Origin of the sequence: Pseudooceanicola aestuariicola, assembly GCF_045763785.1 — a bacterium.
GTDB lineage: Bacteria > Pseudomonadota > Alphaproteobacteria > Rhodobacterales > Rhodobacteraceae > Pseudooceanicola.
Window position 1 is genome coordinate 112,336 of record NZ_JBJGSF010000005.1, and the last position, 56,511, is coordinate 168,846.

Annotated in this window: 53 protein-coding genes (2 of these 53 cut by a window edge); 17 read left to right on the forward strand and 36 right to left on the reverse strand. The window is 62.6% G+C overall.

The genetic code is table 11. The features are described 5' to 3' along the window. Positions 1 to 97, forward strand: the end of a protein-coding gene (locus tag ACI3GR_RS16475) for a DUF1801 domain-containing protein (RefSeq protein ID WP_407496137.1). 308 nt of this gene lie to the left of the window's left edge; 97 of the gene's 405 nt are visible here — the last part of the coding sequence; its start codon lies off the left edge, out of view; the stop codon is at positions 95 to 97. Between the two features lie 124 nt (positions 98 to 221). Here ACI3GR_RS16475 and ACI3GR_RS16480 read toward each other — a convergent pair whose 3' ends face one another. The 4 genes from ACI3GR_RS16480 to ACI3GR_RS16495 all read right to left on the reverse strand — a co-directional run bounded on the left by ACI3GR_RS16480 (position 222) and on the right by ACI3GR_RS16495 (position 4,680). Then, positions 222 to 779 (reverse strand): sarcosine oxidase subunit gamma, encoded by a 558-nt coding sequence (locus ACI3GR_RS16480; protein WP_407496139.1) that lies wholly within the window; start codon positions 777 to 779, stop codon positions 222 to 224. Then, positions 772 to 3,759, reverse strand: a complete 2,988-nt coding sequence (locus ACI3GR_RS16485; protein WP_407496140.1) for a sarcosine oxidase subunit alpha family protein — start codon at positions 3,757 to 3,759, stop codon at positions 772 to 774. Before ACI3GR_RS16485 ends, ACI3GR_RS16480 begins: the two co-directional genes overlap by 8 nt. 36 nt (positions 3,760 to 3,795) lie before the next feature. Next, positions 3,796 to 4,125, reverse strand: coding sequence for a sarcosine oxidase subunit delta (locus ACI3GR_RS16490; RefSeq protein ID WP_407496142.1), 330 nt, complete (start codon positions 4,123 to 4,125; stop codon positions 3,796 to 3,798). A gap of 288 nt (positions 4,126 to 4,413) precedes the next feature. Next, positions 4,414 to 4,680 carry a hypothetical protein gene (locus tag ACI3GR_RS16495; protein WP_407496144.1) on the reverse strand — a complete coding sequence of 89 codons (267 nt, stop codon included), beginning with the start codon at positions 4,678 to 4,680 and terminating at the stop codon, positions 4,414 to 4,416. Positions 4,681 to 4,961: 281 nt separating this feature from the next. Here ACI3GR_RS16495 and ACI3GR_RS16500 point away from each other — a divergent pair, with 281 nt between their 5' ends. After that, positions 4,962 to 5,369, forward strand: coding sequence for a hypothetical protein (locus tag ACI3GR_RS16500; protein ID WP_407496146.1), 408 nt, complete (start codon positions 4,962 to 4,964; stop codon positions 5,367 to 5,369). A gap of 35 nt (positions 5,370 to 5,404) precedes the next feature. Here ACI3GR_RS16500 and ACI3GR_RS16505 read toward each other — a convergent pair whose 3' ends face one another. Beyond that, positions 5,405 to 6,652: a sarcosine oxidase subunit beta family protein gene (locus ACI3GR_RS16505; protein ID WP_407496147.1), complete on the reverse strand. Its 1,248-nt coding sequence runs from the start codon at positions 6,650 to 6,652 to the stop codon at positions 5,405 to 5,407. Between the two features lie 496 nt (positions 6,653 to 7,148). On the opposite strand from ACI3GR_RS16505, the gene ccmI reads away from it, so the two are divergent. The 3 genes from ccmI to ACI3GR_RS16520 are packed head-to-tail and all read left to right on the forward strand — an operon-like array spanning position 7,149 to position 9,240. Beyond that, complete coding sequence (gene ccmI / locus ACI3GR_RS16510; protein ID WP_407496149.1) at positions 7,149 to 8,513, forward strand: c-type cytochrome biogenesis protein CcmI; 1,365 nt, start codon at positions 7,149 to 7,151, stop codon at positions 8,511 to 8,513. Next, positions 8,510 to 8,995: a Holliday junction resolvase RuvX gene (gene ruvX / locus ACI3GR_RS16515; protein ID WP_407496150.1), complete on the forward strand. Its 486-nt coding sequence runs from the start codon at positions 8,510 to 8,512 to the stop codon at positions 8,993 to 8,995. The genes ccmI and ruvX overlap by 4 nt, the downstream gene beginning before the upstream one ends. Continuing rightward, positions 8,992 to 9,240 carry a DUF1289 domain-containing protein gene (locus tag ACI3GR_RS16520; protein WP_407496152.1) on the forward strand — a complete coding sequence of 83 codons (249 nt, stop codon included), beginning with the start codon at positions 8,992 to 8,994 and terminating at the stop codon, positions 9,238 to 9,240. The genes ruvX and ACI3GR_RS16520 overlap by 4 nt, the downstream gene beginning before the upstream one ends. A gap of 11 nt (positions 9,241 to 9,251) precedes the next feature. Here ACI3GR_RS16520 and ACI3GR_RS16525 read toward each other — a convergent pair whose 3' ends face one another. Together ACI3GR_RS16525 and ACI3GR_RS16530 are read right to left on the reverse strand one after the other, a co-directional pair. Continuing rightward, on the reverse strand, positions 9,252 to 10,163 hold the full coding sequence (locus ACI3GR_RS16525; RefSeq protein ID WP_407496154.1) for a hypothetical protein: 912 nt from the start codon (positions 10,161 to 10,163) through the stop codon (positions 9,252 to 9,254). Between the two features lie 189 nt (positions 10,164 to 10,352). After that, positions 10,353 to 11,174 carry a sulfite exporter TauE/SafE family protein gene (locus ACI3GR_RS16530; RefSeq protein WP_407496155.1) on the reverse strand — a complete coding sequence of 274 codons (822 nt, stop codon included), beginning with the start codon at positions 11,172 to 11,174 and terminating at the stop codon, positions 10,353 to 10,355. A 171-nt stretch (positions 11,175 to 11,345) separates the two neighbouring features. Between ACI3GR_RS16530 and ACI3GR_RS16535 the strand changes: the two genes are divergently transcribed. Then, a complete protein-coding gene (locus ACI3GR_RS16535) occupies positions 11,346 to 12,530 on the forward strand; it encodes a multidrug effflux MFS transporter (protein WP_407496157.1) in 1,185 nt (394 codons plus the stop codon). A 222-nt stretch (positions 12,531 to 12,752) separates the two neighbouring features. On the opposite strand, the gene dusA is transcribed toward ACI3GR_RS16535, so the two are convergent. Continuing rightward, complete coding sequence (gene dusA, locus ACI3GR_RS16540) at positions 12,753 to 13,742, reverse strand: tRNA dihydrouridine(20/20a) synthase DusA (protein WP_407496158.1); 990 nt, start codon at positions 13,740 to 13,742, stop codon at positions 12,753 to 12,755. A gap of 222 nt (positions 13,743 to 13,964) precedes the next feature. On the opposite strand from dusA, the gene ACI3GR_RS16545 reads away from it, so the two are divergent. Then, positions 13,965 to 14,816 (forward strand): bifunctional allantoicase/(S)-ureidoglycine aminohydrolase, encoded by an 852-nt coding sequence (locus ACI3GR_RS16545; RefSeq protein ID WP_407496160.1) that lies wholly within the window; start codon positions 13,965 to 13,967, stop codon positions 14,814 to 14,816. 178 nt (positions 14,817 to 14,994) lie between these two features. On the opposite strand, the gene ACI3GR_RS16550 is transcribed toward ACI3GR_RS16545, so the two are convergent. The 4 genes from ACI3GR_RS16550 to ACI3GR_RS16565 all read right to left on the reverse strand — a co-directional run bounded on the left by ACI3GR_RS16550 (position 14,995) and on the right by ACI3GR_RS16565 (position 20,247). Further along, a complete protein-coding gene (locus ACI3GR_RS16550; protein ID WP_407496161.1) occupies positions 14,995 to 16,401 on the reverse strand; it encodes a uracil-xanthine permease family protein in 1,407 nt (468 codons plus the stop codon). 77 nt (positions 16,402 to 16,478) lie between these two features. Further along, on the reverse strand, positions 16,479 to 16,967 hold the full coding sequence (locus tag ACI3GR_RS16555) for an ureidoglycolate lyase (protein WP_407496162.1): 489 nt from the start codon (positions 16,965 to 16,967) through the stop codon (positions 16,479 to 16,481). Between the two features lie 256 nt (positions 16,968 to 17,223). Continuing rightward, the gene (locus tag ACI3GR_RS16560; RefSeq protein WP_407496164.1) at positions 17,224 to 19,428 is read right to left on the reverse strand and encodes an NADP-dependent isocitrate dehydrogenase; all 2,205 of its coding nucleotides are present in this window, start codon (positions 19,426 to 19,428) and stop codon (positions 17,224 to 17,226) included. A 318-nt stretch (positions 19,429 to 19,746) separates the two neighbouring features. After that, on the reverse strand, positions 19,747 to 20,247 hold the full coding sequence (locus ACI3GR_RS16565) for a MarR family winged helix-turn-helix transcriptional regulator (RefSeq protein ID WP_407496165.1): 501 nt from the start codon (positions 20,245 to 20,247) through the stop codon (positions 19,747 to 19,749). 238 nt (positions 20,248 to 20,485) lie between these two features. Between ACI3GR_RS16565 and ectA the strand changes: the two genes are divergently transcribed. From ectA to ACI3GR_RS16590, 5 genes are all read left to right on the forward strand, one after another. After that, on the forward strand, positions 20,486 to 21,022 hold the full coding sequence (ectA, locus tag ACI3GR_RS16570; RefSeq protein WP_407496166.1) for a diaminobutyrate acetyltransferase: 537 nt from the start codon (positions 20,486 to 20,488) through the stop codon (positions 21,020 to 21,022). 96 nt (positions 21,023 to 21,118) lie between these two features. Next, a complete protein-coding gene (ectB, locus tag ACI3GR_RS16575) occupies positions 21,119 to 22,399 on the forward strand; it encodes a diaminobutyrate--2-oxoglutarate transaminase (protein WP_407496168.1) in 1,281 nt (426 codons plus the stop codon). Between the two features lie 5 nt (positions 22,400 to 22,404). Then, positions 22,405 to 22,803, forward strand: coding sequence for an ectoine synthase (locus ACI3GR_RS16580; protein WP_407496169.1), 399 nt, complete (start codon positions 22,405 to 22,407; stop codon positions 22,801 to 22,803). Positions 22,804 to 22,812: 9 nt separating this feature from the next. Beyond that, positions 22,813 to 24,237 carry an aspartate kinase gene (locus tag ACI3GR_RS16585; RefSeq protein WP_407496171.1) on the forward strand — a complete coding sequence of 475 codons (1,425 nt, stop codon included), beginning with the start codon at positions 22,813 to 22,815 and terminating at the stop codon, positions 24,235 to 24,237. 136 nt (positions 24,238 to 24,373) lie between these two features. Continuing rightward, positions 24,374 to 24,934, forward strand: coding sequence for an rRNA large subunit pseudouridine synthase E (locus tag ACI3GR_RS16590; protein ID WP_407496172.1), 561 nt, complete (start codon positions 24,374 to 24,376; stop codon positions 24,932 to 24,934). A gap of 124 nt (positions 24,935 to 25,058) precedes the next feature. On the opposite strand, the gene ACI3GR_RS16595 is transcribed toward ACI3GR_RS16590, so the two are convergent. From ACI3GR_RS16595 to phnG, 13 genes are all read right to left on the reverse strand, one after another. Beyond that, the gene (locus ACI3GR_RS16595; RefSeq protein WP_407496174.1) at positions 25,059 to 25,808 is read right to left on the reverse strand and encodes a class I SAM-dependent methyltransferase; all 750 of its coding nucleotides are present in this window, start codon (positions 25,806 to 25,808) and stop codon (positions 25,059 to 25,061) included. A 176-nt stretch (positions 25,809 to 25,984) separates the two neighbouring features. Next, positions 25,985 to 27,388, reverse strand: a complete 1,404-nt coding sequence (locus tag ACI3GR_RS16600) for a TRAP transporter large permease (RefSeq protein WP_407496175.1) — start codon at positions 27,386 to 27,388, stop codon at positions 25,985 to 25,987. Positions 27,389 to 27,399: 11 nt separating this feature from the next. Further along, positions 27,400 to 28,029 (reverse strand): TRAP transporter small permease subunit, encoded by a 630-nt coding sequence (locus tag ACI3GR_RS16605; protein WP_407496177.1) that lies wholly within the window; start codon positions 28,027 to 28,029, stop codon positions 27,400 to 27,402. Between the two features lie 100 nt (positions 28,030 to 28,129). After that, positions 28,130 to 29,137, reverse strand: a complete 1,008-nt coding sequence (gene dctP / locus ACI3GR_RS16610) for a TRAP transporter substrate-binding protein DctP (RefSeq protein ID WP_407496179.1) — start codon at positions 29,135 to 29,137, stop codon at positions 28,130 to 28,132. A gap of 132 nt (positions 29,138 to 29,269) precedes the next feature. Further along, on the reverse strand, positions 29,270 to 31,714 hold the full coding sequence (locus ACI3GR_RS16615) for a heavy metal translocating P-type ATPase (RefSeq protein WP_407496181.1): 2,445 nt from the start codon (positions 31,712 to 31,714) through the stop codon (positions 29,270 to 29,272). Between the two features lie 292 nt (positions 31,715 to 32,006). Continuing rightward, the gene (locus tag ACI3GR_RS16620) at positions 32,007 to 33,161 is read right to left on the reverse strand and encodes an alpha-D-ribose 1-methylphosphonate 5-triphosphate diphosphatase (protein WP_407496183.1); all 1,155 of its coding nucleotides are present in this window, start codon (positions 33,159 to 33,161) and stop codon (positions 32,007 to 32,009) included. Further along, positions 33,158 to 33,715, reverse strand: a complete 558-nt coding sequence (gene phnN / locus ACI3GR_RS16625) for a phosphonate metabolism protein/1,5-bisphosphokinase (PRPP-forming) PhnN (protein ID WP_407496184.1) — start codon at positions 33,713 to 33,715, stop codon at positions 33,158 to 33,160. The genes ACI3GR_RS16620 and phnN overlap by 4 nt, the downstream gene beginning before the upstream one ends. Continuing rightward, the gene (gene phnL, locus ACI3GR_RS16630; protein ID WP_407496186.1) at positions 33,712 to 34,395 is read right to left on the reverse strand and encodes a phosphonate C-P lyase system protein PhnL; all 684 of its coding nucleotides are present in this window, start codon (positions 34,393 to 34,395) and stop codon (positions 33,712 to 33,714) included. The genes phnN and phnL overlap by 4 nt, the downstream gene beginning before the upstream one ends. Before the next feature lie 201 nt (positions 34,396 to 34,596). Then, a complete protein-coding gene (gene phnK / locus ACI3GR_RS16635; RefSeq protein WP_407496188.1) occupies positions 34,597 to 35,373 on the reverse strand; it encodes a phosphonate C-P lyase system protein PhnK in 777 nt (258 codons plus the stop codon). Further along, entirely contained in the window at positions 35,370 to 36,236 is an 867-nt protein-coding gene (locus ACI3GR_RS16640) for an alpha-D-ribose 1-methylphosphonate 5-phosphate C-P-lyase PhnJ (protein WP_407496190.1), read from the reverse strand. Before ACI3GR_RS16640 ends, phnK begins: the two co-directional genes overlap by 4 nt. 76 nt (positions 36,237 to 36,312) lie before the next feature. Continuing rightward, complete coding sequence (locus ACI3GR_RS16645; RefSeq protein ID WP_407496191.1) at positions 36,313 to 37,407, reverse strand: carbon-phosphorus lyase complex subunit; 1,095 nt, start codon at positions 37,405 to 37,407, stop codon at positions 36,313 to 36,315. Continuing rightward, positions 37,407 to 37,970, reverse strand: a complete 564-nt coding sequence (gene phnH / locus ACI3GR_RS16650; protein ID WP_407496193.1) for a phosphonate C-P lyase system protein PhnH — start codon at positions 37,968 to 37,970, stop codon at positions 37,407 to 37,409. Before phnH ends, ACI3GR_RS16645 begins: the two co-directional genes overlap by 1 nt. Further along, on the reverse strand, positions 37,970 to 38,425 hold the full coding sequence (gene phnG / locus ACI3GR_RS16655) for a phosphonate C-P lyase system protein PhnG (protein WP_407496195.1): 456 nt from the start codon (positions 38,423 to 38,425) through the stop codon (positions 37,970 to 37,972). Before phnG ends, phnH begins: the two co-directional genes overlap by 1 nt. A gap of 97 nt (positions 38,426 to 38,522) precedes the next feature. On the opposite strand from phnG, the gene phnF reads away from it, so the two are divergent. The 3 genes from phnF (at position 38,523) to ACI3GR_RS16670 (ending at position 42,065) form a co-directional block, all read left to right on the forward strand. After that, positions 38,523 to 39,263, forward strand: coding sequence for a phosphonate metabolism transcriptional regulator PhnF (phnF, locus tag ACI3GR_RS16660; protein WP_407496197.1), 741 nt, complete (start codon positions 38,523 to 38,525; stop codon positions 39,261 to 39,263). Between the two features lie 304 nt (positions 39,264 to 39,567). Next, positions 39,568 to 40,752 (forward strand): alpha-D-ribose 1-methylphosphonate 5-triphosphate diphosphatase, encoded by a 1,185-nt coding sequence (locus ACI3GR_RS16665; protein WP_407496199.1) that lies wholly within the window; start codon positions 39,568 to 39,570, stop codon positions 40,750 to 40,752. Between the two features lie 113 nt (positions 40,753 to 40,865). After that, on the forward strand, positions 40,866 to 42,065 hold the full coding sequence (locus tag ACI3GR_RS16670; protein WP_407496200.1) for a glycerophosphodiester phosphodiesterase family protein: 1,200 nt from the start codon (positions 40,866 to 40,868) through the stop codon (positions 42,063 to 42,065). Between the two features lie 158 nt (positions 42,066 to 42,223). On the opposite strand, the gene ACI3GR_RS16675 is transcribed toward ACI3GR_RS16670, so the two are convergent. From ACI3GR_RS16675 to ACI3GR_RS16700, 6 genes are all read right to left on the reverse strand, one after another. Continuing rightward, on the reverse strand, positions 42,224 to 42,841 hold the full coding sequence (locus tag ACI3GR_RS16675; RefSeq protein WP_407496202.1) for an LbetaH domain-containing protein: 618 nt from the start codon (positions 42,839 to 42,841) through the stop codon (positions 42,224 to 42,226). A gap of 91 nt (positions 42,842 to 42,932) precedes the next feature. Continuing rightward, entirely contained in the window at positions 42,933 to 44,258 is a 1,326-nt protein-coding gene (gene phnE / locus ACI3GR_RS16680; protein ID WP_407496204.1) for a phosphonate ABC transporter, permease protein PhnE, read from the reverse strand. After that, positions 44,255 to 45,133: a phosphonate ABC transporter, permease protein PhnE gene (phnE, locus tag ACI3GR_RS16685; protein ID WP_407496205.1), complete on the reverse strand. Its 879-nt coding sequence runs from the start codon at positions 45,131 to 45,133 to the stop codon at positions 44,255 to 44,257. The genes phnE (ACI3GR_RS16680) and phnE (ACI3GR_RS16685) overlap by 4 nt, the downstream gene beginning before the upstream one ends. Before the next feature lie 66 nt (positions 45,134 to 45,199). After that, positions 45,200 to 46,102, reverse strand: coding sequence for a phosphonate ABC transporter substrate-binding protein (phnD, locus tag ACI3GR_RS16690; RefSeq protein WP_407496206.1), 903 nt, complete (start codon positions 46,100 to 46,102; stop codon positions 45,200 to 45,202). Between the two features lie 57 nt (positions 46,103 to 46,159). Then, positions 46,160 to 46,972, reverse strand: a complete 813-nt coding sequence (gene phnC / locus ACI3GR_RS16695) for a phosphonate ABC transporter ATP-binding protein (RefSeq protein ID WP_407496207.1) — start codon at positions 46,970 to 46,972, stop codon at positions 46,160 to 46,162. Positions 46,973 to 47,154: 182 nt separating this feature from the next. Beyond that, on the reverse strand, positions 47,155 to 48,924 hold the full coding sequence (locus ACI3GR_RS16700) for a sensor histidine kinase (RefSeq protein ID WP_407496209.1): 1,770 nt from the start codon (positions 48,922 to 48,924) through the stop codon (positions 47,155 to 47,157). Between the two features lie 58 nt (positions 48,925 to 48,982). On the opposite strand from ACI3GR_RS16700, the gene ACI3GR_RS16705 reads away from it, so the two are divergent. Continuing rightward, on the forward strand, positions 48,983 to 50,164 hold the full coding sequence (locus tag ACI3GR_RS16705) for a cytochrome P450 (protein WP_407496249.1): 1,182 nt from the start codon (positions 48,983 to 48,985) through the stop codon (positions 50,162 to 50,164). 263 nt (positions 50,165 to 50,427) lie between these two features. Here the strand turns inward: ACI3GR_RS16705 and ACI3GR_RS16710 are convergent, their stop codons facing one another. From ACI3GR_RS16710 to ACI3GR_RS16730, 5 genes are all read right to left on the reverse strand, one after another. Further along, the gene (locus ACI3GR_RS16710) at positions 50,428 to 51,423 is read right to left on the reverse strand and encodes a LysR family transcriptional regulator (RefSeq protein WP_407496210.1); all 996 of its coding nucleotides are present in this window, start codon (positions 51,421 to 51,423) and stop codon (positions 50,428 to 50,430) included. Between the two features lie 2 nt (positions 51,424 to 51,425). Next, positions 51,426 to 51,998: a polyhydroxyalkanoate synthesis repressor PhaR gene (phaR, locus tag ACI3GR_RS16715; protein WP_407496211.1), complete on the reverse strand. Its 573-nt coding sequence runs from the start codon at positions 51,996 to 51,998 to the stop codon at positions 51,426 to 51,428. A 90-nt stretch (positions 51,999 to 52,088) separates the two neighbouring features. After that, positions 52,089 to 52,688, reverse strand: a complete 600-nt coding sequence (locus tag ACI3GR_RS16720; RefSeq protein ID WP_407496213.1) for a pyridoxamine 5'-phosphate oxidase family protein — start codon at positions 52,686 to 52,688, stop codon at positions 52,089 to 52,091. A gap of 149 nt (positions 52,689 to 52,837) precedes the next feature. After that, positions 52,838 to 53,281 (reverse strand): phasin family protein, encoded by a 444-nt coding sequence (locus ACI3GR_RS16725; protein WP_407496214.1) that lies wholly within the window; start codon positions 53,279 to 53,281, stop codon positions 52,838 to 52,840. Between the two features lie 151 nt (positions 53,282 to 53,432). Further along, complete coding sequence (locus ACI3GR_RS16730; RefSeq protein WP_407496216.1) at positions 53,433 to 55,256, reverse strand: PHA/PHB synthase family protein; 1,824 nt, start codon at positions 55,254 to 55,256, stop codon at positions 53,433 to 53,435. A 129-nt stretch (positions 55,257 to 55,385) separates the two neighbouring features. Here ACI3GR_RS16730 and phaZ point away from each other — a divergent pair, with 129 nt between their 5' ends. Further along, positions 55,386 to 56,511: the 5' portion of a polyhydroxyalkanoate depolymerase gene (phaZ, locus tag ACI3GR_RS16735; RefSeq protein ID WP_407496218.1), read on the forward strand. Its footprint extends 164 nt past the window's final position; only the first 1,126 of its 1,290 coding nucleotides appear in the window; it begins with the start codon at positions 55,386 to 55,388; the stop codon falls past the right edge of the window.

Here is a 56,511-nt window from a genome sequence, read left to right on the forward strand (position 1 = left end):
GGATCGTGCGGTTTTGGTCGAAGTCAACGGGCCGGTGGACCACGCGCTGCTGGCGGAGTGTATCGCGCTGACCCTAACCTATCGGTTGTGGCGGTAGAGTTTTTGGGGCTTTGCCCCTCTTGGCCTTTGGCCAATTCACCCCAAGGGTATTTAGCAACCAGAAGAAGACGACAAAGGGGCGCGAGAGTGACCCCGCGCCCCGAAAAAGATTTGCCTTTAGATCAGAAGACCCGCGGGCTAGCCGCGGCGTCTTTCAGCAGGTCAAACGCGTATTGCGCGACCGAGCGGAAACAGACGAGCTGCACCACGCCCGCCTCTGGCATCCAGTTGGCGGCGGCGATCTGGGCCATGCGGGTGCGGCGGACCTCTCCGACCTCAAAGGTCGACATGTCGACCGGGATCAGGCGGGCCATCACTTCGCGCACATGGGCGTCGTCGCCCGAGATGCGGAAGGTGGCGCGGGCGTCGGACATGTCCGCCACCAGCGCATGAGCGGACCCGAGCGCGGAGGTCAGTTTCTCCTGCACGGATTTCAGATCGGCGCGCGGGCAGATCACCATCGCCTCGTCCGGGGAAAGCCACAGGACTGACGTGTCACCATTGGCGGACATCTTGCGGGCCTCGGGCGCGGCGGTGCCGGTGGCGGTCTGGATGGCCTTGGCGATGCCCGCGTCATCCAGTTTGCCGCGCAGGGTCAGCATGCCGTGGGGGCCGGTCTCGGACACCGTGACGGGGCCGTTGGCGGTGGCGTTCTTCAGGGCGGTGACGGGGTCAGACATTGCGCGTGCCCTCCTTGTCGTAGAATACCGGATCGACGATGCGGGCGGCGATCATCGCGCCATCCACCGTGTTGAACCGCAGGATTTCCCCCATGCGGTCAGGCCCGTGACGGACCAGACCCATGGCGATGCCCCGCGACAGCGTGGGCGAGAAGTAGGTCGAGGTCACCCGACCCTGCACATTGCGCTGGCCGTTGGCGTTGGTGCCGTCTTCGACCGCATAGGCGCCATCGGGCAGAACCGACCGATCCAGAGTTTCCAGACCGACCAGTTTCCAACGGTCTTCGCGGGCCATATCGGATCGCTGCTGGGCGCGCTTGCCGATGTAGTCGTCCTTCTTCTTGGACAGCGCCCAGTGCAGACCCAAGTCCTGCGGAATGATCGTTCCGTCGGTTTCATCCCCGATCATGATGAACCCTTTCTCGGCGCGCATGACGTGCAGCGCCTCGGTCCCGTAGGGCATGACGTTGTGTTCGGCGCCCGCGTCCAGCAGCGCCTGCCACAGGGCCATGCCCTGCCCGGCCGGAACCGCGATTTCATAGGACAATTCGCCCGAGAAACTGATGCGGTAGATACGCGCGTCGATGCCTGCCAGCGTATGATCCTGAAAGGTCATGAAGGGGAAGTCTTCGTTCGACACGCCCGCAGCACCCAGTTTTTCCAGCACGTTGCGCGCCTGAGGGCCAACCACGGCGATCTGGGCGTATTGCTCGGTCGCGTTGACGACCCAGACGTCCCAGTCCCACCATTCGGTCTGCAGCCATTCCTCCATATGGGCGTGGATACGATCCGCGCCGCCGGTGGTGGTGTGGCACAGGTAGGTGTCCTCGTCCCATTTGGCGACGACGCCGTCGTCCATCAGGAAGCCGTTTTCCGAACACATCAGGCCATAGCGGCATTTGCCCGGTTTCAGGTTGGACATCATGTTGGTGTACATCATGTCCATGAACTTGCCCGCGTCCGGCCCTTTGACGATGATCTTGCCCAGGGTCGAGGCGTCCAGCAGGCCCAGAGCGCCGCGCGTCTGGTTGATCTCGCGCTTGACCGCCGCGTGACGGTCTTCGCCGTCGCGCAGGAAGGTGTAGGGGCGACGCCAATGGCCGACGGGTTCGAAATCGGCCCCGTTTTCCACATGCCAGTCATGCAGCGGCGACCGGCGCAGCGGCTGGAAGGTATCGCCGCGCGCTTCGCCCGCGATCGCCCCCATGGAAATGGGCGTGTAAGGCGGGCGGAAGGTCGTGGTGCCAACCTGCGGGATCGGCGTGTCCAACGCGCCGGACAGAATGGCCAGACCGTTGATGTTGGACAGTTTCCCCTGATCCGTCGCCATGCCGAGCGTGGTGTACCGCTTGGCGTGTTCGACCGATTCAAAGCCTTCTTGCGCGGCCAACTGAACGTCCGTGACTTTCACGTCGTTCTGGTAATCCAGCCACGACTTGGCGCGCAGCGGACGTTTGGCGCTGGCGGGCATCAGCCACACGGGCTCAATCCCATTGGCCTGCGGGGCGGCGGGGATGCTGGGCATCGGAGCGCTGCCCGCTTTGCCAACGGCGGCGGCGGCGGCCTGACCGACCTTGGCGGCCTGCTCTGCGCCCTCGGCCGGGTCGAAAGCGCCGAAAGATGCGCCCGCGCAGGACACAAAGCCCAGACCATCCGCGCCAGTCGGCGGGCGGTTGGGATCGGGGCGGAACATCGCCTGATCGTCGTCCCAGGTCAGCTTGCCACCGCAATGCGACCACAGGTGCACGACCGGGGACCAGCCGCCGGACATGGCGACCGCATCACAGGCGATCTCTTCAACCACGGCGCCTTCGCCCACCTGTTTGCAGATGGCGACGCCGGTGACGCGCTTGCGGCCTTTGACCTTGGCGATGCCGTGGCCCTTCATGACGCGGATACCGGCGGCTTCGGCTTTTGCCCCCAGCTCACCTGCGCCACCTTCACGGGCGTCAATGATGGCAGGCACGCTCAGCCCAGCCTCGGCCAGCGCCAGCGCGGTCAGATAGGCGTCGTCATTGTTGGTAACGACAACCGTGCGGTCACCGACGGACACGCCATAGCCTTTAAGGTAATCGCGCATGGCCGAGGCGAGCATGACACCGGGAATGTCGTTGCCTGCAAAGGAAAGGGGCCGTTCAATCGCACCGGTTGCGGTGATGACCTGCCCTGCCCGGACGCGCCACAGGCGGTGACGCGGGCCGGTTTTCTCCGACAGGTGGTCCGTCAGACGTTCATACCCCAGCACATAGCCGTGGTCATAGACGCCCGCGCCCATGCAGCGGGTGCGGATGGTGACGTTGTCCATGCCCTTCAGCTCGGTCCGCAGCGCGGCGACCTGATCTTCCAGCCCGTGATCGGCAGCGCGACCACCCAGATAGGCTTCCTGCTCCATCAGCAGGACCTTGGCCCCACCGGCGGCGGCGTTGCGCGCAGCGACCAGACCGGCCAGACCGCCGCCGATCACCAGCACGTCGCAGTGGTGGTAGAAATGTTCATAGGTATCCGCATCCGCGTCCTTGGGCGCTTTGCCCAAACCGGCGGACTGACGGATGAACGGCTCAAACACATGCTTCCAGAAGCTGCGCGGCCACATGAAGGTTTTGTAGTAGAAGCCCGCTGGCAGGAAGCGCGACAGGTAGGCGTTCACCTCACCGATGTCGTATTCCAGCGACGGCCAGTGGTTCTGGGTCTGCGCTTCGAGCCCGTGCCAGACCTCTTGCATGGTGGCGCGCTGGTTCGGCTCAAAATGCCCGTCCTTGCCGATGCCAAACAGCGCGTTCGGCTCTTCTGTGCCCGAGGCGACGACGCCCCGCGGACGGTGGTATTTGAACGACCGCCCCATCATCATCTTGTCGTTGGCCAGCAATGCCGAGGCCAGGGTATCACCCTGATAGCCCCGCAAAAGTTGACCGTTGAAGGTAAAGTTCACCGGCTTGGACCGATTGATCCGGGTGCCACCTGCGGTTAGTCGAGTGCTCATGTCATCAAGCCTTTATTGGTCGTTGCAGGCAAAGGGTCAGGAAATGTCGCGCCAGACGAAGCCGGGGCGTTTGTCCCGGATGGTCGCCAGCAGGTCATCGGGCGGGGTCGTGGTCTGGGCGGAATAGGTGCCAAAGACCTCAAGCGTGGCGGTGTCGCGGGCCGCGTGGAACCACTTGCCGCAGCCGTAGACATGCCGCCAGCGTTCGAAATGCACACCCCGCGGGTTTTCGCGGTGGAACAGGTATCCTTCGAGCGCCGCGTCGTCGGACCCCGGGCCTTCGCGTTTCAGATGCGCCTCTCCGCCTCCGTGAAACTCGGTCTCTTCGGCGGTCACACCGCAATAGGGACAGGTCAGGATCAGCATGGGGCCTCCTTCTTCGCGGGTCGCGAGACGAAAAAAGGCCGGACGCACGAAGCGCCCGGCCGTAGTGACAGGTAAGGGACAAGGGAAAAATCGGATGCGTCCGTTTCCCTAGGCAGTGTGAGAGAAACGTAAGCGCGGGCGCAGAAGTTCCGCCCGGCGTCTTGCGATTTTGTCGGGGACGTCTTTGCACCGAAGGGTGCGGTTGCAATGACGGAAATGGGCGCAGGCTGCGCGCCTACTGCGGCGTGGCCAGCGATGCCAGACGCCAGACGCGCCCGGTCTGCGGGATTAGTTGTTGGTTGACCCCACGGCTGCGGCGCCGTCAGCGACTGCGGCGTCATCCGCCGGTTCGTCCAAGGCTGCCGACACGCTTGGCGTGGTGTCCGACAAATCGATTGCCGGATCAACGGTTTCGCCTGCGATACGGATGCCAGAGCCAAAGACGACATAGGCAAGCAGCCCGACCGCGAGGATGAGCGCGCCGACCACAAAGGCGAGCGCTTTGGCGCTGTGCGGGTTGCCCGTGTGGTCGCGGGATGTCGTTTGGTCGGCCATAGCCTGTGCTCCGGTTGCGAATGCAATGCCGAAGAAACGGACAAACAGGGGGCAAAGTTCCGCGCCGCACCTTTTGACGCAGCGACCTTTACCGTTTCGAAACCACGTTTCGGAACACTCAGGGCCAAAGCCCGCGCACAACGCCATAGTTTTGCACGGATATTCGGCAAACCGACATTACTGCACCGCAGCAATTGCGCTTCTTGGGCGGGAACCACCACATCTTGTGATAGTTTGTCAGAAACAAGATCTCCTGAAACGTGAACAAACGGGGCCAGAGCATGACGTCCAGACTGATCCTCAAGACCGACATCGAGAGCAGCGCCCAGCAGGTTGTCTTTGTCGTCCATCCCGACATTTCCTGCCTGCCGGACCGGCCCGGGCTGTTCGCCCTGCTGGGCCGACGCGGGGGCGATGACCGCCGCCCGCTGTACTTCGGCTACGCCGACCGTTCCATGCTGGATCAGGTTCCCTACGATCTGGGATTTGCCCGCGCGATCCGCGACGGCATGGTGTCCTTCGCGTCCGCCTACGTGCCCTCGGGCGAAGACCCGCACGCCTTGGTCGACGCGCTGGCGCAGGCCTACGACGCGCCGGTCAACGCCGCCGGTGCCGCGATGGCCGAAATCGACGAGGCACGCCAAATCCTGCACGCGCAGGCCATGGCTCGTCGTCTGGCAGCGCAATAGCGCAGAGGTATGAGGGCGCGGCTGCTGCATCGCCCTTAGTGTGCCACCCCGGCGGCCACGCTTTCGTCCACGAACCGGCCCGCACGGAAGCGGTCCATGCCAAATTCGGCCGCCAGTGGTCCCGGTTCGCCCTTGGCCATCATCTCTGCCATGGCCCAGCCTGATCCGGGGATCGCCTTGAACCCGCCGGTGCCCCAGCCACAGTTGATAAAGATATTCTCGACCGGGGTTTTCGAGATGATGGGCGACCGGTCGCCGGTCATGTCCACGATCCCGCCCCACTGACGCAGCATCTTTAGCCGTGAAATCATCGGGAAGGTTTCGACCAACGCGCGCACGGTTTCTTCGATGTGATGGAAAGACCCGCGCTGCGTATAGTTGTTGTAGCCGTCCGCGCCGCCGCCGATCACCATTTCGCCCTTGTCGGATTGCGACATGTAGCCGTGCACGGTGTTGGCCATAACGACCACGTCCATGCAGGGTTTGATAGGTTCGGACACCAGCGCCTGAAGCGCGACGGATTCGATCGGCAGCTTAAAGCCTGCTTTTTCCGCCATGACGCCGGAATGGCCTGCGACCACGATTCCCAATTTCGAACATTTAATTTCGCCTTTGGAAGTTTCGACGCCGACAACCTTGCCGTTTTCGGACTTAATTCCCGTAACTTCGCATTGCTGGATGATGTCCATGCCCATCGCCGAACAGGCGCGCGCATAGCCCCATGCCACGGCGTCGTGACGCGCCGTCCCGGCCCGTTCCTGCCACAGCGCGCCCAGCACCGGATAGCGCGGGCCGTCGATGCGGATGATCGGCACCAGTTTCTGCACCTCTTCCGGGGTGATGTAGCGGGTCGTGACCCCCTGCAGCGCATTCGCCTGCGCCGTGCGCTTATAGCCGCGCACCTCGTGTTCGGTCTGCGCCAGCATCATCACGCCGCGCGGGCTAAACATGACGTTATAGTTCAGGTCCTGGCTCATCGTTTCATACAGCGACCGGGCCTTTTCATAGATCGCCGCGGACGGGTCCTGCAGATAGTTCGAACGGATGATCGTGGTGTTCCGGCCCGTGTTGCCGCCGCCCAGCCAGCCCTTTTCCAGAACGGCGACATTGGTGATGCCGTGGTTCTTGCCAAGGTAATAGGCGGTGGCCAGCCCGTGACCGCCCGCGCCGATAATGATCGCGTCGTACTGGGCTTTGGGCTGGGCCTTTTCCCATGCACGTTTCCAGCCGGAATGGTCGCGAAAGGCTTCTCGGGCCAGCGCAAAGGCGGAATAGCGTTTCATCGGGCGACTCCCTTAGGGTTTTGGGGCATTGGTTTACTGAGCCATATCAAGGGCGGCGATGGAACCCCGCCGCAATGCGTCGTTTTTCGGTCTGATCACGACAACTGGCCTTTGGGCGGTGATTTTGGGATGCGACAGATTGTGCCAGTCGGGGGCCTTTGGCTGGGCGGCAGGCGCGCTATCCATGAAAGACATTTTGCCGTCTAGATTGTTGACCTTGCGCCTGCCCTTCGCTGCGCTTTACCTCGCCCCCTTACACACCGCCCCATATTATATGGACCGCCCGGCGGGTATGCCGTCCAACGCCGACCCGCGCGCTAAGGCGTCGCTATCGTGCCCCCCTTGGGTCGGCGATGCCCACACCGCAATATTCAAAGGCCTTCGGTTGGTCGCAACCGCGCTGCACCCCCGCGACCATTCCCCACCCCCACTCACAATATTTTGTCCTTTTTCACCGTCCCCCGCGTCGTTAGATGGGGTCCGAGGAGATTGCTCTATGATGACTTGGCCCGTTCTGTCCTGGATCGCCCCTGCCCTGATGTCTCTGGCCGTCGCGGCCCTGATCGCCATGGCCGTGGTGCGTGCCCGCGCAAGTGCCAGCACGGCGCAGGATGCCGAACAGGATCTTGGCATCTATCGCAAGCAATTGGACGAGGTCGAAGCAGACCGCGCCCGCGGCACCATCCCCGAAGACGAGGCCGAGCGGCTGCGCACCGAAATTGCCCGCCGCCTGATTGCCGCCGATGCCCGCGTCAAAGCCGCAAAGGCCGCGCAGGAACCCACCCGCCTGCGCCCTGCTCTGGTGGTGGCGCTGGTCGCCATGCTGGTGGCGGTGCCGCTGGCGCTTTATGCCCGCATCGGCGCGCCCGGTTATGGTGATCTGGCGCTGAAGGATCGTCTGGAAATGGCCAAGGAACGGCGCGAAACCCGCCCCGATCAGGCCGAAGCCGAAGCACAGGCGGCAACCCTGCCGATGCCCCCGCAGGATGCGCCCCCTCCGGATTTTGAGGCGCTGATCGAAAAGCTGCGGGTGGCCGTGCTGGAACGCCCCACCGATCTGCAAGGTCAGATGCTTCTGGCCCGGAACGAAGCCGCGCTTGGCAACTTCAAGGCCGCCTATGCCGCGCAGGAACAGGTGCTTAGCATCAAGGGCGCCGAGGCCACGGCCGAAGACTACCTGACCTATGCCGATCTGCTGATCCTAGCGGCGGGCGGCTATGTCTCTCCGGCGGCGGAAAACGCCCTGCGCGCGGCCCTGACCCGCGATGACCAGAACGGCGCAGCGCGCTATTACCTCGGCCTGATGATGCGCCAGAACGATCGCCCCGATGTGGCCTTTCGCCTGTGGGATCAGCTCCTGCGTCAGGGGCCAGAGGATGCACCGTGGATCCCGCCGATCCGCGCCCAGATCGACGAGGCCGCGATGCTGGCCGGGGTCGATTACGAACAACCCCGCCCAAGTGAATCTCTGGCCGGTCCCAGCGCGGAAGACATTGCAAACGCGGGCGAAATGTCCACCGAGGACCGGAACGAAATGATCCGGGGCATGGTGTCCCGCCTGTCCGACCGTCTGGCGACCCAAGGGGGCAGCCCGGCGGAATGGGCGCGTCTGATCGGCGCTTATGGCGTACTGGGCGACGTGGCACGAGCCCGCGCCATCGCAGCCGAAGCCCGTCAGGTCTTCGCCGCCGTGCCCGAAGCGCTGGACCAGATCGCCGCGGCCGAAGCAGGCCTGCCAGACGCCGCACCAGCGACTGACGCCCCCGCCGCTGCTCAGCCCGCCCCCACCCAGCCGGGACCAGAACAGACGGGACCAGAGCAGGACATCACCGCAGACCCCGCACCCGGTCAGGACCAATGATCCACGAAGACCTGAGCGAGTTTGCCGCCCAACTGCCCCCCCTGCGTGCCATCGCGGGGCTGGATTTCGGCGACAAGACCATCGGCGTCGCTGTCTCCGACACGTTCTTGTCGGTCGCCACGCCGCTGGACACGGTGCGGCGCAAAAAGTTCGGGCTGGATGCGGATGCGCTGACCAAGATGCTGACGGGCCGCGACATTGCCGGGCTGGTGCTGGGCCTGCCGCGCAACATGGACGGTACCGAAGGGCCGCGCTGCCAATCGACCCGCGCCTTTGCCCGCAACCTGTCGAACCGTCCGGATTTCGCCAATATTCCCATCACCTTCTGGGATGAACGCCTGTCCACCGTCGCCGCCGAACGCGCGCTGCTGGAGGCCGACACATCCCGCCGCCGCCGCGCCGAGGTGATCGACCACGTCGCCGCAGGGTACATCCTGCAAGGCGCGCTGGACCGCCTAAGATACCTGAAAGCTGAGACATGACCGACGACGTCTGGAAACGCGACGAAATCGAAAGCCCCTGCATCAAGATCTGCGTCATTCACCCTGAATCGCGCCTGTGCACGGGGTGCCTGCGGTCGATCGACGAAATCACTGCGTGGTCACGCCTGTCGGCGGACGCACGTCGCGCGGTCATGGCCGACCTGCCCGCCCGTGCCCCCCTGATCGCACAAAGACGCGGCGGCCGCAGCGCAAGGCTGGGCCGCCGGTCATCGGGGGAAAGCTAAGCTTAGGCGCGTTACGCGGCCATATCGTCTTCTTCCTGACAGATCAGATCGATGTGATGCGCGCGCACTTTGCCGTATCCGTTCAGAACAACTGCCACGCAGCGCCCGCCAAGGGTGACAGCCGCAGAGCCGGGCCGCAGAGGGTCTTCGGCGATGCCGATGCGACCATTGCCTGCCTCACCGGGGCAGTAGCCGATCTGAAGTTCGTCGTATTCCGGGTCAAAATCTTCGACAATCGGCGCGTCGGCGGTGTCCAGAACCGGCGGCACCTTGGGCGCCTCGGGGGCTTTGGCGGCCACCCGCTCTGCCGCGGGTTGCGCGGGCTGCGGGGCCTCCATCAGGTCGTCTTCATCATCACCGTCATCGACGGCAGAGGACCAATCCTCATCCAGACGCGCCTCGTCTTCCTGTGCCATTTTCTCGCGCAGCAGCTTCTCACGCGCGGCTTCTTCGCGCGCCAGCTCTTCGCGGGCCAAGTCTTCACGCGCTTTGGCAATCTTCGCAGGGTCGGACCAGTCGTCACCTTCTTCGTCCTCGTCCCAGTCCTCTTCGGCCGCAGCCGCATCGGACCAGTCGTCGCCCTCTTCATCCTCGTCCCACATCTCTTCCAGAGCTGAGCGGGGTTCACCCTCTTGATCATCGTCTTCCGCGTCGATGTCATCCGCATCATCCGCCGACACGCCGCGGAATTCGGCCAGCGTGTCCGCCGTCACCGCCGCGCCATCCGATTTGCCGACCAGATCGCGCATCTTCCGCGCCACCACGTCGATGCCAAGGATACCGATGCCGGTGGACCCTTCGGCCTCATTCAGCGCCTCTTTGGCGGTTTTCTCGGCCATGGCGGTGCTTTCCGCTTCGCCCGTGGACGAGGTGTAGATCACGCCAATCGTTGCGATGGCAATCAGGACAAGAAGTTCGATCATTTCAGGACCCTTTCGGTCTGTGCTTGTCCTGAATATCGAAGGGGAATCTGGCCCACGCATGGCGCAGGCGGGGCGCTATCACGGAATTTTCGGCACAGTTTCGGCACAACCCGCCTGATTTTCGTCACGTTTTGCGCAACGAAGACCCCATGGATCGCCAGTCTGTTTCACAAATGGAAACAAGTAAGGTCAGCCTAACCAAGCCTTGCGCAGCATATTGGCCGCGACCAGCAGCAGAAAAATGCCAAAGATTCGTTTCAGCGGCTTGGGGTTGGTCGCATGGGCCAGCTTGGCCCCATAGGGCGCGGTCAGCAGGGTCATGGCGATCACCACGGCAAATGCCGGCAGGTTCACCGCGCCGATGGTAAAGGGCGGGCGCGTCTCATCCGGCAGGGTGACGAACAGGAACCCAAGGACCGAGGGCACGGCAATAATCACCCCGAACCCCGCCGCCGTGGCCACCGCCCGGTGGATCGGACGACCGTACAAGGTCATCAGCGGCACACCAAAGCTGCCCCCGCCGATGCCCATCAGGACCGACATGAAGCCGACCAGAGGAGACAGGATCCAGCGCACCGGCCCCTTGGGCATGTCCGGCGCGATGCGCCATTCCGCCTTGCCAAACGCCAGATAAAGGCCGATCACCATCGCCAGCACGCCAAACAAGGCCTGAAGCGCGACCGACCGCAGGCTGGATGCCGCAACAACACCCACCACGGCCCCAAGCGCGATGCCAATGCCCCATGTCTTCAGGATGTCCCAGTCCACCGCGCCCTTGCGGTGGTGCGATTGCAAAGACCGCAGCGATGTCACGATGATCGTCGCCAGCGACGTCGCCAGACACAGCTGCATCAGCTTGTCGCCATCAAAGCCAAGCGTCTGGAAAGCATAGAAAAACGCGGGCACCAGAACGATACCGCCGCCGACGCCCAGAAGGCCCGCCAGAACCCCCGCGAATGCCCCGATGACGGCCAGAAGCGCCAGCATCGCCAGAACCAAGCTTATGTCCATGTGCCCATCCTTTTGGTTTTTCACTTGGTCGCAGGTTTCGCGCGCGCCGACAAGATGAACACCGCCTTTGCTGCGCCGCCGCATATATCGCGCCTTCGCTTTTGCACCTGTGTCAGTTGACCGGGTTTACCTGTCAGCGCTACCAGTGCGGCCTGTATAAAGGAGTCGCCGATGTTCCGCCTTGCCCTGATCCTTGGTCTTTTGTCGGCCGTCGGCCCCTTTGCCATCGACATGTACTTGCCTGCCCTGCCCACCATCGCCGCCGATCTTGGCGCGACCGAGGCAGCGGTGCAGCTGACCCTGACCACCTATTTCCTGGCCTTCGGGGTTGCCCAACTGGTCTATGGCCCGATGGCAGACGCGGTGGGGCGCAAACCCCCGCTATTGCTGGGGCTGGCGGTGTTTGCTGTCGGATCCTTGGGCGCGGTCTTTGCCGGGTCGATCACCGGGCTGGCAGCCTGGCGGTTCGTCCAGGGGTTGGGCGGTGCAGCCCTGATGGTCGTGCCCCGTGCGATCATCCGTGACCGGTACAGGGGGACCGAGGCGACCAAGCTGATGGCGATGATCATGATGGTGATCTCGGTCTCTCCGATGCTGGCGCCGCTGGCCGGATCGGGCGTCATCGCGGTGGCAGGCTGGCGGGCGATCTTTGCCGTGCTGCTGATCACCGCCTTTGGGTCGATGCTGTTGCTGACCTTCGGGCTGGGGGAAACGCTTGCCCCCGAAGCCCGCCAGCGCCCACGCCTGCGCACCATGCTAAGCGGGTCCAAACGCCTGCTGACCGACGTGCCCTTCATGGCGCTGACCTTTGTCGGCGGCTTTGGCATGGCCAGCTTTTTCGTCTTCATCGCCTCGGCCAGCTTTGTCTACACCGGACAATTCGGGCTGACGCCCACCGGGTTCTCGATCGCCTTTGCGGTGAATGCCGTGGGGTTCTTCGGCGCGTCCCAGATCGCAGCCCCCCTTGGCAACCGGTTCGGCATTGGCCGTGTGGTCCGCGTGGGCGTGACCGGGTTTGCCGTCATGACGGTGGCGCTGGCCATCGTCGCACTGGCTGGCGGGGCGAGCTTTCCGGTCATCGTGGCTGGCCTGCTGATCGCCAACGCATTTCTGGGCGTCGTCATTCCGACGACCATGGTGCTGGCGCTGGAAGATCACGGCGATATCGCCGGGCTGGCGTCCTCTCTTGGGGGGACGTTGCAGATGCTGACGGGCGGGCTGATGATCACGCTGGTGGGGCCGTTCTTTGACGGCACCGCGACACCGATGCTGCTGGCGATTGCCCTGTGCGGGGTGCTTGCGGCTGGCTTGTGTTGGGCGGTGCTGCGCAAGGACGCGGGCGCGGTAGAAGCGTAAAGGGCCCATGCGTGGTATTTGGTGGGTTACAAACCCACCCTACGACCCGGCCTGAACGTTGCGCCTGCCCCCCCGGGCAGGCGTTTATTCACCATCGGCGCGACGATTGATGGCGCCGCTACCACGGCAAGATAAATCAAAGACCCCGGATGGCTGCGCGCCAGCCCACGGTCAGGCGCTGCCCGCTGTCCTGCGTTTGTAGCGCTTTAATCAGACCTCAGCTCAGGCCGCGGCCATCACCGCGCCCAAAGCCTCTTCAACCAGCGCGGTCCCGGCCCCCGGCTTATGCGCACCTTCCGACAAAATTCGCCGCCACTGACGCGCGCCGGGCCGTCCGGCGAACAGCCCCAGCATATGCCGCGTCACCTGCCCCAGCTTGCCGCCCGCCACCAGATGCGCATCGATATAGGGCAGCATCTGCCGCACGACATCAAAGGGATCGCTGTCTTCGCCATCGCCGAAAATCCGCCGGTCCGCCTGTGACAGGATCGAAACGGGATCGTGATAGGCCGCACGTCCCACCATCACGCCATCGAGACCCGCGTCCAGAAATGCCTCGGCCTGATCCAATGAGGTGATGCCGCCGTTCACCGACAGATGCAGCCCACCGAACATACCCCGCATCCGCTGCACCAGATCGTAGTCCAAGGGCGGAATATCGCGGTTTTCCTTTGGGCTAAGGCCCTGCAACCACGCTTTGCGCGCGTGGATCGTGAACCTTTCGACCCCGGCCGCGCCAACGCGCGACAGAAACTCGGGCAGCACCTCTTCCGGGTTTTGATCGTCCACGCCGATCCGGCATTTCACCGTCACATCGACGCTGACCGCCGCGCCCATCGCCGCGACACATTCTGCCACCAGCCCCGGATCGCGCATCAGCACCGCGCCAAACGTGCCCGATTGCACCCGGTCCGACGGGCAGCCGCAGTTCAGGTTGATCTCAACATAGCCCGCCTGTTCCCCCAAGCGCGCCGCCTGCGCCAACTCCTCCGGGTCGGAGCCGCCCAATTGCAGCGCCACGGGCTGTTCGCGCGGCGAGAAGTCAAGCAAATGCAGCGCCCCGCCGCGGACCAGCGCGGGGGCGGTCACCATTTCTGTATAAAGCAGCGTGCGGCGCGATAGCAGACGATGCAGGACCCGGCAGTGCCTGTCGGTCCAATCCATCATCGGGGCCACGCTAAGTCGCGCGGCGAGGGCTGCGGGTCCGCTCATCTGATCCATCGCTTAGGTATTCCGTGCGCGTCGAACCATATTTGACCGCGTCGCGCAAGGCTTAGCCCCTGCCCGCGCGCCCCGCTCACCGCAACTTGTGCGGGCTTGGCAATGCCTATAAAAGCGGCACGAAACCCGACCCGACCAGCCCCGCATCCCAGGCCCCTTGGCCTGCCATGACCGGGTGGAACGCCCCGGGCCCACCACCAAGCAGGAGCCGTCATGTCCGACAAATACTACGCCCCCCACGGAGGCCACCCCGGCCAAGACCAGTTGTTAAGCGGGCGGGCGACCTTCACCAATTCCTACGCCGTTCTGCCGCGCGGCGTGATGTGGGACATCGTCGCCAGCTATCTGCCCGGCTGGGACAAAACCCGCCTGTGGGTGCTGGCGCGTCCGATGACGGGCTTTGCCGAAACCTTCGCGCAGTATTCGATGGAAGTCTCCCCCGGTGGCGGGTCGGACGCGCCGGAACCCGATCCGCAGGCGCAGGCCGTGCTGTTCGTCACCGAAGGCGAAGCGACGATTACTCTGGATGGTCAGGATCACGTGCTGACCCCCGGCGGTTACGCCTATCTGCCGCCCGACAGCGGCTGGACGCTGAAGAACCACGGCGACGACATCCTTCGGTTCAACTGGATCCGCAAACGGTACGAGGCCGTGCCCGGGCTGGACGCGCCGGATGCGATCTTTACCAACGAAAATGATGTCGAACCCAACGCGATGCCGGGGACCGAGGGCAAGTGGACCACCACCCGCTTTGTCGACCCATCGGACATGCGTCACGACATGCACGTCAACATCGTCAACATGGAGCCGGGGGCCGTCATCCCCTTTATGGAAACCCATGTGATGGAGCACGGTCTGACCGTGCTGGAGGGCAAGGCCGTCTATCGTCTGAACAACGACTGGGTCGAGGTCGAGGCCGGCGATTTCCTGTGGCTGCGCGCCTTCTGCCCGCAGGCCTGTTACGCGGGTGGGACCTCGCGGTTCCGGTATCTGCTGTACAAGGACGTGAACCGTCATCCGCGGCTGGGTCTGCTGACCACGCATTTGCGGCGCGGGGCGGAGTAAAGCAGGTTTAGGTCTAAACTAAGGGCAGCGCCCGCCCATGGGGGCGGGTCGGGCGCTGCCCGGCGTATCCGCCGGGCGGGACAAATGATCAGTGCTGCGTCTATTCAAAGACCTCAATCCAAAACAAAAACGGCGGGCCAATCGACCCGCCGTTTCAACATCTCAACCCTTGTTCAGATCACAAAGACCCGGTCGAATTACCCTTCATGCCGCCCGACACTTCTTCGGTCGCTTCGTCCGACAGCTCTTCCGGCAGGACAAGGTTCAGAACGATGGCGATAACCGCCGCTGGCAGGATGCCCGACGTTGCCAGAACCTTTAGCGTACCGGGCAGGTACTGAAGTGCCCCCGGCTCAAGCTGCAGACCCAGACCCAGCGACAGGGCAATCGCAAAGATCACCATGTTGCGGCGGTTCCAGTGCACGTCCGACAGCATCGAGATACCGGCCGCCACGACCATGCCGAACATGACGATCACGCCGCCGCCCAGCACCTCGATCGGCACGGACGAAATGATGGCGCCGATCTTGGGCACCAGACCGCAGAGGATCAGGAAGATCGCCCCGATGGTGACGACGTGGCGGCTCATCACCCCCGTCATGGCGATCAGACCGACGTTCTGGCTAAAGGACGTGTTGGGCAGCGCGCCGAACAGACCCGACACAGCCGTGCCGATCCCGTCGGCAAAGGTCGCGCCTTGGATTTCCTTGTCCGTCGCTTCACGGCCCGCGCCCCCCTTGGTGATGCCGGACACGTCGCCCACGGTTTCAACGGCTGACACGAACCCCATCAGACAGAACCCGATGATCGCCGCGACCGAGAATTCCAGCCCGAAATGCAGCGGGTTCGGCAGCGCAAAAGACGCCGCGCGGCCCACGTTGCCTAGGTTCACCTGCCCCAAGGCAAAGGCCAGCACGTAGCCCACCAGCAAACCGATCAGCACGGCCGAAACCGACAGCATCCCGCGCGCAAAGAACTTCAGCCCCAGCGTCACGACGATTACCGTACCCGCCATCAGCCAGTTGATGCCGGACCCATATTCAGGCGTGCCGATGGCAGGCACACCGCCCGCCGCGTATTGGATACCGACCTTGACCAGCGCCAGACCGATCATCGTCACCACCAGACCTGTCACCAGCGGCGGCAGGGCAAACCGGATCTTGCCGATAAAGAACCCAAGGCAGGCATGGAACAGACCGCCGACCAGCACACCGCCCATCAACGCGGCCATGGCATCGACGCCCTTGCCCGCCACCAGCGGGATCATGATCGGGATAAACGCAAAAGAGGTGCCCTGAACGATCGGCAGCCTAGCGCCCACCGGACCAATCCCGATGGTCTGGATCAGCGTCGCGATGCCCGCAAAGAACATCGACATCTGGATCATATAGATCATCTGCGGAAAATCAGGCGAATTCGACCCGAACCCAAAGCCCGCCGCGCCACAGACGATGATCGCGGGCGTCACGTTTGACACAAACATCGCCATGACATGCTGGATGCCCAAAGGCACGGCCTTGACGATGGGTGGGGTGTAATTCGGATCGCGCAGCTGGTCTGGCGTTCCCAAGGATGTATCGGCCATTCATAGTCCCTTCTCTGTGTTGCCGGCTGTGCGCCAGTCTGGATAGGCCGCCTTTTCCGGCGGCTCTGGTTATGCGATCAGGCGTCCAGCACGTTGTAGGGGGCGTCGAACCAATGCTCTTGCAGATTGGTGCCCTCCCCGATGCGGTCGACAACTGCGAAAAGACCGGGGTCATTCAGCGGGGTCAGCACCCCGTGCCATGTGCCGCGATGGAAATTGATGCCCTGCCCCGGCGCTGTCAGGAACGCCAGCGGGCGGCCCGGCTGGCCACCTTCGTCCGGGGCCACGATCACAAGGAACGGGTGCTGGGTCATCGGTAGAAAGGCCTGAGAGCCTTCGGGATGGCGTTCGACCATTTCCAGCAAGTACGGCAGGCTGCGCGGCACGGCGTCGAACAGGCTGATCCCGGCGCGGCCATCGGCGAAATCCACACGCGCCCGGTCGTGATGACGCGCGCACATGCCCTGATTGATGAACTTGTCCGGCGTGCCCGTCACGTCCAGCACATCGCCAAACGGAGCAAAGGCTTCCGCTGTCAGCGGCTGAATAAAGATATCGCCGCTCATTCCCCGAACAATCCCCGCAAATCGCACCCCCAAATGCTTTGCGATATTGAGACTAAGCAAATTGGCCCCTTTGCCCAGATTTTTTGCAATCCTGTATTCATGTTTTTCGCCCCCAACGTCGGACTGAGCAAATTTGAAGCGCCTATCGTCCTGTCCTCAAACGAAAAACCCCCGCCCGACAGGGTGTCGGACGAGGGTCTATTCTTAAGGATAGGTACTGCAGGTCAACCCGTTGGACGACCCTTAGACCCGCGCCTTAGCCGATGATGGCATTCAGCGTTTTGGACGGGCGCATCACAGCGGCGACCTTTTCGTCATCTGCGTGGTAGTACCCCCCCAGATCGGCAGGCTTGCCTTGGGTTGCCATGATTTCCGCCAGAATGTCGGCTTCACCATCCACCAGCGCCTCGGCGATGGGGGCGAAGAAGTCCGCCAGTTCGGCGTCCTTGTCCTGACGCGCCAGCGCCTCGGCCCAGTAGCGGGCGAACCAGTAGTGGCTGTCGCGGTTGTCGGGCTCACCCACTTTACGCGACGGCGAACGGTCGTTGTCGAGGATCCCTTGGGTCGCCTGATCGACGCCCTCACCCAGAATACGCGCCTTTTCGTTGCCCTTGGCATCGGCAAGGAACTTCAGGCTTTCGCCAAGCGCACAGAACTCACCCAAGCTGTCCCAACGCAGGTGGCTTTCTTCCTGCAGCTGCTGCACGTGCTTGGGGGCCGACCCGCCTGCACCGGTTTCGAACAGACCGCCGCCGTTCATCAGTTTGACGATCGACAGCATCTTGGCGGAGGTCGCCAGTTCGAGGATCGGGAACAGGTCGGTCAGGTAATCGCGCAGCACGTTGCCGGTGATCGCGATAGAGTTCTTGCCCGACGTGATCGTCTTGAGCGTCTGAACCGTCGCCTTGGCCGGGGACATGATCTGGAATTTACCAGCCACGCCTTTGGCCTCCAAGATCGGCTTCACATAGGCGATCAGCTCCGCGTCGTGGGCGCGGTCTTCGTCCAGCCAGAAGATCGCTTCGCAGCCCTCGGCCTTCTGACGGTCGATAGCGAGGTTCACCCAGTCTTCGATCGGTGCCTTGCGGGCCGAGGCCGAGCGCCAGATGTCGCCCTTCTCAACCTTGTGCTCGTGCAGCACGGTGCCATCGTCGAGGATCATTTTGACGGTGCCCGCCTCTGCGATCTCGAACGTGGTGGGGTGCGACCCGTATTCTTCGGCCTTCTGCGCCATCAGGCCGATGTTCTGAACGGTGCCAGCGGTGGCGGGGTTCAGTTTGCCGTTCTCTTTGAAGAACTTGATCGTCTCGTCATAGACAGGCGCGTAGGAATTGTCGGGGATCACGCAGACAGCATCGTGCTGCTTGTTATCCGGGCCCCAGCCTTTGCCGCCGTCACGGATCAGCGCGGGCATCGACGCGTCGATGATGACGTCGGACGGCACGTGCAGGTTGGTGATGCCCTTGTCGGAATTCACCATGTACATCGGCGGACGGGTGTCACGGACCTCTTCGATGGCCTTCATGATTTCCGGCTCGTCCTTGACCTTCTCCAGCAGCGCGCCCATGCCGCCGTTGGGATCGACGCCCAGCTCGGCCATCTTGTCGCCGTACTGATCGAAGACCGGCTTCAGCCACTGTTTCACTGCGTGGCCAAAGATGATCGGGTCCGAGACCTTCATCATCGTAGCCTTCATGTGCAGCGAGAACAGAACGCCCTCTTCTTTGGTCTTTTCGATCTCTTCGGCGAGGAACGCATCCAGCGCCGCCGCCGACATGTAGGTCGCATCGACCACGGTGCCTGCGGGGTAGGACACGCCCTCTTTCAGGACCGTCTCGCCGTTAGCGGTTTCCAGCACGATCTTGGCGGTCGCGGCCTTGTCCAGGGTCGCCGACACTTCGTTCGAGAAGAAGTCGCCGCTCTCCATGGACGCGACGCGGGTTTTGCTGTCCTTGGTCCACTCGCCCATGCGGTGCGGGTTGTTCTGGGCGAATTTCTTTACCGCAACAGCGGCGCGACGGTCAGAGTTGCCTTCGCGCAGCACCGGGTTCACGGCCGAACCCTTGATGGTGTCGTACTTGGCGCGCACGGCCTTTTCTTCGTCCGTCTCGGGCTCATAGGGGTAATCGGGCAGCGCGTAGCCCTGATCCTGCAATTCCTTCACCGCGGCAACCAGCTGCGGGACCGAAGCGGAGATGTTCGGCAGCTTGATGACGTTGGCGTCGGGGGTTTTCACCAGTTCGCCCAGCAGGGCCAGATCGTCGTTGATGCGCTGATCTTCGGTCAGATAATCGGGGAAGGTCGCGATGATGCGCCCCGCCAGAGAGATATCCTTGGTGCCGACCGACACGCCAGCCGCGGACGCGAACTTCTGGATCATGGGCAGGAAGGACGCCGACGCCAGCTCGGGCGCCTCATCAACTTTGGTATAGACGATGTCGGGGGTGTTGCTGTCAGCCATCTGGGTGAGCCTCCGGTTAAATTTGGGTGTGGCTTATCCCATGGGCGAAGGCACGTCTACAGGCACAACGGGGGGTGCGGCAATTTTCTGCATACTATGGTATGCAATTGACGGATTTGAAGGCAACGATTGCATGTAGGCAGTCTCGGGCGACTAGCCCGAGACGCGCCCGACCCTCCCCCCGGGAGGGCGCATGGCGATGTCGGTCGTTGTTCGGGACTAGATAGATGCTTTTGAGATAAAACGCAGACCACAAGCGGAGCAAAGCGCCCACCCAGGGTCGGGCGCGTCTCTCACCGCTTGGTTCGACCGATCGCCCTATTTCTGCTTGTCCAAAATCTCGCCACTGGTCAGCACGGGCGACGCGTCGATCAAATGCGCGTCCATCATGGCAGCCACACGCTCCAGTGAGGCAACCAGCTGCGCCTGTTCCCAATCCGCCAGCTTGACGAATTCGCGCACGTAACGCTGCTGCAGGGCATCCGGCGCGCTTAGCAACGCCGCCTCCCCGCGTTCGGTCAGCACCACATTGGTCTGGCGGCGATCCAACTCGGACGGGCGGCGTTCAACCATGCCACGCGCCACCAGCTTGTCCACGACGGACGTCACGGTGGCCTGTGTCACGCCCATCCGGCCCGCAAGCGCCTTGGGCGTGTCCATCTGGCCCGGACGCCCCGCGATGATCTGCATCACCCGCAACTGCGCTGGCGTCAGACCCGCGGCACTGGCCAGGTCACGTTCATATTGATCGGTCGCCCGCAGAATACGGCGCAGGGCGATCAGGCTTTCATCGACACGGACGGGATCGGTTTCACTCATCCCTGTAATATCGCACTGGGCGATACTTGGGACAATATAGAAAGCCCTTCAAAGTATGCGCAGATCTTTCATTTGAGAAAGTGAAGCAGTTTTCACCCCGAAAACACCAATAAAATAACGACATACGGTACCAATAACCGTCAGAAACCACCAAAAGACCCAATATTTTGCTTCGACGGTTGAAACTTTTACCCCGGTGCATTAGTTAGTCACTCGAAGCAAATGAAGGGCCAGAAATATGCCGAAGGATATGACATCTTCCGACACTGAGACGCTTGTTCTGCGTAAACCAGAAAGTACCGATGGTTCTGCCATCTGGGAACTGGTGCGGGACTGTAAGCCGCTCGACGAAAATTCCATGTATTGTAACCTGATCCAAGCGGACCACTTCCGCGACACCTGTGTCGTGGCTGAATTGGGTGGTGATATCGTTGGTTGGATTTCGGGTCACATGATCCCGGGCGAAGACGCGTTCTTTGTCTGGCAGGTTGCCGTGAGCCCCAAGGCCCGCGGAATGGGTCTGGGCCGCAAAATGCTGACCCACCTGATCGAACGTGACGAATGTGCCGACGCTGAGGCGTTGAAAACGACGATCACCGAAGACAACGACGCCTCTTGGGGTCTGTTCCGCAGCTTTGCCAAGTCCATTGGCGGTGAGTTGTCGGATGAAGAGCACTTCCACACCGACGAACACTTCGACGGTGCGCACGATACGGAGCATTTGGTGACGATCACCATTCCCTCCGACGATGAAGAGCTGGCCAAAGCCGCCTGATCCCGCCGGATCATCTCTCCAAACATCACAGCTGACATTGCTGGCACGGGTCGCCGCCCCGTGCCACCCATCCCTATTGTCCCGAAAGGATCTGATATGACCTATTCGACTGAAATCTATGACCGCCGCGAAAGCGAAGCCCGTTCCTACTGCCGTTCCTTCCCGACCACCTTCGTGAAGGCGCAGGGTTCGGTGATGACCGACGATAAAGGCAAGGAATACATCGACTTCCTCGCTGGCTGTTCGTCCCTGAACTATGGCCACAACGACGCCGACATGAAATCCGCACTGGTGGATTACATCAGCGCCGATGGCGTGACCCATGGTCTGGACATGCACACCAACGCCAAGACCGAGTTCCTGCAAGCGTTCGAGGATCACATCCTCAAGCCGCGCGGCATGGACTACAAGATCATGATGACCGGCCCGACCGGCACCAACGCGGTTGAGGCCGCGATCAAACTGGCGCGTAAGGTTACTGGCCGTCGCAATGTGATTGCTTTTACCAACGGCTTCCACGGTATGACGCTCGGCTCGCTTGCCCTGACGGGTAACGCCGGCAAGCGCGGTGGCGCTGGTGGCGCGCACCTTGGTGACGTGACCCATCTGCCATTCGATGGTGCAATGGGCGAAGGCGTCGACACGCTGCCGTTCATTCGTCAAATGCTGGAAAACTCGTCCTCGGGCGTTGATGCCCCCGCAGCCTTTGTCTTTGAACCCGTGCAGGGTGAAGGCGGCCTGAACGCTGCCTCCGACGAATGGATGCAGGGGATTGCCAAGCTGGCCAAAGAACACGGCGCCATGCTGATCGTCGATGACATTCAGTCCGGCATTGGCCGTACCGGCACGTACTTCTCGTTCGAACGTGCGGGCATCAAGCCTGACATGATTACGCAGGCGAAATCGCTGTCGGGCTATGGTCTGCCGTTTGCCGCACTGCTGATCAAACCCGAACATGATGTCTGGGGCCCAGCTGAACACAACGGTACCTTCCGGGGCAACAACCACGCCTTCGTGACGGGCCGCGTGGCCATCGAAAAATTCTGGGCCGACAAAGGCTTTGAAGAAACTCTGGCGCACAAATCGACGCTGATCACCACCGGTCTGCAACAGCTGGCCGATATGGTGCCCGGCGCTAAGTTGAAGGGCCGCGGCCTGATGCAGGGTGTCGACGTCGGATCGGGTGATCTGGCCGGTGACATCTGTGCCCGTGCCTTTGAAAAAGGCCTGATCATCGAGACGTCCGGTGCGGATGACGAGGTCGTCAAAGTCCTCGCTTCCCTCACCACCTCGGACGCAGAATTCCGCAAGGGTTTTGAAATCCTGTGCGATGCTGCTGCCGAGATCCTCGACACAACCAAAATTGCTGCGGAGTAACCCCAATGATCGTTCGTGACTTCAACAAGATCGTCAAAGAAGAAAAAGACCGCGTCGTGAATGACGCCAACTGGACATCCGTGCGGATGCTGCTGGCCGACGACAACATGGGCTTTTCCTTCCACATCACCTTTCTCGAGGCTGGGTCGGAACACACGTTCCACTACAAGAACCACTTCGAGAGCGTCTACTGCATGCAGGGCAAGGGTCGGATCACCGACCTTGCCACCGGCGAGACGCACGAGATTACGCCCGGCGTCATGTACGCGCTGGACAAGCACGACAAACACACGCTCGTCGCCGACGAAGAGCTTGTGATGGCTTGCTGCTTCAACCCGCCCGTCACGGGCACCGAAGTGCACCAGGCCGATGGCTCTTACGCGCCGGCCGAGGAAAACGCCTAAAGGATCGCTATGACCCATACTGTCGAAAAAATTGGCGGGACGTCCATGTCCCGCGTCCATGAACTGCGCGATACGCTGTTTATCGGTGATCGCAAAGACGCCGACCTATATGGCCGCATCTTCGTGGTATCGGCCTTCGGTGGCATCACCAACCTGTTGCTGGAACACAAGAAATCCGGTGACAAAGGCGTCTATGCCCTGTTCGCCAACGCCGACAACGACCGCGGCTGGCACGAAGCGCTGGACCGCACGGCAGATGAAATGATCGCGGCGCACACCAAGGTGCTGGACCGTGATGCGGACATCGATCAGGCCACCGAATGGGTGCGCACCCGGATCGAAGACGCGCGCAACGCGCTGACCGATCTGCAGCGTCTGTGCAACTACGGCCACTTCCGCCTGACGGAACACCTGTTGCAGGTGCGTGAACTTCTGTCGGGTCTGGGCGAAAGCCACTCGGCCTATGTCACGGTCATGCTGCTGAACCGCGCTGGTGTGAATGCCCGTCTTGTCGACCTGTCCGGTTGGCGCGACGAAGGCGACATCTGTCTTGATGACCGCATCCAGAACGCCATGAAGCGTGTTGATGTGACGACGGAAATGCCAATCGTCACGGGCTACGCCCAATGCGCCGAAGGCTTGATGCGTGAATTTGACCGCGGCTATTCCGAGGTGACGTTTTCCAAGCTCGCCGCTTTGACCGGCGCAAGCGAAGCGATCATTCATAAGGAATTCCACCTCTCCTCTGCCGATCCGAACTTGGTCGGTCAGGATGCGGTGCGCAAACTGGGTCGCACGAACTATGACGTGGCGGATCAGCTGTCGAACATGGGCATGGAAGCCATCCACCCCAAGGCAGCCAAAACCCTGCGTCAGGCCGAAGTGCCCCTGCGCGTGACCAATGCGTTCGAACCCGAGGATCCGGGTACGCTGATCGATGACCAACCGGCGGACGAAGCCGACGTGGAAATCGTCACCGGCCTCGACATCATCGCGCTGGAAGTGTTCGAACAGGACATGGTCGGTGTGAAAGGCTATGACGCCGCGATCCTCGATGTGCTGAAACGCCATGATGTACGCATCGTGTCGAAACTGTCGAACGCCAATACGATCACGCACTACGTCGACAGCTCGCTCAAGACAATGCGCCGCGTTGAAAAGGACATCGCCGAGATGTACCCGAGCGCCGAAATCCGCTCCAAGACGCTCGCTCTGGCCTCTGTCATTGGCCGCGACCTGTCCGGTCTGCGTGTTCTGCAACGTGGTCTGACCGCGATTGCCGACGCCGGTTTCGAAGCCATCGGCGCGACCCAAGGTCCGCGTAACGTCGACGTTCAGTTCGTGATGGAGCGTGACGCGCTGCAGGGCTGCATCAAGGCGCTGCACGGCGAATTCATCAAATCCAATCAGGCGGCGTTAAAGTCCGTCGCCTGATCTAAGGACAAGAATGGCGAGGCTCTTCACCTCGTCCGGGCGACCCGGTTCCTTTGCTGGCCCGAAGGTGCCGGGTCGTCCCCATATTGCGCCTCGCCATCTTGGCGGGGCGCTTTTCTGGTGCTAGGCCGCTGCCATGTCCCGCACCGCCCCCCGCACGATCCTGTTCAACAAGCCCTACGATTGCCTGTCGCAATTCACCGACAAAGGCACCGAAGGATCGCCGCGCCCGACCCTGTCCAATTTCATCGATGTGCCGCATGTCTATCCCGCAGGTCGTCTGGACCGTGACAGCGAAGGCCTGATGATCCTGACCAGCGATGGCCGACTGCAGGCCCGCATCTCTCATCCGAAATTCAAAGCGCCGAAAACCTACCTCGCGCAGGTCGAAGGCATCCCCGACGACACCGCGATTCAGGCGCTGGCCTCTGGCATCACGCTGAAGGACGGCCCCACCCTGCCCGCCAAGGCCCGCCGCATCGACGCGCCAGACTGGCTTTGGCCGCGCAACCCGCCAATCCGCGTTCGCCAATCCATTCCCGATAGCTGGGTCGAACTGACCCTGACCGAAGGCCGAAACCGGCAGGTTCGCCGCATGACAGCCCACGTCGGCCACCCGACCCTTCGCCTGATCCGCGTCCGGATCGGCGACTGGAGCCTGCATGGCCTGACCCCCGGCCAATGGCGGGACGCCTAAAGACCCGCCGATTGCGCGCCACAGGGCATCGCGGCCCCCCTATAATCCTCTTGCCCGAAATATCCCGGGTGAATTGGCGCCCCGCGCCAAGTGCGCAGCGCCCTCCCTCCGCCCTGCCCGGTCCTCAGACCCGCGACAACAGAACCGTCGAATCCGGCAGGGCCAGCCGAACCGCCAAACCATCGAACCGATGCACCTTCAACCCGCTGTCCGCCACCGCACTGCGATACCGCCGCCGCTTGAAATCATCGAACAGGATCACCCCGCCCGGGGCCAGCCGCGCCTTGGCTTCTTCCAGACAGGCCTCTCGGGCGCGGCCATCGATGACGATCAGGTCGAATTCGCCCTCAACGTCATGGATCGCGCGGACATAGCGATCAAACCGCTGGCCCGTGAACCCGCGCCGTTTCGACCCGACCAACCCCGCATCCTGCGCGGGCACGTGGCGCAAGGTGACCGGCGCGAAAGTGTCCAATCGGTCCAGCACACGGTCGTAATCTGGGCCGTCATGAGTGATGGACACGACCTCTCCGGCGCGTTTGGCCAGCCACAGCGTGCTGGCCCCCGCGCCCCATTCGAACACCCGCGCATCGCGGCGGCTGTGCAAAAAGGCCTCGACCTCTCGGACCGCGTCAAAGGTCCACCACGGCATGTCCAGCCGCACCAGATCGTCGAAATCCGCCTTGGCCAGCACCGACCGCAGCCAAAGCGTTCGTGGCCCCGCCTGCGCCTCTAACCGGCGCAGAAGGCCAGTCATGTGCGCTGCCTGCCGAATACCCATCCAGACCGCACGATCCATCTGCCGCGACGCACGCCGCACCCGCCAGCGCATCAGACGTAGATGCCGGGCAAAAGTCTTTGTTGTTTTGATCATGATTGCACCCCTTCTCCTCAATAGGCGCATGCTCGATTAGGGCAGCATGCTGAGGCAAAAGGGTTAATTTATGGCGAAACGGAGCGTGCGCTGCTTCGTGGCACATGTGCCACGCGGGGCCAAAGCGCGGCAGAGTGAGCCGCCCGGCAATTCCGCCGGGCGACCTTCGTTATGGTCTAGGACGCCAAGGATGGCAGCCACAACACGATCTGCGGGAAGGCCACCAGACCCGCGATCGTCAGCGCGTCCGCGATGAAGAAGGGCGTCACGCCGCGGAACACGTCCTGCACCGACACCTCAGGCCGCACACCGGCGACGACGAAACAGTTCAGACCAATCGGGGGCGTGATCAAACAGAACTCTGCCATCTTCACCACCAAGATCCCGAACCAGATCGCGCACATCGGTCCCGACATGCCAAAGGTGCTGTCCGCAGCCGACACCATCTCGCCCCCGTTCAGCGCCATGACCGCCGGGTAGACCACCGGCAGGGTCAGCAGCAGCATCCCGATGGCATCCATGAACATCCCCAGCACCGCATAGGCCAGCAGGATCATCACCAGCGTCATCATCGGCGACTGGTCCAGCGACGTGAGCCAGCCAGAAAAGGCGCGCGGCAGGTCCGCAAAGCCAAGGAAGCGGACATAGATCAGTACGCCCCAGACGATGGTAAAGATCATCGCCGACAGCTTGGCCGTCTCCATCAGGGCGTCCTTGAACTGCGTCCACCGCATGCCGCGTAACAGCGCCATCAGGAACACCACGAAGGCCCCAAGCGCACCGCCTTCGGTCGGCGTGCCCCAGGCGTCACCGCCAAATGGGTTGTAGATGAAGAAGATGATGATGAAGATCACGAAGAAGATCGGGAAGGCTGGCGGCAAGGCCTTTAGACGCTCGCCCCAGGTAAACCCGCGCACAGGCGGCCCGAAGTTCGGCAGGGTCAGCGCCATGCCGATGATCAGCGACGCATAGATGATCGCCGAGAACGCGCCGGGAATGAACCCTGCCAGCAACAGCTTGCCCACGTCCTGTTCCACGATGATGGCGTATATCACCAGAATGGCCGACGGCGGGATCAGCGACGCAAGCGTCCCCGCTGCCGCCACCACGCCCGAGGCAAAGCGTTTGTCATAGCCCACCTGCAACATCTCGGGGATCGCGATCCGGGCAAACACGGCCGAGGTCGCCACAGACGCGCCCGACACCGCCGCAAAGCCTGCGGTCGCGAACACCGTTGCAACAGCCATCCCGCCCGGCACCCAGCCGACCCATTTCTTGGCGGCCTCGAACAGCGCCTTGGTCAGCCCTGCGTAATAGGCCAGATACCCGATCAGGATGAACGTGGGGATCAGCGACAGCGCCTGAGAGGCGACCTTGGAATGGGGCACCTGCCCCGCCGTCTTGACTGCCACGACGACGGCCTTGGTGAACCGGTCGGGGTCATAGCCGAACTTGTTCCAGAAAATCCAGATCAGGCCGACCAGCCCCGCAACGCCCGCCGCATATGCGACGCGCATACCAAGAACCACCATCACCAGAAGAAAACCCGAGACCCATAGGCCGATATCAATAGGTTCCATGCTCGTGCCCCTCAGCTATCTGCGCCAGAGACGTGCATCGCCTCTTCTGCCGCTTGATCCGCGGCTGATTGTACCAATGGCACCGCAACGGGCGTGCCCCCCCGGATCAGGCCCTGCGCATAGGCGATCAATTGGATCACCAGCCGCACGGCCAGAACCGAAAACGCCACCGGGGCCAAAAGCTTGGCTGGCCACAGCGGCAAGGCGATGTCGATCGTGCTGTCGCGCGACCACATCGGCGCGGCGAAATCGAAAGACCGCTGGAAATGCGCCCAGCTGCCCCAGATCAGAAGCACCATGAGCACCAAGGACACGAATGTCGTGATGAACTCTGCCGTCCACAGCGTCCGGCCTTTCAGCCGACCGACGACGATATCCATGCGGATATGGCCACCGTCGCGCTGCGTGTAGGCGATTCCAAGGAAGGCGATCACCGGCATAAGCTGTTCGATCCAGTCAACATAGCCCGGCAGGGGCATATTAAAGCCGTTTCGGCCACTGACGGACACAACCGCCAGCACCATCAGCATGAAAACTGCAAGGCCCGAGATCAGGGCCAGAAACCCCTCGAACTTGTGCAGACGGGTATCGAAGCGGCTAAGCAGCGATCCGTCTTCGAGAACTGGTGAACTGCCCGCCATTGCGTGCCCTTCCCGTTTGAGATCATTCAGAAGGTGAAAGGCCCGTCACCGGACAGTGCGGATGAACCGCACTTGCCGGGACGGGCCTGACAGGATCGGATCAGTTGGACGCGTTCAGCGCACCCATCATCGTATCAATCAGCTCTTGTGCCGCAATGCCCTGTGCAGACATGTCCTTGATCCATTCTTCGCGGATCGGAGCAGCGGCGGCTTCGCGGAACGCGGCCAGATCATCTTCGGAATAGGTCACACGTTCGATGCCTTTTTCGTCCAGCGCGGCGTTAAACTTGTCGTACACCTTGGTGTATTCCGCGAGGTAATGATCCAGAGCTTCCTGAACAGAGCTGTTCAGCGCCTCTTTATGCTCGTCCGACAGGGCGTCATAGGCGTCCTTGCTCATCACCACCGGGCAGTTCACGGTGCCGGGGTTCAGGTTGGTCGTCCAATAGGTGCCCATGTCGATCGTGCGGTACGCCTGATGCGCGTGCTGCGCAAAGGCCACGCTGTCCACAACGCCCGATTCCATGGCGTTATACGCTTCGGTCGCGGTCACAGAGGTCGGAACAGCGCCCACCTTGGTGAAGGCCTGCCCGATACCGCCGGTTGCACGGACGCGCATCCCTTGGAAATCGTCCAGAGTTTTCGGCGCATCGCCCTTACCAACAAGGTTGTACTGGGGCATCGGCGACGGCATCAGCAGCATCGCGTTCCAGCGATCCATGTCGGCCTTTGCCGCTTCGGTGCCATAGACGGCCATGGAAACGGCAACTTCTTGTTCCAGCGTGTTCACGCCGATGAAGGGCAGTTCAAGCACGGTCAGCGCGGGGTTCTTATCCCGGTGATAGCCGGCGCAGATCTGCGCCATCTCGAACGCGCCGATCGAGATACCGTCAAGGTTCTCAGGCGCTTTGGACAGGCCACCGTAAGAGATGTTCAGTGTGAATTCGCCGTTGGTCTTTTCCGTCAGCAGTTCGTTCAGCTTTTCGATGTGGCTGGTGAACACGCGCGGCTTGCCCCAGACGGACACGCTCCATTCGTCGGCCATGACTGGCGCGGCGATGGCAACAGACAATGCGGCAACAGCCGCACCTTGCAGGTACTTCTTCATGATTTTCCTCCCATGTCCGGCCTCAGGTCGGGCCGTTGCCAAAAAATCTAACGGCGGAAATAGATTCCGCAAGGGAAAAACAATTCCGCCCTTGCAACAATCGACACAAGAGATCGGTCAAAGCCACGGGCCTTAGCCCCGCGCAGCCCCGACCCGCTTCAACCGCAGCGCATTACCAACCACAAGGATCGACGACGCCGCCATCGCTGCCGAGGCCAGCATCGGCGACAAAAGCGGCCCACCCGCCAGTGCCAGCAACCCCGCCGCCACCGGAATCAGCGCGACGTTATAGGCGAAGGCCCAGAACAGGTTCTGTTTGATGTTCGCCATGGTCTTTTCCGACAGTCGGATCGCAGACATGACGCCCGACAAATCGCCCGACATCAAAACGACATCTGCGCTATCCATCGCCACATCGGTCCCCGACCCCATGGCAATGCCCACATCCGCCGCCGCCAGCGCAGGCGCGTCGTTGATCCCGTCCCCGGCAAAGGCCACGCGGCCCTGTTGTGCCAGCGCCTCTACGATCCCGGCCTTTTCGGTCGGTTTGACCCCGGCACGCACCTCGTCGATGCCAAGGGTCTGTGCCACCGCCGTCGCCGCGGCCTGACTGTCGCCGGTGATCATAACCACCTTGCGACCCGCGTTATGCAGCGCGTCGATCACCGTCTTAGCCTCTGGCTTGACCTCGTCCGAGACGGCCAGCACGGCGATGACGGCTCCATCGCGTTCCGCATAGACGACCGTACGGCCTTGGGATGTCCACTCTGCCTCGGCCTGCGCCAGAGCATCAGGCAGAACGCCCGTTACGTAATCGCGATTGCCGATGCGGTAGGTCTGGCCACCGACCTCTCCGCTTAGCCCCAGACCCGCGTCGGCCTGAACGCTTTGCGGCTTGGGCAGGGTTAGCCCACGGTCCTGCGCGCCCGTCACGATGGCGCGGGCGATGGCGTGTTCTGACTGCGCCTCGATCCCGGCGATCTGGGCAAGGTCTTCGCCCTCAACCCCGGTCAGCACGGGCCGCCCTTTGGTCAATGTGCCGGTCTTATCAAAGGCCACAACCTTGACCCCTGACAGCATCTGCAGCGCGTCGCCCCGACGGAACAGAACGCCCAGTTCGGACCCGCGTCCCGTGCCCACCATGATCGACACCGGAACGGCCAGACCCATGGCACAAGGGCACGCGACAACCAGAACGGCCACTGCCGCCGTCACCGCCATGGGCAAGCTGCCCCCAAACGCCCACCAACCGATGAACACGGCCAAGGCGATGCCGATCACCACCGGAACAAAGACCCCGGCGATCCGGTCCACCAACGATTGTACTGGCAGCTTGGCGCCCTGCGCATCTTCGACCGCGCGCAGGATTTGCGACAACACGGTCCCCTCTCCGGTCGCAGTGGCGCGCACGACCAGAACGCCCGTTCCGTTGACGGTGCCGCCGACGACCGCGTCGCCTTCGCCGCGCGAGGCTGGGATCGGTTCACCCGTCACCATGCTCTCATCAACTTCGGACCGACCCTCGATCACCTCACCATCCACGGGCAGGCGTTCTCCGGGACGGATGATGATCTCGTCCCCCTCGCTCAGCTCGGACACAGGCACCATGCGGTCGCTGTCGCCATCCCGCAGCCGCGCTTCGCGCACCTGAAGCCCTGCCAGCGCCCGGATCGCGGCCCCAGCCTGCCCCCGTGCCCGTGCCTCCATCCAGCGGCCAGCAAGGATCAGGGTGACGATCACGGCGGCGGCTTCGAAATAGACATCCGCCGCGCCTGCAGGCAGCAGACCCGGGCCAAAGGTCGCCACGGTGGAATACAGCCACGCGGCCGAGGTCCCGACGACCACCAGCGCATTCATCTCGGGCGCGAGGTGACGTAGGGCGGGCAGTCCGGCGCGGAAGAAGCGCCGCCCGGGCCATGCCAGAACGATCGTTGTCAGCGCGAACTGGATCACGTTGACCGTCGTCATGCCCAGTGTCTGCATCATCCACATGTGGAATGCCGGGATCAGGTGACCGCCCATGGCAAGGATCACAACCGGCAGGGTCAGCGCCCCCGCGATCAGCGTGTCGCGTTTCAGCCCGGCGATTTCCGCCTGTTGTCGGGCAAGGCTGGTATCTTCCTGCCCCTCTTCGGCGATGGCGGCGTCATAGCCTGCCGCGCGTACCGCATCCGTCAGATCACGCGGCTTCACCGCACCAGCGTAATAGCGCACCCGCGCGCGGTGATTGGCAAGGTTGAACGTCCCCTCGATCACCCCGGGCACGTTGTTCAGCGCAGTTTCGATCCGGCGAGAGCACGAGGCACAGGTCGCCCCGTCAATATCCAGTGTGATGTCATCCTTGGCCGCGGGATAGCCCGCCTTGGCCAGCGCCTCCGCCGCCTGTGCGGCGGTCAGCGTGCCATCGTGATGCACCTCGGCCTTGCGCGTGGCGAGGTTGACCAAAGCACCCGTCACGCCCCCAGCCCCGTTCAACGCGGTTTCGGCCCGGCGGACACAGCCCGCGCAAGACAGTTTGGTGACCTCAAGCTTTAGCTTGTGGTCATGGGTCGGGGTATCTGCGGTCTGAATGTTCATGGGCGGCGCCTTTCCCTGTGCAGAAAAGCGCAGGCAGGGGAAACGTCAAGGGGCGGTGGCGTCGCAGCGGGCATGCATCGGGTGGATGGCGGCCGGCACGTTAAGCATGGCCGAACGCGTTATCCGTCGGAGGGTCAGGACAACAAAGGGCTGCGCCGCCCCTTGGGGGCGGCCCCTGTCGGACGATTGCTTTGCACTCCCCCCGTCGGGCAACGGGTCGCAGCCCGGCGTTACCGCCGGGCCAAACAGAAAACCTACGTGACACACATTCCGCAGGACGTTGCTCCAGTGCCTAGGCCACCCTTTCGCCCTGCACCCAGACGCCACGCAGGCCCGGAACGCCGCCGACCATGCCAAAGCGGATCACATCCGCGCGCTGGCCCGGCTCCAACATCCCGCGATCCTTCAGTCCCGACGCCCGCGCAGGGCCAGAGGTCACCGTCGCCATGCCCCGCGCCATGTCGCCCCACATCTCACCCAACTGGACGGCCCCCAGCAACAGCGCGGCGGGCACATAATCCGACGACAGGATGTCCAGCAGGTCCAGCTCGGCCAATTCCTTCGCCGCGACATTGCCGGAATGCGATCCACCGCGCACAAGGTTGGGCGCGCCCATGATCGTCTGGATGTTGTGTGCGTGACAGGCGCGCGCGGCTTCGACCGTCGTGGGGAATTCGGCCATGCGGATACCGTGGCCAGCGGATACCGCCACCTGATCCGCGGTGGTGTCGTCGTGGCTGGCCAGCACCGCGCCATAGCGGTTGGCGGCGGCGACCGCCCCGGCCTCATGTGCGTCACCCAGACGGTCGTGCAACCCGGTCAGGAAATCGCAATATTCGCCGAACCCCTCTTTCGAGAAACCGTGCTTGCCGCAGACGTAATCTTCGAACTTGCTGATATCGCGGAACTGACGCTGCCCCGGCGTGTGATCCATCAGCGATACGATCCCCACGCGATCTTCGGGCCCGAATTCGGCCAGCTCTTCCAACAGCGTCTCGGAACAGGTCTCGGCCCGCAGGTGGATGCGGTGACTGATGCGCAAAGCCCCCTGCGCCTGCATCGACAGGATCTCATCCGCCATGGCGCGTGCGTATTTGCCGTATCGCTTTTTCTCGTCCGACACGATCGAGCCGACGCGGATCGCATCGAAAACGGTCGTGATCCCGCAGCCCGCAAGCTCCCGATCATGGCCGACGATGGCGGCAGAGTGGGGCCAATTGACCCCCGGACGCGGCTGCATGTGACGCTCTAGGTTGTCGGTGTGCAACTCGACCAGCCCCGGCGCGACAAAGTCACTGCCACAGTCCAGACCACCCCGTGCGGCCCCTTCACCGATCTCTGCCACATGACCATCGCGCAGGACGATATGGCCCGTGATGACCTCTCCGGGCAGGACAAGCTGCGCGTTGGTCAGGATGGTTTCGCTCTGGTTGCCCAAGTCTTTCATGTCTCTGCTTCCGTCATCTCGGACGCCAGTACGCTCAGCACCGTCGCCACTGTATTCTCCAATGCGCCGCCGTTGTCGATTGTGACCACGTGGTCCAATCCGTCGGGCAGCGCGTCATCCGCGCGGGCCAGACGCCGCGCGATATCCTCTTCGGTTTCCCGACCCCGCAGTGCGAGGCGTTTGGCCAGCACCTGCGCCGGCGCAGTCAGGGCCAGCACCGTGAAGTCCGCAAACCGCGCCTGCGCCGCTGGCAAAACCGCGCGCGACAGGTTCACCAAAACGGGCCGCCCGCTGGCCAGCAGATCGTCGACCGCACGCGGCACCCCGTAACGCAACCCATGCGCCGCCCAATGCAGCGCAAAGTCGCCCGCCTGCACCCGCGCCTCGAAGGTCTCATCACTGACCCCTTCGAAATCCTCGCCTCCGGCAGTCTCGGCCCGCGTAATGACCCGCCGCACAAGGGCAACATCCGGCCGCGCGGCCGCGACGGCCTGCATCACGCTATCCTTGCCGACGCCCGAAGGCCCGACAATGGCGTAAAGCCGCCCGCTCATGCCGCCCGCGCGGGTGAAAACCCGGTGACATCGACGACCCGGTCACAAACACGATCCCGCGCGGCCTCGTCATGGAATATGCCGATGATCGCCGCGCCGCGGGCCTTAGCCTCTTCGATCAGGAACAGCACGACTTCACGGTTCGTTGCATCGAGGCTGGCGGTGGGCTCATCCAAAAGCATCGCCGGATAAGTATGAGCAAAGCCCCGCGCGATGTTCACCCGCTGCTGTTCCCCGCCCGAGAATGTCGTCGGGCTAAGCGACCAGAGCGTTTCGGGGATATTGAGTTGCCCCAGCAAGTCACGAGCCCGCCCCAGCGCCGTCTCGCGCTCCACCCCAACACGGAGGAGCGGTTCGGCCACCACCTCTATCGTCGGCACCCGAGGCACCACGCGCAGGAACTGACTGACGTAGCCGAGGGTATGTTTGCGCAGCTCAAGGATCTCTCGCGGTTGGGCGGCGGCGACGTCTGTCTCGCCAATCCAGATGTGACCCGAGGCGGCAAGGTAATTGCCGTAGATCATGCGCATCAGCGTGGATTTCCCCGACCCCGACGCGCCGGTCAGCGCAACGCATTCGCCCTTGGCGACGTTCAGATGCGCACCGGTCATCACCGGGATCACCGCGCCACCCTGATTGTGCAGCGTGAAAGTTTTCGAGAGGTTTTCGATACGGATCATGTCAGTTTCCCTCTGCACAATGCACCCAGCCCGATGCGGACGCGAAGCGTCCCGGGCAGCGCACGTCCGCCCCCCGGACGGGCGCTAATTCGACACGCGCGAGACGATTGTATGTCGCGCGACCACGACACGATAAAGCATGGACCACAGCCGAAACTGCGTCCCTCCGCGGACATGCGCCGCCCTCCGGCACCACGCCGCTCATACCTGCAACACGCTCGATACCAGCAGCTGGGTATACCCATGCTGCGGATCGTCCAGAACCTGATCGGTCAGCCCGGCCTCGACCACGTGACCGCCTTTCATCACCATCAGCCGATCCGCCAATAACCGCACCACCGCCAGATCGTGAGTCACGATGATCGCCGACAGCCCCATTTCCCGCACCAGCCCGCGCAGCAGATCGAGCAGCCGCGCCTGAACGGAGACATCCAGACCGCCCGTCGGCTCATCCATGAACACCAGCCGCGGCCCGGTCACGAGGTTCCGCGCAATCTGCAACCGCTGCCGCATCCCGCCCGAGAACGCCGTAGGCCGATCATCAATCCGATCTTCCGAAATCTCGACCCGCCCCAGCCAGTCGGTCGCCTTGTCGCGAATATCGCCGTAGTTCCGCGCGCCCACGGCCATCAGCCGCTCACCCACGTTACCACCGGCCGAGACATTCATCCGCAGCCCTTCATGCGCATGCTGATGCACAAAGGCCCAGTCGGTGCGCCGCAGCATCCGCCGCTCAGGCTCGCTCATCTTCAGCGTGTCGCGCATACCGTCAGTGCGGGTGTCGAACAAAACCTCGCCCCGATCCGGCGACAACTGCCCCGCCAGACAGTTCAACAAGGTCGTCTTACCTGATCCGCTTTCGCCTACGATCCCCATGACCTCTCCGGGCCACAGGTCAAACGACACATCGGTACAGCCCACGCGCGGACCATAAAACTTGGCCACGTTGCGCACTGACAAAAGGGGTGAAACGCTCATGCCGCATCCTCCGCCGCTAGTCGCCCGCGGTGGCCATCGGCCTGCCGCCCGGCGCAGTAATCCGTGTCGGAACAGACGAACATCCGCCCGCCCTGATCGTCGATGATGACCTCGTCCAGATAGCTGTCGGTCGCCGCGCACATGTCGCAGGGATGCTCGGCCTTGGACGGATCAAAGGGATGATCCTCAAAATCCAGCGACACCACCTGAGTATAGGGCGGCAGCGCATAAATCCGCTGTTCCCGACCCGCGCCGAACAATTGCACGGCGGCCATCTCCATCTTGGGATTGTCGAACTTGGGGATCGGCGACGGGTCCATGACATAGCGCCCCTCGACCTTCACCGGATAGGCGTAAGAGGTCGCGATATGCCCGTGCCGCGCGATGTCCTCATACAGCTTCACATGCATCAGCCCGTATTCTTCCAGCGCATGCATCTTGCGGGTCTCGACCTCCGAGGGCTCCAGAAACCGCAACGGCTCCGGGATCGGCACCTGATAGACCAGCACCTGCCCTTCGCGCAGCGGTTCTTCCGGGATACGGTGACGGGTCTGGATCACCGTCGCCTCCGCCGTCTTCTCGGTCACGGCGATCTGCGCGGTCTTCTCAAAGAACTTCCGGATCGACACAGCGTTGGTCGTATCATCCGCCCCCTGATCGATGACCTTGAACGTATCGTCCGGCGTCAGCGTCGCCGCCGACACCTGCACGCCGCCCGTGCCCCAGCCATAAGGCATCGGCATCTCACGGCTGGCAAAGGGCACCTGGTACCCGGGGATCGCCAGACCCTTCAGGATCGCGCGGCGGATCATCCGCTTCGTCTGCTCATCCAGATAGGCAAAGTTATAGGCTTCACCGCTCATCGCACCGCCCCCTTGTTCATCTTTCCCGAAATACTCCCGCCGGAGGCATCCGACGCACCCAAGCGCACCAACGCCCTCATTCCGCCGCCTCCCGCACCACATCCTCGCCCGCTTCACGGCGCAGCTTTCGGATCAGCTCCAGCTCTGACTGGAAATCGACGTAATGGGGCAGCTTGATATGCTCCAGGAACCCCGTCGCCTGAATGTTATCGCTATGATACAAAACGAATTCTTCGTCCTGCGCGGGGACGCCTGCGTTGTCTTCGCCCAGCTCTTCCCACCGCAGCGCCCGGTCGACCAAGGCCATCGAAATCGCCTTGCGTTCCGATTGCCCAAAGACCAGCCCATAGCCGCGGGTGAACTGCGCGGGCTCTGTCTTCGATCCGACGAATTGGTTCACCGTCTCACATTCGCTTAGCACCACTTCGCCCACCTCGATCGCGAACCCCAGCTCGGGGATCTCGACCTCGACCGGGACGGTGCCGATGCGCAATTCGCCCACAAAAGGATGGTTGCGCCCGTAGCCGCGCTGCGTCGAATAGGCCATGCCCAGCACGAAGCCTTCGTCCCCGCGCGACAGGGCCTGCAACCGCAAGGGGCGGCCTGCGGGCAATTCCAGCGGCTCGCGGGTCAGGTCCGGGGGCGTGTCGTCGTCGGGCTGCACCTCGGTCTGGATCAGACCTTCGCGGTTCAGGAAATCGGTGACATGCGGGACCTCTTCGGCCATCGGCTCGGCCTCTGCCGCGACCGGACGCTCCAACCCCTCGGCATCCAGCGCGAAATCCAGCAGCCGGTGAGAATAGTCAAAGGTAGGCCCCAGCACCTGCCCCCCCGGCGCGTCCTTGAACGTGGCCGAGATTCGGCGGTCACAGGCCATCGCGCCCGTGTCCACAGGCTCCGAATACCCGAACCGAGGCAACGTGGTGCGATAGGCGCGGATCAAGAAGATCGCTTCGATCAGGTCGCCACGCGCCTGTTTAATCGCCAGCGCGGCCAGATCAGGGTCATACATCGACCCTTCGGCCATCACGCGGTTCACGGCCAAGGACAGCTGTTCACGGATTTGCGGCACGGTCAGCTCTGCCACCGACAGGTCCCCGCGCCGTTCTTCGGCCAGCCAGTCATGCGCATTATCGATTGCGCGTTCGCCACCCTTCACAGCCACATACATCAGCGCAACACCGTCGATCGGGGCAGCGCCGCTAGGCGGTCGCCGCAAGTGAAGTAGAAATCGAGGCCAAGCGGAAACAGCGCCCGGTTGGCTTGGAACGGCGCGACGTCCGGCAGTGAAAGCGTCGCCGTGTCCTTGATGCCCGGACCTGAGAGCGTGGCACCTTTGGCCTCCAGCTCTGGTACCTCGACGATCAGCGTGGCCGACCGGTCGGGGTATTCCGATGTACCCACCGCGAACCGCTCCAACGGCAGCAGGTCATTCCATCCGCCGATGGCGAACATCGCGTGAGAGGGGCCAACAAGCGGCGCGCCGGTGTGGAAAGTGATCCAGTCGCGCACCGGGGCGCAGTCCACCGCGCCCGCCAGATGCACCGGCGTTTCCGAGTCGCACAGCGTCAGCACCAGAACCGAGGCCGCGACCGACAGCGGCTCTGGCCCCTGTCCGCCGGTGACCCGATCGATCCGACCGGGACGTGCCATGCATTCCATCGCGGCGCGAAAGGCAAACGCCGCGTCGCGGGGCCCGTCCTGAAATCCGCCCTCTAAAGCCAACGTCTCCATCACTCCCCCCGCACCATGGTAAAGAAATCAACCTTGGTCGCCGCCGCCCGCGCGGCCCGTGCCGCACGGCGTGCCTGTGCCATATCTGCAAGCGGGGTCAGAATGGCGTCCCGCACCGCGTCGGCCTCTGCCCCCTGCATCAGGGCATCGCAAAGAGCCGCGACCTCGGCCTTGCGCTTGTCACGGCCCTGCACCATCGCATGACCGACCCGGCCATCCGCCAGCTTCAGCGCACAGCGGGTCACCGTCATCTCGCCCAGATTAAACGCCGCGCCGGTCGCGCCTGCCCGTCCCCGAACCATGACGCCGCCCACCTCGGGCGCGCGCAGCCACTGGTGATCGGTGGCCAAGTCCGCCTGATCCCATAGCGCCAGCACATCCGCCGCGTCAGACCGGGCCAGCAGCCCCATCCACGCCTTGCGATCCGCGGTCTCATCTCTTGTGAAGTCTTTCATCTAGACACCTTGCCGAGTTGTCTAATTTACTATACAACTAGACAAGTATTACGCCATAACGGCCCCGAGTCTCAAGATCCCTTAAGGTGAAATTTTCATGACACCCCCTGACGCACCCCAAGGCTCGGCCAAGAAAACGCCGCTGTGGCAATCCATTACAGCCTCTTTGACCGAAGATTTGGCGCAGGGCAGATACGCGCCCGGCGATCAGCTTCCGACGGAATCCCAGCTTTCCGCCCGCTTCGGGGTGAACCGCCACACGATCCGGCGGGCCTTGGCCGAACTGGCGGATCAGGGGCTGGTGCTATCACGGCGTGGCGCAGGTGTCTTCGTGCGCCAGCGGCCAACGACCTATCCCATCGGCAGCCGCGTCCGGTTTCACCAGAACATCCGCGCCGCCGGACGCCTGCCCAGCCGCAAAATCCTGACGCAGGTCACGCGCGCCGCCGACACCGAAGAAGCCGAGGCGCTGAAGCTGCCTGCAGGCGCCCCGGTCCATGTCAGCGAGGGGCTGAGCCTCGCCGACGACACGCCGATTGCCTATTTCACCTCCGTCTTTCCCGCTGAACGCCTGCCCGACATGCCCGCCCACCTGGACCGCACGACATCTGTTACCAAGGCGCTGAAAGCCTGCGGGATTTCGGACTACACCCGCGCCTCCACCCGCATCACGGCGGAACGCGCCACCGCCACGCTGGCCCTGCATCTGCAATGCCGGGAAGGCGAGCCCGCGCTGCGCACCGTGTCGATTAGCCTCGCCCCGGACGGCACGCCGGTGGAATACGGACGGACGTGGTTTGCGGGCGATCGGGTGACGCTGAGCATCGGGGACAGTTGAGAGGTCGGCGCGCCGCGACCGCTTAGATCTTAGAGTTACGCCGATCAAATGTCCCGCCCAGCGATCACGCCGGGCAGCGCCCCATTGCCCGGCAAGGGATTGCGCAGCAATCGCCTGAGAGGGGGCCGCCCCCCTGGGCGGCACCCGCGTTCGATCCCTGCCCTCCGCCACGACCTCGCCGCGCCAATCTAGCACTTGGACGCGTCGCTCCCCACTTCATCACTCATCTCACCTTCCCCAATGTCACCTGCCCGACACAAGAATCGCTTATCCACAGGCAAAACGTAACGAGCAGGCTGATCCCATGCCCCATACGCTCCCCGCTCTGCGCTTCACCGGCGCCGATATCCTCCGCGACGGAGAGATGCAGTCGCGTTCCATCGCCATCGCCGAGGGCCGGATCACCCGTGGCCCCCTGCCCGAGGTCGATCTGAGCGGCTATCTGATCCTGCCCGGCATCATTGATCTGCACGGCGACGCCTTTGAACGCCACACCCGCCCGCGCGCCTCTGCCCCCTTTCAGATGGACACCGGTCTGCGCGCTACCGACCGCGATGCGGCGGCAAACGGGATCACCACCGCTTACCTTGCCCAAAGCTGGAGCTGGGAAGGCGGCCACCGCGGCCCCGATTATGCCATCCAGATGATGCGCGCGATGGACAGCTATCGCGTCCAGTCCCTGACCGACCTGCGGATGCAAATCCGGTGCGAAACTCACACCGTCGAGACCGGCGACCGCCTGCTCTCGGCGATTGAGACCTTCGGGATCGACTATGTCGTCTTCAACGATCACCTGGATCAGGCCGATCATATCGCCGCCCACCGCCCGGAAGAGCTGTACGCATGGGCCAAGGGCGCGGGCCGCACGACCGAAGAACACCTTGCCATCATCAAGGACGCGCACCGTCAGAAACATCAGGTGCCGCGCTACTTATGTCGTCTGGCCGAACGCTTTGACGACATGGGCGTGATCTACGGCAGCCATGACGACCCCGACGGCGAAACGCGCGAGACGTTTTCGATGATCGGCGCGAAGATCAGCGAATTCCCCACCTCGCGCGCGGCCGCCGCGCTGGCCCGCGCCGTGGGCGACCCGGTTCTGATGGGCGCGCCAAACGTCGTGCGCGGCGGATCGCAGTCCGGAAACATCAAGGCCGAAGACCTGATCCGCGCGGGCCTTTGCGATGTGCTGGTGTCGGACTACTACTACCCCGCACTTCATCTGGCTGCCTTTCATCTGGTGGATCAGGGGGTGATGGACCTGCCCCGCGCCTGGGCAATGATTTCGGAAACGCCCGCGCAAATCCTGCGCATGCCCGACCGGGGCCGGCTAGACCCGGGCCGCCGCGCGGACCTGACCATCGTGAACGCCGAAACCCGCGTGATCGAAGCAACGATTGCCGCAGGGCGCATCACCTATATGGGCGGAGAGGCCGCGCACCGACTGGCCTTCGCCACGATGGGCATGACGCAGCTGGCGGCGGAATAGACGCCTGTCAAATCGCTGTCACATCAGCGTCGCCAAACTGTAAGCCAATCGTCAGCAAACCGTCGCGAAGCACGCGCAAAAGGGGTGGAGGTATTCATCAAAGGAAGCTCCACATGACGACCTGTTCTTCGAAACTCTTTGCGATTGCCGCGGCCTCTGTTCTTGCCGCACCCGCCCTTGCCGACGTTCAGATCGGGCCCCGCCCGATGTATCTGGCCGACGGCTTGCCGGAGGGTGATCTGAAGTCCAAGCTGATGGCCTGCGAAGGTCCCTTCGCTAAATCCGACTTCTCAATCGGTCACCGCGGCGCGCCGCTGATGTTCCCCGAGCATACGGTTGAATCGAACGTCGCCGCCGCGCGCATGGGCGCTGGCATCTTAGAGTGCGACGTGACCTTCACCGCCGACAAGGAACTGGTCTGCCGCCACGCGCAGAACGATCTGCACACCACGACCAACATCCTTGCGACCGATCTGGGCAGCAAATGCACCACGCCCTTCACACCCGCGTCGGGCGATACCCCGGCCGCTGCGGAATGCCGGACCTCTGACATCACGCTGGCCGAATACCGCACGCTGAATGGCAAGATGGACGCCGCCAACAAGATGGGTACGTCGGTCGAGGAGTACATGAACGGCACCGCCAACTGGCGCACCGATCTTTATTCGACCACCGGCACCCTGATGACCCACGCCGAGTCGATCGAGCTGTTCAAATCGCTTGGCGCAAAGTTCACGCCTGAACTGAAATCCCCCTCGGTCGAGATGCCCTTCGACGGCTTCAGCCAAGAAGACTACGCCCAGAAGATGATCGACGAGTACAAGGCCGCGGGCATCCCGGCGTCGGACGTCTGGGCACAAAGCTTCAACCTCGACGACGTGCTCTACTGGATCAAGGCCGAGCCGGAGTTCGGCGAACAGGCTGTCTTCCTTGTCGAATGGTACGACGGGTTCAACGAACAGGACGCCGAAACCTGGAACTGGGATTTCGCAGACCTGAAGGCGCAGGGCGTCAACTACCTCGCCCCGTCGATCAACATGATGGTCACGCTGGACGGCGACCAGATCGCGGCGTCGAACTTCGCCCGTGCCGCGAAAGAGGCCGACCTGAAGCTGATCGCATGGACGCTGGAACGCTCTGGCCCGCTGGCCTCGGGCGGCGGCTGGTACTACCGTTCGGTCACCCCGGCCATCGAACAAGACAGTGACTACCTGCAGGTGCTGGACGTTCTGGCGCAGGACGTGGGCGTCGAAGGCGTCTTCTCCGACTGGCCCGCGACTGTGACCTATTACGCGAACTGCATGGGCCTCTAAGCCCGTATCAAAGAACCAGAAAGGGGCGGCCCACCAGCCGCCCCTTTTCCTTTATTCATCTTTCCAGAAGTACTCTCGGGGGTTTGGGGGCAGACAGCCCCCAATAAAAGGTCATGGTTTGGGGGCAGACAGCCCCCAATACGACCCAAGAGCAGGCACTAGCCTTCGTACTTCTCCAAGAACGCTTCAGCCTTCAGCGCCCGGAAATCCTCCAACGCCGCGCGCAGCCGCGCGTGATCCCAATCCCACCACGCCAGTGCAATCAACCGCTCCGCGATGTCCTTCGGCTGCCGCAACCGCATCACCTTGGCCGGCGTCCCGGCGACGATGGTGTAAGGCGCCACATCCTTCGTCACGATCGCGCCCGAAGCCACGACCGCCCCGTCGCCCACCGTCACCTCTGGCTTGATCATGCAGTTGTGGCCCAGCCACGTGTCATGCCCGATGATCGCGCGGCGAGATTTGCGGTGGACAAAGAAGGCCTCGTCCACTTCGGCATCGTCCCAGTAGTCGGAGGAGCGATAGAGGAAGTGGTGGCAGGCGGCAGTCTCCAGCGGGTGATCCGTCGCGCCGATGCGGGTATAGCTGGCGATATTGGCGAACTTGCCGATCGTCGCATTGGCGATGTCGGCGTAGCGGTCACAATAAGAGTAATCCCCGAAACTGGAATGCGCGATACGGCTGCCCTGCCCGACCTCGGTATAGGCACCGAACGTGCTGTCTGTGATAGAGCAGCCGTCGTGGATAAAAGGCTGATCGGGCTGAAGTCTGGGCATGACGGGTCCTTCTGAATCGAAGCGCCGGAGGGGGCGTCTGGCCTGCCTCCGGCGGGGATATTTTGCGCAAGAGGATGATCAGGGGCGGTGGTCAGTGGCCGCCCTCGTCCCCGGTGATCAGCTTGCGGCGCAGCCAGCCAGAGAACCAGTCCATCGTGAAGACCAGAAGGATCACTAGGATGATGTAATAGCTGACCTCTTCCCAGTCCTTCTGCGTGATCATCGCCTGCGTCAGAAGCAGGCCGATGCCGCCCCCGGTGATCGCGCCGATGATCGTGGCGCTGCGGGTGTTGGATTCGAAGAAGTAGAGGATTTGGGAGAGCAGAACCGGCGTCACCTGCGGGATCACGCCAAAGCGATAGCGCTGCACCGGTTTCGCGCCCACGGACTGGAGCCCTTCGATCTGCTTGCCATCGACGTTTTCCAAAGCTTCCGAGAACATCTTGCCGACGCTGCCGGTGTCTGTGACGAGGATCGCCAAGGCCCCGGTCAGCGGCCCCGGCCCAAAGGCGCGGGCCAGCACGATGGTCCAGATCAGCGCGTCCACGCCGCGGAAGAAGTCAAACAGCCGCCGCGTGACCTGCCGGATCACCACGAAGGGCGAGAAGTTGCGCGCCGCCATAAAGGCCAGTGGCAGCGCCACGATGGCCGCGCCGAAGGTACCAAGGAAGGCCATCAGAACCGTTTCGAACAGCGCCCAGGCCACATCGCCGTGCCGCCACATGGCATTGTTCCAGAAATCGTCTAAGATCTCGCCCGCCTCACCAGACACGGCGCGGGACAGAACTTCGCCCACGCCCATGCCGTGATACGGGCTGTCGAGGGTGAAGAAGAAAAGCTCCCACCCCATGGAATAGCGGAACAGCTCGGATTTGCGGCGCGTGATGGTCAGGCGGCCTTCGTCCGTGGTGATCGCCACACGGTTCTTCGAGGCATTAATCCACTCCGGCAATTCATCCGTCGGGAAGGTCGCGTTTGCCCCATCGTTGCCCGGACGCGCGGTGACCAGACCATAGCCGGGGATGTCATAGCTGATCTCCTCCGGGCCGAAGGTGACGATGCCGCCAGCGGGCAGGGTGATGACCGTGGTTTCCCCCAGTTCGACCCAATCGGGCGAGGTGCCGGGCGCGTATTCGCCTTTGCGTTCGCCCTCGATTGCGATCTCGACCTCGGCGCTTTGATTGTCACGGGTGACGTGGGTTTTGTAGCTATAGCTGTCGCGCACCAGCGTGCGACCGTTTTCTGGGTCGGCCTTGGCAATCAGTGCAGGCACGTCGAAGGCGAAGAACGCGTAGGTCAGGTAAATCAGAACCAGTGCAGGCAGCGCAAAGGCCATCATCTTCTTGCGGCGGAACAGACCCTCGGCCTGATCTTTCAGACCCTGCGACGTCAGTTGAGTGTCAGCCATCATGCTCATGCCAGCATCTCCGATTTGCGGCCGTGGGTCAGGCGGTCGCGCACGACCGAGGACAATTGGTCAAAGGTCACAATGGTCGCGAACAACAGCAGAAAGATCGCGGCGCTTTCGTCGTACTTGCCCTGCCCCCATGACATGGCGTTCTTCAACTCGTACCCGATGCCGCCTGCGCCGACGAAGCCAAGGATGGCCGAGGCGCGGATGTTGATCTCGAACCGCAAGAGCGCATAGGACAGATAGTTCGGCGCGACCTGCGGCACGACGCCCAGGGTCATCTGCTGCGTCCAGCTTGCCCCGACCGAGGCCAGCCCTTCGACGGGTTTGAGAGAGGCGTTTTCATTCACCTCAGAAAAGAGTTTCCCCAAGGCGCCCGTCGTGTGGAACGCGATGGCAATCATGGCAGGCACCGGGCCGCCGCCCAGCACGAAGATCAGCACCAGCGCGATGACGATTTCCGGCACGGCGCGCATCACGTCCATGATGCGGCGGAACACCGGGATCATCGCGGGCCAGCGCGCCAGACCGCGCGTCGACAGCATCGACAGGATCATCCCGCCCAAGGCCCCGATCAGCGTCGACACGGCGGCAATATTGATCGTCTCAATCAGCGCCGGGAAGAAGGTCACCAGATGCCCGGGGAGTTCGAAAACCTTCTCGGACGCCTCAACCACGACCACGCGGGGGAAATCCAGAACCCGCGTCCAGCCGTCCCAAAAGCCGCCTGCGTTGCGGTCATCCGCCAGCATGAACCCCGACGCCATCAGCGCCACGAAAACTGCCAGCAGCATACCGGAATAAAGCCGCTTGCGGCGTGTCAGAGCCAGATACTCATCACGGACCGAGCCTATGCTATGGGCCCCGGAAATCTCTGCCATGTCGGAAACGTCCCCTATAGAAAGGGCGGGCCCCGGCAAGGGGCCCGCCCGGATCAAGTGTCAGGCTTACTGAGACTTGGCTTTGCGTGCTTCGATGATCGACAGATACGCGTCATGCGTGATCGGGTCGAAGCCCAGCGATTCACCGGCCGAGATGTTGTAGGTGCAGTCTTTGTCTGCATCGTACATGCCGTCGATCAGCTGGGTCATGGTCGCTTTGACCTCTTGCGGCAGGGCCTTGCGCAGAACGACCGGACCTTCGGGGATCGGCTTGGAACGCCAGATTTCAACCAGATCGTTCATGTCGACCAGACCCGCATCAACCGCCTTGCGCAGCGCGCCAGAGTTGAAGCCGTCTTCCCAGTTGCCCTGACCGTCGGCCCAGGTCACGCCACCATCAACGTCGCCGTTGTTGACCGCAACGATGGTCTGTTCGTGACCGCCGGTGAACACGACCTCACCAAAATAGTCACCGTTTTCCATGGTCGCGCCGGTCTCAGCCGGGATTTCGATCGACGGGATCAGATAGCCAGAGGTGGAGTTCGGATCACCAAAGCCGAACTTCTTGCCCTGCATGTCGTCCAGCGACGCGATGCCGGCGTCTTTGCGCGCAAAGCCGATGGAGTGGTAGCCGTAGGAGCCATCGAGGTTGATCTTCACCAGGATCGGCTCGACCGCTTCGGGATCATCCAGGAAGGTCTTGGCGTAACCGGAGGCGCCCAGCCATGCCATGTCGATGGTACCGCCCAGCAGGCCCTGGATCACGCCGTCATAATCGGCAGGCGCGAACAATTTGACCGGAACGCCAAGCGCTTCTTCGGTGTAGGTCTTCAGGCACTCGTGGCTGTTCAGACGGTCCTGCGCGTTTTCACCGCCCAGGATGCCGATGCGGAATTCTTCGATGTCCTGTGCCACAACGGGCGTGACCAGAGCAGAGGTTGCCACGAGGGCAGCGATCAGTTTCTTCATCTTTTTTCTCCCATGAATTGAAAAACCCGCCCCACCCCGGGACGGGCCAGATGAATTTCAGGCTGGAACCGGTGCCGCGCGATTCACGCGATCCAGGGTTCCGATCTCGGTCGAGGTCGCCTCTTCCGAGAAACTCGCATCCGCGCCATAGATGTCGCGGGCAACGCCGGTGGTCAGTTGCGCGGGCGTGCCGTCAAAGACGATCCGGCCGTGCAGCATACCGATCACGCGGTCGCAATAGCGGCGCGCGGTATCCAGCGTGTGAAGGTTGGCGATGACGGTGCGCCCGTCTTCTTCGTGAATGCGACGCAGCGCATCCATCACGATCTGGGCGTTCATCGGATCGAGCGACGCGATAGGTTCATCCGCCAGAATGATCTTGGGGTCCTGCATCAGCGCGCGCGCGATGGCGACGCGCTGCTGCTGGCCACCCGACAATGCCTCGGCCCGTTTGGGGGCGTGTTCCGCGATGCCCAGACGATCAAGGATGTCGATGGCGCGATGGATGTCCGCGCTCGGGTACAGGTTGAAAACCGTCGCGATGGTCGAGCGTTTGTTCAGCGTCCCATGCAGCACGTTCGACACCACATCCATGCGCGGAACCAGATTGAACTGCTGGAAAATCATCGCGCATTCGGCCTGCCAAGCGCGTTTGTCCGCGCCGCGCAGGGCGGTGATGTCACGGCCTTCGAATTCGACCCGGCCCGACGAATGATCCGTCAGCCGGTTCAGCATCCGCAGTAGCGTGGATTTGCCAGCGCCCGAACGGCCAATGATCCCGATCATCATCGGGCGATCCACCTGAACCGTGGCTTTATCAACGGCAGTGTTCTTGCCGAACGTTTTCGTCAATTGCTCGATACGTAGCAAAGCGGCCCCCAATCTGTCCTGTGCGACGGGCTAAGGGCCGAGAGCCAAACTTTTGTATCGGTTTGGCGAAACTTTTGTGACGCGGGGCGTCTGATCTGGGGATAACCCTAGATCCATCCTCTTGCTGAAAATTTTCCTGGGGAGCCCGCAGGCCGGGGGCAAAGCCCCTTCCCGGCGCCCGCCTACTCCGCCGCCAAATCCTTGGCCACAGGTTCCAGCTGCACGGTGAATTCGGCGCCGCCATCGGGCAGGTTGCGGCCCCGGATCGCGCCGCCAAAGCTTTGCACCAGACCGTAGGAAATCGACAGGCCCAGCCCCATGCCTTCGGCGGCCCCCACCTCTTTGGTCGAATAGAACGGGTCAAAGATCCGCTCGGGCTGGGCGATGCCGGGGCCAGTGTCACTGACCCGGATGGTGGGGCGCGGCGAGGATTCGACGCCGATGCTCAGCTCGCGCCGGTCTGACCCGCCCATGGCATCCGCCGCGTTCGAGATCAGGTTGACCAGCACCTGCGACAACCGCACCTCTCCGGCCATGGCCCAGACCGGGGCTGCGGGCGGCGTCCAGTGCAATGTTACGCCGTCCTTGGCCAGTCGCGCCTCTGTCATCTCCAGCGCGGTGGCGACCACCTGCCCCAGATCGACCCGGCGGGCCGGTTCGCTTTCCTGCCGCGCAAAGGCGCGCAGGTTCCGAATGATCCGCCCCATGCGCCCCGACAATTCGGAGATCCGCGCAAGGTTCTGCCCTGCTTTGTCGGCCTTGCCCCGCTCCAACAGCAGAGTGCCGTTCTCTGCAAATTGCCGGATCGCCATAAGCGGCTGGTTCAATTCATGGCTCAGGCCTGCCGACATCTGACCCAAGGCCGACAGCTTGCCCGCCTGCACCAGTTCGGCCTGCGCGCGTTTCAAGGCGGCCTCAGCCTCTTGCCGTTCCGCCACCTCGCGGCGCAGCGCCATGTTAGTGCCGGACAGTTCCGCCGTGCGTTCCGCCACCCGGTTTTCCAGCGTCGCATTGGCCCGCGCCAAGACGCGCCGCCGTTCCGTGGCCCAGAAGACCACCGCACCAAAGGCCAGCAGGATCAACCCGGCCACAGCCGCCTGTAACCACGCCAACCGCTGTGCGGGGGCCACGTCGATCAGCGCCATCGCCTGCATCCCCGCCTGCGGAATATCCCGCACCAGCCGCAGCGCCGGATCGGGAACATAGGCCCCCAGATCGGCCCGCCAGATCTGATGCGTCCCAACCGCATCGCGCGTCAGTGGCACCGGATCACCCGACTGTGGCACAAGCGCGTCGTCGGTCACGTGCCAGAACAACAGCTCTGACCGGTTGGTGACGAAAACCTGCCCCTCGGGCGTGGTAAAGAAGACAGCCGGGCGATCGCCGCGCCACGCCTGTTCGACGTGATCCATGTCCACCGCCACGACCAGCACACCGCGCACACCGCCGCCACGCGCGAAACTTGGTGCGGCGAAAACGTATCCGCGCGGCCCGCCCACCCGGATCGGCGCGATCCCGGTGCCCAAAGCGCCCGACAACGCGCGCCGCAGCACATGCCCCGGCACCAGCGCATCCAAGGTCGCCGTTGAATGCGCGCCAGAGGATGCCAGAACCTCTCCATCCGCCGCGATATATAGAATCTCCATCGCCGTGGTCCGATCCGCCGCGCCGATCAGCAGATCAACCGCCAGAGTCCGCAGCTCTGCACTGTCGGGAGATCCGGCCAAAGCCTCTAGGTACGGATGGCTGGTCATCAGAACCGCCAAATCCTGATAGCGCTGCATCTGCCCGGTCAGACGGTCGACGGTCAGGCTCAGGTCAGCCTCTCCGCGTTCCTGCAGGGGCACCAGCGCCTGCCGATAGCCCGCAACACCCACCCCCCAAGCCACAAGGGCCGAGGCGAAAAGGGTCATCAAGATCACCGCAAAACGGCGCAGGGCGGATCGGCTCATGCCCCTCTATACCGCGCGCGCTCTTGCCTTGGAAAGCCGCCCGCGCCCATATGGCCCCATGCGTCTGACCCAATCCCCCACCGATCCCGCGTTCGTCCAAGACCCCTACCCGTTTTATGCGCAGGCCCGCGCCGCCGGCCCCCTGCACTGGTGGGAGGATTACGGCATGACGGCAGCCTTTTCGCATGATGCGGTCCAAAGCATCCTGAAAGACCGCCGCTTCGGCCGAGAGGTTCCGCCAGAAATGGCCACCCCGCGCCCCGATCATCTGGCCCCGTTTTACCAGATCGACGATCATTCAATGCTAGAGCTTGAGGCCCCGCGCCACACCCGCCTGCGCGGTCTGGTGCTGCGCGCCTTCACCTCGCGCCGGATCAAGGCACTGGCGCCCGACATCACGGACCTAAGCCACCAGTTGATCGATGCCTTTCCCGCTGGCCCTTTCGACCTGCTGACCCATTTCGCCGCCCCCCTGCCCGTGCGCATCATCGCCCGCCTTCTGGGCGTACCAGAGGAGATGTCGCCCGACCTGCTGCGCTGGTCCAATGCCATGGTCGCCATGTATCAGGCCCGCCGCGACCGTACGGTCGAGGACGCCGCCGCGCAGGCCGCCAGCGACTTTGCCGAGTATATCCGCGGCTACATCGACGCCCGCCGCAACGATCCCCGCGATGACCTGATCACCCAGCTGATCGCGGCGGAAGAAGACGGTGCCAAGCTGACCCCGGACGAGATGATCGCCACCTGCATCCTGCTGCTGAACGCCGGTCACGAGGCAACGGTGCATACCATCGGCAACGGGATGGCGACACTGCTGACAGGCGATCATGACCTGCCCGCCTTACTGCGGCCCGATGCGGTGGCGGCGACCTGCGAAGAAATCCTGCGCTACGACCCGCCGCTGCATATGTTCACCCGCTACGCCTACGAAAAGGTCACGGTCATGGGCCATACCTTCCAGCGCGGCGATCAGGTGGCCCTGATGCTCGCCGCTGCCAATCGCGATCCCGAGGCTTGGAGCGATCCGGAGGTCTTCGACCCGACCCGCCCGATCAAAACGAACTCTGCCTTCGGTGCAGGCGCGCATTTCTGCATCGGCGCCCCTCTGGCGCGGCTGGAACTGCAGACCGCCCTGCCAATTCTGATAGATCGCTGCCCAAAGCTAAGGCTGGTCGATGCGCCGAGGTATGGGGACACGTATCATTTTCATGGGCTTGAGAGGCTGATGGTGGCCAACTAGGGCAGGCCGAAGATCCTCTTGCCGAAATTATCCCCGGGTGAATTGGCCACGGGCCAAGAGGGGTAGCGCCCCTGACATCCGTCACAGGGCAGCACCTGACCGCGGGCAGGCATCGCATGATCTGTGGTATTCGATTTACGGGGCCGTAACAGTGGCGACTTCCATCGTCGCACTGGCGTCGCCAAAGCGCCTGCCCGGGGTGCGGTCAGGCGCTGCCCGGGCCGCTTTGCGTCCGCGTCGGACAAAATGCGCAGACCAAGCCGCTACAACAACTCCAACCGCGCTGACAGATGCGGGTACATCGCCACCGCCGGATCGACGACCACCTCTCGCAGCAGCGCCTTCAACTCGGCCGCCACGGTCCCCGGAACCTCGTCCAAGATCCCCTGCCGCGCCATCAGGACGATCCGCCGTGACACTGGCGCGAACGGCAGGTCCATCAGGTCCAGCCCGTCGATCAGACGCCGCGCCCGCATCAGGGCCAAGGGCGGCAGGATGGTCCAGCCGACGCCCTGCCCGACCAGCGCCAGAATGGCGTGATAGCTGTCCAGTTCGAACCGATGCGCCAGCGTCAGGTTCTGTTGCGCCAGATGCGTCGCGATCAGACGGCCCATGTGATGGCGCGTGGTATATTGCACCAAGGGCTGCGCCTTGAGTTGCGCCAGAAGGTCACCGTCGGGATCGACCATGCCCCGTGGCGCGGCGACCACGAAGCCTTCGTCAAGGATGGGATGCACCTCGGCCCAAGGCGGCGCGGGGCCCATCTGGGCCGTCACGATCACGTCCAGCGCCTCGGCCTCCAGCTGATCGTACAAGCCATGTGACGCTCCCGTCTCTAACAGGAACTGACAGCCCTCTAGCCTCTCGGCCATGCGCACCAGCAATTGGGGCGTCACGTCGGCCTCCAGATCGTCGATCACGCCGAACCGCAGCCTGCGCAGCGATGGCGCACCGGTCACGGCAAGCTCTGCCCGGGCCTGAGCTGCTTCGTTCAAGATCGACTGGGCACGGCGGCGAAACGCCTCTCCGGCGGGGGTCAGGGACATGGGCCGCGCGTTGCGGCGCAGCAGGGTCACGTCCAAAGCGCCTTCAAGGTTGGTCAACTGCTGCGACACGGCAGACACCGACACCCCCAGCCGCCGCGCAGCCGAGGTGATAGAGCGTTCTTCGGCGGTGGCCACGAAGACCTCGATCCCCCAAAGTGTGATCTTGCCGGGACTAGCACCCGTTCCGGCAGAGGGACCGGGGTCAGAGACCATGGTTAGCTCATCTTGTTCAGCTTGCTTTGCAGATCGGCCAGCTGCTGCTTGATCGCATCCAGATCGTCACCCTTCTTGGGCGACTCTCCGGGTTTGGACGGGTCGGCCGCATCAGAGCCTTCGGGCGCTTTCCAGCCGGACAGACCGCCGGACATCGCCTTCAGGAACGCCTCTTGCTGCGCCTGCAGCGCTTCGAACCCCGGCATCTTGGCCATCGGGTTAATGGCGCTCATGTTCTTCATCATCTCGGACTGGCTGTCGCGCAGCATCTCGAAGCTTTGCGCCAGAAACTGCGGCACCACGGATTGCGCCTGCGTCGTGTAGCTGCGCACCAGATCGGTCAGCACACCCAAGGGCAGGACGTTTTCGCCGCGGCTTTCATGTTCTGCAATGATTTGAAGAAGATACTGGCGGGTCAGGTCGTCGCCGGATTTCAGATCGACGATCTGCACCTCGCGCCCGTCCCGGATAAAACCCGCGATATCTTCCAGCGTAACGTAGTCGCTGGTTTCGGTATTGTACAAACGACGCGACGCGTACCGTTTGATCAGAAGCGGTTTATCGGTGTCAGCCACGGGCTATCCTCCCCATTGCAGCAGTGCAGCACGAGCCTAGTTGCTCTGCAGCGAATTGCAAAAGTTTTTTAAAACAATGGGGTTTTATCGCTACCACATACGGGGCTGTGCGTTGACCTCGTAGCCGTCGTCGTAAGTGGCCCCGTCAAATCCACCGTCCTTTTCGTGCAGGAAATCCCCGGCGGTCGGCAGCACCTTGGACAGGTCTTCGCCGCCCCACAGGTTGGATCGCATCAGGGCCTTGGCGCATTGGAAATAGACCTCCTCCACCGTGATCTGCACGACGGTGCGGGGCTGCTTGCCCTTCCGGTCGAACGAGGCCAGCAGGTCCGCATCTGCCCGGACGACGGCCCGGCCATTTACCCGGACCACGTTTTTCACGCCGGGGACCATGAACATCAGGCTGACCAGAGGATCCCGCACGATGTTGCGCAGGGAATCGATCCGGTTGTTGCCCATCCAATCCGGCAGCATCAGCGTCTTGGGATCATCGATCCGCACCACGGGGCCATCGTCACCGCGCGGACTGGCATCGGTGCCCTCGGGACCCGTCGTCGACAGGATGACAAAGCGCGATGCGCTGATCCATGTCCGGTAGCACGGGGTGATATGATCGCGGACCTTTGTCACCGCCAGCGTCATCGGCGGGCCGTAAATCTCATCCAGCTGGGCAATATCGGTGATCGTCATAAAGGGCCCCCTTAACAGTTGCCCATTTCCTATACTGCAAGACTCTAGACAACTATACAATTAATTCGTTTGCGCACAAAAAAGGCGGGTCCCGAAGGACCCGCCCGAATATCGCGCTGTGCAGGGAGGAGCGAAGCGCGGTATAAACCTTACTTCGCAGCAGCTTTTTTCGCAGCAGCGGTGGTTTCTTTTGCAGCTTTCTGCATAGCAGCAGAGGATTCTTCTGCCATGTCTTTGCCAGCAGCCATCATCAGTTCCATGGTTTCGGACTGAGCTTTTTTGGCGATCTCGGCAAAGGTTGCCATGTTTTCAGCGGTCATTTCGGCGTAGGCGGTCGCGAAGTCGGTCATCGCCTTGGCGTAGTCCGCAGGCTCCGATTTGACTTTGGTCAGCTCGGACATCTTGGACAGGGTGTCTTTGGTCCACTTGGTCGAAACTTCGGTCGACTTCTCAGCGGCTTCCAGAGCAACGCCGGACAGCTTTTCGTTCAGGGTCGCGGTCGACTTGAAGCCTTCTTCGAAGGATTTCGTGTCAACGGGGAATGCGCCCATCATGTCTTTCATCATCGAAGTGAAGTCTTGGGTGGTAGCCATGGTTAATATCCTCTCACGGGTTAATGTGTCGGATCCATTCGGACCCGTATTGCGTCTCCGTTGAGGAATATGTGTGCTGCAGCGCAGCAAATCAAGAGTTTTTTTCTGCGCCGCAGAAAATCAAGCGTTATCCGTAGGATGTAGCCACCCGTTAAACGGGCAAAGCTGCCGTAACGTAGCTTCCGGGGGCCGGACCCAGCGCCGGGTGAGTCGAATCTCCCGGTTCGCGCGCCTCGACCAGCTTGCCGGAATTGGCCTTGATCCACTCGCCCCAGCGCGGCCACCAGCTGCCTTCATGGAAGTCGGCGCTTTCGAACCATTCCTGATCCGTCAGGCTAAGATCTTCGTTGGTGTAATGGCCGTACTTCTTTTTGGACGGCGGGTTCACGATCCCCGCGATATGCCCCGACTGCGATACGATAAAGGTCTTGTCCTTCGATCCCATCTGCTGAACGCCGCGATAGCTGGTCCGCCAAGCGGCGATGTGATCGGTTTCACAGGTGATCGCATAGACAGGCAGCGTGACGTCGCGGACATGCAGCGTTTCACCCAGCAGCTTAATGCCGTCATTGACGAATTCGTTTCGCTGGCACAGCTGACGCAGATACTGCACCGCCATCCGGCCCGGCAGGTTTGTCCCGTCCCCGTTCCAGAACAGCAGATCGAACGCGGGCGGCGTTTCCCCCATCATGTAGCTGCGGATCGCGGGCCGATAGATCAGGTCGTTGGACCGCAGGAAGGAAAAGGTGCGCGCCATGATGTGGCTGCGCAGAATGCCGTAATTGTCGACCTCCACCTCGATCCCATCGATGAAATCGTCCTGCAGGAAGGGTGTGAATTCGCCTTGGTTCGCGAAATCCGTCAACGCGGTAAAGAAGGTGGCGGTGTTCACCGACTTGTCTTTACGCTTTTTCATCAGCGACAGGGTCATCGCCAGCGTGGTGCCACCGATGCAATAGCCGATAGCATTCACCTTCTTCTGGCCGGTGATCTCTTTGGCCTCGCGGATCGCAGCAAGGTACCCTTCTTCGATATAGTCTTCGATCCCGACATCCGCGTAGGACCGATCGGGGTTCACCCAAGAAACCACGAACAGGGTGATCCCCTGCTCTGTCACCCATTTGATAAATGAGTTCTGTTCCTTCAGGTCGAGGATATAGAACTTGTTGATCCACGGCGGGAAGATGATCAGCGGGATCGCATGCACCTGCTCGGTCTTCGGCGCATACTGAATCAGTTCGATCATGCGGTTGCGATACACCACCTGCCCTTCGCTGGTGCCGATGTTTTCGCCCACCTTGAAGGCCGAGGTATCGGCCAGACGCACCAGCAATTCGCCATTGTTGGCTTCCAAGTCCGCGACAAGGTTTTCCAGACCTTTCACAAGGCTCTCGCCCTCTGTCTCGACCGCGCGCTCCAGCGCATCGGGGTTTGTCGCCAAGAAATTCGTCGGCGCCATCATGTCGATGATCTGCTGGGTGAAATACTTCAGACGCGTACGGTCCACATCATCCAGGTCTTCCGCATCTTCGACAGCATTCCGGATCGCCTGAGCGTTCAGCATGTACTGCTGCTTGATGTAATTGAAATACGGATGCGTCTTCCACATCGGATTGGTGAAACGCGGATCATCGGGCGTTTTATCTTCGGGCGCGGCGATTTGCCCCGAAGCAAGCGCCTGCTGTGCCTCAAGAAAATGCTGCACGGATTTTGACCAGAACTCGGCCTGATGTTCGAAAACACGCGCCGGGTTCTGGGCCATTTCCTGCCAATAGGCCGTTGCAGCCTTGGTAAATATGGACGGGTCCGGGCTGGACAGTGTCGGGTTGGTCGGATGGTTCTTCTGCAGGGCAGAGGTCAGCCGTTTGGTCAGTTCGTCCAGCTTGGCGAGGTTCTGATCCAGTTTGTTCAGGGCTTCTTTTCCTGCATCTGTGGTGCCGGATTCTTTACCCTTATTGTTACTTTCAGTTGCCATAAGCCGAATCCCCTCCTAGATTGCTGCATAGCAGCATTCGGCACGAGCACCGCGACCCTCCTTATATACAAAGGGATACCGAACGGACCGTGCACTAAACAGGGTGCTTTCAGCCTTCGGGAGACGCACATGCGCTTTTTGCCAACCTACGATTTAATGGAGTCGATCCGCAACACCAACCAATGGTTGGGGGCCACGGCTCACTCCATGGCCAACTACCCGGCGTTTTCGTTGGTGCCCAATCCAATGCTTCAATGGATGGCCGCCTGGGGCGAGGTGACGGAACGATCCTTCGAACGCATGGTCGCCAAGCCCGACTGGGGCATCCGGTCGATGACTTGCAACGACGGCAAGGACCATCTGGTCGACATCAAGAAAGTCGTGGAACGCCCCTTCGGCGATCTGATCCACTTTGACGTGATGGGCCGCGAAGAGCAGGAGCGTAAGATCCTGCTGGTCGCGCCGATGTCGGGCCACTACGCAACGCTGCTACGCTCGACCGTTGTGTCGCTGCTGCCCGACGCCGAGGTGTATATAACCGACTGGCACAATGCCCGCGACATCCCCGTCAGCGAAGGCAAGTTCGACATCGAGGACTACACCCTCTACCTCGTTGATTTCATGAAAGAGCTGGGCACCGACTACAACGTCATCGCCGTGTGTCAGCCCGCACCGCTGGCCCTGGCCGCCACCGCCTATCTGGCCGATGTCGCGCCCGAGGCAAAGCCCAACACCCTGACCCTGATCGGTGGCCCCATCGATCCCGGCGCGGCCCCCACCGAAGTGACCGATTTCGGCCACTCGGTTACCATGGGCCAGCTGGAAGAGATGATGATCCAGCGCGTTGGTCTGAAATACAAAGGCATCGGCCGCGCGGTCTATCCCGGCCTGCTGCAGCTGTCGTCCTTCATTTCGATGAACGCGGACAAGCACTCCAAGGCGTTCAGCGACCAGATCTTCCGCGTCATGCGCGAAGAGGCGTCGGACCACGACCACCACAACCGCTTCTACGACGAATACCTCGCCGTGATGGACATGACCGCCGAATTCTACCTCTCGACGGTGGAGCGGATTTTCCAGAACCACGAGATCGCCAAGAACGAATTCGTCGTGGCTGGCCACAAGGTGGACATCGGCAAGATCTCCAAGGTTGCCGTGAAAACGGTCGAAGGGGAAAACGACGACATCTCGGCCCCCGGCCAGTGTGTCGCCGCGCTGGACCTCTGCACCGGACTGCCGGACGAGATGAAAGCCT

Bases quoted from the DNA above. Each gene is read 5' to 3' on its own strand.
- ACI3GR_RS16480 (WP_407496139.1), bottom strand. From the start codon at position 779: ATGTCTGACCCCGTCACCGCCCTGAAGAACGCCACCGCCAACGGCCCC.
- ACI3GR_RS16485 (WP_407496140.1), bottom strand. From the start codon at position 3,759: ATGAGCACTCGACTAACCGCAGGTGGCACCCGGATCAATCGGTCCAAG.
- ACI3GR_RS16490 (WP_407496142.1), bottom strand. From the start codon at position 4,125: ATGCTGATCCTGACCTGTCCCTATTGCGGTGTGACCGCCGAAGAGACC.
- ACI3GR_RS16495 (WP_407496144.1), bottom strand. From the start codon at position 4,680: ATGGCCGACCAAACGACATCCCGCGACCACACGGGCAACCCGCACAGC.
- ACI3GR_RS16500 (WP_407496146.1), top strand. From the start codon at position 4,962: ATGACGTCCAGACTGATCCTCAAGACCGACATCGAGAGCAGCGCCCAG.
- ACI3GR_RS16505 (WP_407496147.1), bottom strand. From the start codon at position 6,652: ATGAAACGCTATTCCGCCTTTGCGCTGGCCCGAGAAGCCTTTCGCGAC.
- ccmI (WP_407496149.1), top strand. From the start codon at position 7,149: ATGATGACTTGGCCCGTTCTGTCCTGGATCGCCCCTGCCCTGATGTCT.
- ruvX (WP_407496150.1), top strand. From the start codon at position 8,510: ATGATCCACGAAGACCTGAGCGAGTTTGCCGCCCAACTGCCCCCCCTG.
- ACI3GR_RS16520 (WP_407496152.1), top strand. From the start codon at position 8,992: ATGACCGACGACGTCTGGAAACGCGACGAAATCGAAAGCCCCTGCATC.
- ACI3GR_RS16525 (WP_407496154.1), bottom strand. From the start codon at position 10,163: ATGATCGAACTTCTTGTCCTGATTGCCATCGCAACGATTGGCGTGATC.
- ACI3GR_RS16530 (WP_407496155.1), bottom strand. From the start codon at position 11,174: ATGGACATAAGCTTGGTTCTGGCGATGCTGGCGCTTCTGGCCGTCATC.
- ACI3GR_RS16535 (WP_407496157.1), top strand. From the start codon at position 11,346: ATGTTCCGCCTTGCCCTGATCCTTGGTCTTTTGTCGGCCGTCGGCCCC.
- dusA (WP_407496158.1), bottom strand. From the start codon at position 13,742: ATGAGCGGACCCGCAGCCCTCGCCGCGCGACTTAGCGTGGCCCCGATG.
- ACI3GR_RS16545 (WP_407496160.1), top strand. From the start codon at position 13,965: ATGTCCGACAAATACTACGCCCCCCACGGAGGCCACCCCGGCCAAGAC.
- ACI3GR_RS16550 (WP_407496161.1), bottom strand. From the start codon at position 16,401: ATGGCCGATACATCCTTGGGAACGCCAGACCAGCTGCGCGATCCGAAT.
- ACI3GR_RS16555 (WP_407496162.1), bottom strand. From the start codon at position 16,967: ATGAGCGGCGATATCTTTATTCAGCCGCTGACAGCGGAAGCCTTTGCT.
- ACI3GR_RS16560 (WP_407496164.1), bottom strand. From the start codon at position 19,428: ATGGCTGACAGCAACACCCCCGACATCGTCTATACCAAAGTTGATGAG.
- ACI3GR_RS16565 (WP_407496165.1), bottom strand. From the start codon at position 20,247: ATGAGTGAAACCGATCCCGTCCGTGTCGATGAAAGCCTGATCGCCCTG.
- ectA (WP_407496166.1), top strand. From the start codon at position 20,486: ATGCCGAAGGATATGACATCTTCCGACACTGAGACGCTTGTTCTGCGT.
- ectB (WP_407496168.1), top strand. From the start codon at position 21,119: ATGACCTATTCGACTGAAATCTATGACCGCCGCGAAAGCGAAGCCCGT.
- ACI3GR_RS16580 (WP_407496169.1), top strand. From the start codon at position 22,405: ATGATCGTTCGTGACTTCAACAAGATCGTCAAAGAAGAAAAAGACCGC.
- ACI3GR_RS16585 (WP_407496171.1), top strand. From the start codon at position 22,813: ATGACCCATACTGTCGAAAAAATTGGCGGGACGTCCATGTCCCGCGTC.
- ACI3GR_RS16590 (WP_407496172.1), top strand. From the start codon at position 24,374: ATGTCCCGCACCGCCCCCCGCACGATCCTGTTCAACAAGCCCTACGAT.
- ACI3GR_RS16595 (WP_407496174.1), bottom strand. From the start codon at position 25,808: ATGATCAAAACAACAAAGACTTTTGCCCGGCATCTACGTCTGATGCGC.
- ACI3GR_RS16600 (WP_407496175.1), bottom strand. From the start codon at position 27,388: ATGGAACCTATTGATATCGGCCTATGGGTCTCGGGTTTTCTTCTGGTG.
- ACI3GR_RS16605 (WP_407496177.1), bottom strand. From the start codon at position 28,029: ATGGCGGGCAGTTCACCAGTTCTCGAAGACGGATCGCTGCTTAGCCGC.
- dctP (WP_407496179.1), bottom strand. From the start codon at position 29,137: ATGAAGAAGTACCTGCAAGGTGCGGCTGTTGCCGCATTGTCTGTTGCC.
- ACI3GR_RS16615 (WP_407496181.1), bottom strand. From the start codon at position 31,714: ATGAACATTCAGACCGCAGATACCCCGACCCATGACCACAAGCTAAAG.
- ACI3GR_RS16620 (WP_407496183.1), bottom strand. From the start codon at position 33,161: ATGAAAGACTTGGGCAACCAGAGCGAAACCATCCTGACCAACGCGCAG.
- phnN (WP_407496184.1), bottom strand. From the start codon at position 33,715: ATGAGCGGGCGGCTTTACGCCATTGTCGGGCCTTCGGGCGTCGGCAAG.
- phnL (WP_407496186.1), bottom strand. From the start codon at position 34,395: ATGATCCGTATCGAAAACCTCTCGAAAACTTTCACGCTGCACAATCAG.
- phnK (WP_407496188.1), bottom strand. From the start codon at position 35,373: ATGAGCGTTTCACCCCTTTTGTCAGTGCGCAACGTGGCCAAGTTTTAT.
- ACI3GR_RS16640 (WP_407496190.1), bottom strand. From the start codon at position 36,236: ATGAGCGGTGAAGCCTATAACTTTGCCTATCTGGATGAGCAGACGAAG.
- ACI3GR_RS16645 (WP_407496191.1), bottom strand. From the start codon at position 37,407: ATGTATGTGGCTGTGAAGGGTGGCGAACGCGCAATCGATAATGCGCAT.
- phnH (WP_407496193.1), bottom strand. From the start codon at position 37,970: ATGGAGACGTTGGCTTTAGAGGGCGGATTTCAGGACGGGCCCCGCGAC.
- phnG (WP_407496195.1), bottom strand. From the start codon at position 38,425: ATGAAAGACTTCACAAGAGATGAGACCGCGGATCGCAAGGCGTGGATG.
- phnF (WP_407496197.1), top strand. From the start codon at position 38,523: ATGACACCCCCTGACGCACCCCAAGGCTCGGCCAAGAAAACGCCGCTG.
- ACI3GR_RS16665 (WP_407496199.1), top strand. From the start codon at position 39,568: ATGCCCCATACGCTCCCCGCTCTGCGCTTCACCGGCGCCGATATCCTC.
- ACI3GR_RS16670 (WP_407496200.1), top strand. From the start codon at position 40,866: ATGACGACCTGTTCTTCGAAACTCTTTGCGATTGCCGCGGCCTCTGTT.
- ACI3GR_RS16675 (WP_407496202.1), bottom strand. From the start codon at position 42,841: ATGCCCAGACTTCAGCCCGATCAGCCTTTTATCCACGACGGCTGCTCT.
- phnE (WP_407496204.1), bottom strand. From the start codon at position 44,258: ATGAGCATGATGGCTGACACTCAACTGACGTCGCAGGGTCTGAAAGAT.
- phnE (WP_407496205.1), bottom strand. From the start codon at position 45,133: ATGGCAGAGATTTCCGGGGCCCATAGCATAGGCTCGGTCCGTGATGAG.
- phnD (WP_407496206.1), bottom strand. From the start codon at position 46,102: ATGAAGAAACTGATCGCTGCCCTCGTGGCAACCTCTGCTCTGGTCACG.
- ACI3GR_RS16700 (WP_407496209.1), bottom strand. From the start codon at position 48,924: ATGAGCCGATCCGCCCTGCGCCGTTTTGCGGTGATCTTGATGACCCTT.
- ACI3GR_RS16705 (WP_407496249.1), top strand. From the start codon at position 48,983: ATGCGTCTGACCCAATCCCCCACCGATCCCGCGTTCGTCCAAGACCCC.
- ACI3GR_RS16710 (WP_407496210.1), bottom strand. From the start codon at position 51,423: ATGGTCTCTGACCCCGGTCCCTCTGCCGGAACGGGTGCTAGTCCCGGC.
- ACI3GR_RS16720 (WP_407496213.1), bottom strand. From the start codon at position 52,688: ATGACGATCACCGATATTGCCCAGCTGGATGAGATTTACGGCCCGCCG.
- ACI3GR_RS16725 (WP_407496214.1), bottom strand. From the start codon at position 53,281: ATGGCTACCACCCAAGACTTCACTTCGATGATGAAAGACATGATGGGC.
- ACI3GR_RS16730 (WP_407496216.1), bottom strand. From the start codon at position 55,256: ATGGCAACTGAAAGTAACAATAAGGGTAAAGAATCCGGCACCACAGAT.